Below are 55,723 nucleotides of genomic sequence, written 5' to 3'. Positions count from 1 at the left end.
GTCGAGGATGTCCTCCAGAAGACGGCGAGTGGACGAATCGGCCAGCGCCACGGGAACTTCGCGCACGAGGACGGCGCCGGTGCCGAAGGCCTCCAGCGTCAGGCCGAGACGGTCGAGATCCGGGGCGGCGGCAACGAGGCGTTCGGCATCCTGGGGCGCCATCTCCACCACGTCGGGGATCAGGAGTCCCTGGCGGGCGATGCCGCCGGCGGCGCGTTCGCGCTTTAGCCGCTCGTAGACGAGGCGTTCATGCGCCGCGTGCTGGTCGACGAGGACGATCCCGGCGCGGGTCTGGGCGACGATGTAGGTCTCGTGAAGCTGGGCGCGGGCGGCACCCAGCGGGTGATCGTCCGGCAGGGGCTCCACCTCCGGCTCGCGGATATCGGCGCCCGGCGGCGCGAGATCGCCGGAGAACAGCGCCTGCCCGGCCTCCTCGAACCCTGCCTCCTCGAATCCTGCTTCGGACCGATCGAACGCTGCCTGCGGGGCCTCGAACAGACCTCCGCGCGCACCGAACGACGATGACGGCCCGAGGCCGGCGGGTGCGCCGAACGAGGGCAGGCCCGGCGGAAGCGCCGCCCTGCCCGACCAGGCGCCGCGACCCGAATGCGCCTGCATCGCCGGTCGCATCGTCGGTGAGGGATGACTAGGACGCAGGGCGTCGATGGTCCGGGCGGCCCCCGTGCTGGCATTGCGCGCTCCCACCTGCCGCAGGGTCTCGTGGATGGCGCTGACGATGAGGGCGCGCACGAGGCCCGGCTCGCGGAAGCGCACCTCGGTCTTGGCGGGATGGACGTTCACGTCGACGAGGGCGGGATCGCAGGTGATGGCGAGGCCGAGCACCGGATGACGGTCCGAACTCATCGTGTCGGCATAGGCCCCGCGCACGGCGCCCAGGAGCAGGCGGTCGCGCACCGGGCGGCCGTTGACCGTGAAGTGGATCTGGTTGCCCGCCCCGCGATGGTAGCTCGGCAGGCCGATATGGCCGGACAGGGCGAAGCCCTCCCGCGCCATGTGGAGGGGGGCCGAACTCGCGCCGAAATCCGGCCCCAGCACCGCCGTGAGCCGGCGCAGATCGGCGTCGTCGCCGGTCTCGGCGGAAAAGACCAGGGGGCTGCCGCTCTCGGAGCGGAGGGCGAAGCGGATCCGCGGCTGCGCCACGGCGAGACGCCGCAACCCATCGGCGATGGCCAGCGCCTCGGCGCGGTCGGATTTCAGGAATTTCAGCCGCGCCGGCGTCGCCGAGAACAGGTCGGTGACCTCGATCCGCGTGCCGCGCGGGCTCGGAGCGGGGCGGACCTCGCCCTTGATCCCGGCATCGACCACCAGGGTCGATCCGGTCTCGGCCTCGGCCGTGCGGCTGGTGAGGGAGAGGCGGGCCACAGCCCCGATGGAGGGCAGCGCCTCGCCGCGAAAGCCGAGGGAATCGATGCGGGTCAGGTCGCCGCCGGGAAGTTTCGAGGTGGCGTGACGCTCCACCGCGAGGGTGAGATCGTCGGCGCTCATGCCGGCGCCGTCATCCACCACCCGGATCAGCCGGCGGCCTCCCGCCTCGATCGTCACCTCGATGCTGGTGGCGCCCGCATCGATGGCGTTCTCCACCAATTCCTTCACGGCGGAGGCCGGGCGCTCCACCACCTCGCCCGCGGCGATGCGGTCGACGAGGATCGGGTCGAGGCGGCGGACGGGGCGGAGCACGGGCGGCATTCCCCCCACCATAGGCGAGGGCGAAGCCGCCTCAAAGCGCCGCCCGCGTCATCGCGGTGGGCAGGGCGCGGTCAAAAGAAGGGAAAGGCGAGGCCCCGTCCGGCCTGGACCCAGGCGGTCGCGATGACAATGCAGAGGAGGCAGGCCGCCAGCGTCACGAGCAGCTGTCGCCGAGGTAGGCCAAAGGCGATGAAGCCGGCGGCTGCGAGCGGCAGGATCTGTTCCCCATGCATGCCGAGGAAATGCGCGATCCTCAGATCGCCGCCCGCCCGGTTCCAGCCGAGCAGGGGCAGGCTCGCACCGGTCGGGCCGACCGCATGGCCGTGGTTGACGCTGAGGGCGATGCCGGTGGCGGCCCCGAGGATCACCGTGGTCGCGAGGCCGAGAATCACGGCCAGGCGCAGGCTCGGTTCGAGGCCGAGGCGCGGCCGGGCCGCCACCGCGATGGCCAGGGGAATCTTGGCCGCGAGCAGGGTCAGCGCCATGATCCCCATTAGGGCGTAAAGGGCGGCGTGAAGCGGATCGCCGTCGTTGAAATGCGAGGCCTCGGCCCGTGCCGCCTGCACGGTGATGTAGCCGAGCTCGAACCCGCCGGCGACGACGAGCAGGAGCCGGCCGATCCGCAGCGAGCGGGAACGACGCCGATCCGGCCGGACGTAGCCGGTCAACCAAGCGAAGGTCAGGGCGTACAGGCCGACCGAGACGAAGAACTTCGCGGGCTTCGCCCAGACGAAGGCGCCATCGATGAGCCGTCCATCGACGAGGGGGAGTGCCAGGGTGACGGCGCCGGTCAGCAGGCAGGCGAGGCCGAAGGCGGTGAGGACGGGATCGTCCGCGCGGAGCCGGGCGAGTGCCGTGGGGCGGGGAGCGTCTCCGACGAGGGCGGGCGCGATCATGGCCGGGTCTCCAGGCCGAGCCTGCCGGTGCTCAATCCGATGACGAGGGCGAGGAGGAGACCGGCCGGGCCGACCAGGAAGGTGAGGACGAGACAGGGCAGGAGCAACAGAGGCGAGATCCCCGCCCCGATCCCGGCGCGAGCGATCCAGGTCCCGACGAAGAGGTCGAAGGCCAGATAATGGATCCAGCCGGCGGTGAGCGCATGGTCGTCGGCGAATAGGGAACGCACCGCCTCGATGGAGTCGAAGCCGCCCTTCGCTCCGCCTGCCAATCCTGCCGCCAGGGCACCGAGATAGGCCACCGCAAGGAGCGCCGGCAGGACGAGGCCGGTGCCGATCCAAGTAGCTCTTCGGAGACGGGGAGCGAACAGCGCGATGGCGAGGGCGATCCAGCCCAGCAGGGCGATCGTGCTGCAGAGGGAGAACAGGCTGGCTGCCAGGATCACGTCTTGCCCATCCTTATCTTGACATCGTATATATCGAGCATGAGCGCGCATCTTGACACTGTCAAGTCATCGAAGGACGTCGGAGCCGCAGAGGCCTCGCCCTACCATCACGGCGATCTGCGGTCCGCCCTGATCCGGGCGACGACGGCCATCCTGCGGGAGCGCGGGATCGACGGGTTCTCCCTGAGGGAGGCGGCGCGGCGGGCGGGCGTTTCGCCGGCGGCCCCGCAGCATCATTTCGGCGACGCGCGCGGACTTCTCACCGCCGTGGCGACGGAGGGGTTCCGGATGCTGGGCGACGCGCTGGCCGCCGCCGATTCCGCCGCGACCGACCGAGACGGGCGCATCCGCGGCCAGGGCCGGGCCTATATCGGCTTCGCCCTGGCTTATCCGGCCGAGTTCGACACGATGTGGCGTTGCGCGCGGATCGATACGGGCGACACGGCCTATCGTGCTGCGGCCGGTCGCGCCTTCGGGCTCCTGAAAGCGGCGGTGGCCGGAACCCCTTTCGAGGATGACGGGCTTCCGGCGGCGTCCAATCCCGCCGCTCCGGACCCGAGGGCCGTCGCCTGCTGGTCCCTGGTCCATGGTCTCGCCCGGCTTGCTCTCGACGGAGCGCTGGGGCCGGCCGAGGCCGCACGCGGCGCCGTCGATGCGATGCTGGAGCCTGTCCTCGACTGCCTGACGGTGTGACGCCGGGACGAGCCGGCCCAACGCCTGCTCTCATCGCGAGGCCGGGAGCGGATACGCTCCGGATCTTGCCGGGTTAGGGCCCGTCGTCAGGCGACCCCGGCCCGCAGCAGGTCGTGATAATGGACGAGGCCCACGGGGCGCTCGTTCTCGACGACGATGAGTGAGGTGATCTTCATCGATTCCTGGATTTCCAGGGCCTTGGCGAGAAGGGTCTCCGGGCTCACGGTGCGCGGCCGGACGCTCATCAGCGCCTCGACCACGAGGCTGTCGAGATCGGCCCTGAACACGTTGCGGCGCAGGTCGCCGTCGGTGAGGATACCGGCGAGGCGGCCGTCTTCTTCCACCACCACCACCGATCCGAAGCCCTTGGCGTCGATCTCGGCGATGGCGGCCCGCATACCCGTGCCGCGCCGGACCACCGGCAGCTGGTCGCCCGCATGCATCACCTCGCGGACCTGCCGGAGCGAGGCCCCCAGGCGTCCGCCGGGATGGTAGATGCCGAATTCGCGGGCTGAGAAGCCGCGGGCCTCGAGTAAAGCGATGGCGAGGGCGTCGCCCAAAGCGAGCTGCATCGCCGTCGAAGTCGTCGGCGCGAGCCCGTTTGGGCAGGCCTCGCGGGCCTTGGGCAGGGTGAGGCAGATATCGGCCTCACGCCCCAGGGTCGAGCCGGCATTCGCCGTGATGGCGATGAGGCCGACCCGATAGCGCCGCGCATAGCCGATGATGTTGGCGAGTTCCGTGGTCTCGCCCGACCAGGACAGGGCGACGACGACGTCCTCCGGCTGGATCATGCCGAGATCGCCATGGCTTGCCTCGGCCGGATGGACATAAAGCGCCGGTGTGCCGGTGGAGGCCATGGTCGCGGCGATCTTGCGGCCGACATGGCCCGATTTGCCCATGCCGGTGAGGATGGCGCGGCCCTTGGCGGCGGAGATGCGGGCGACGGCGTCCGAGAAGGCCGTGCCGAGCCCGTTGCCGATGGCCTCCATCAGGCAGTGCAGGCCCTCGCACTCGGTTTCGATGGTGCGCAGGGCCGAGGCGATGGCGGGCGCATGGCCGGCATCGGGGGGCGACATCCGCTTCTCCGCTGCAGCACCGCCCATCACAATCCCCGTCTTCGCCGGCGCGCGCGGCGCCATGACGTGCCGCCTATGCAAGGCGAATGTGGTCGGATGGGGGCTTGGGCGCGTGGGACGCGGCGCACCGGTATCGGCGGCGGCGTGGCGGAGACCAGGGTATTGGGGGTGGGCGGCAGGAATCCCAGGCCGCCCGGTGGACGGAACTATACTACGCCGATGCTGAAAAATTTCCGATCGCAACAAGTGATCGTTAACCCTTCGGCTGGAATGTCAAATCCCAAGTAAAGGCTGATCGTCGCGAACCGCGGTCAGGAAGAGGTTTTCATGTCGATCCAGACTCGCTCGATTCGTGCCAAGCTCATCACAGCATTTTCCCTGCTTACTTTGTTTGTCATTGGCCTGGGGGTGCTTGGGATCGTCAGTACGCAGCGCATGCGCGAGCAAGCTCTCGATATCGAAAACAATTGGCTTCCGAGCGTTCGTGTCCTCGGCGAGATCGATACTCTGACGGCCCGCAACAACGGCGTCATGCTGCGTCACACGCAGGAGACCGACCCCCAGAGACTGGCGACCATTGAGGGCGACCTCGTGCGGTTCGGGAAGAGGATCGACGATAAGAAAACCGCTTACGAGCGGATGATCGCCTCGCCCGAAGAGCGCGAACTCTACGAGACGTTCACGCGCGAGGCCGCCAAATTCGCCGCGATCCGGCAGACCATCCTGGACATGTCCCGCAATGGGGAGAAGGCACAGGCGTTCTCCCTCTACGAGAACAAGGGGATCACCATCCGCCGGGGCATGTCGGACGCCCTCGAAAAGCTGGTGAGCCTGAACAATGTCGGGGCGGATCAGGCGCAGGCACGCAGCAAGACGGTCTTCGAAGAGGCCCGGACCCTGGGCATCGCCGCCATCGTCGTCGCGGTCCTCCTCTCCGTCCTGTCCGCCTTCCTGATCATCCGCGGCGTGAGCCGGGGCATCGATTCCGTGGTGCAGCCGATGCAGGCCCTCGCCGCCGGCGACCTGTCGGTGACCATTCCGCACCAGAACGCCAGGACCGAGATCGGGCGCATCGCCGATGCCGTGCAGGTGTTCAAGGACGGATTGCACAGGATGAAGGCTCTGGAAGACGAGACCGTGCTGGCCCGTGCCGGCGCGGAAGCGCAGCGCAAGGCTGCCATGCGGTCCATGGCCGACGGCTTCGAGTCCGCCGTGGGCGGGATCATCCAGACCGTGTCCAGTTCGGCGACGGAGTTGCAGGCCACCGCGCAGGGCATGGCCGGCACCGCGACGCAGACCGCCGCGCAATCCACCAGCGTCGCCGCCGCCGCGGAACAGGCCGCCTCGAACGTCACCACCGTGGCGGCGGCGGCCGAGGAACTCGGCTCGTCGGTGCAGGAAATCGGCCGTCAGGTCAGCGCCTCGGCCAGCCTGGCCCATGTCGCCGTCGAGGAAACCGCGCGGACGGCGCTGCTCGTGAAGGAGCTGAACAGCGCCGTGGCGAAGATCGGCGACGTGGTGACGATGATCAGCGACATCGCGGGCCAGACCAACCTCCTGGCCCTGAACGCGACCATCGAGGCGGCCCGTGCCGGCGAGTCGGGACGGGGCTTTGCCGTCGTCGCCGCCGAGGTGAAGGAACTCGCCAATCAGACCGCCAGGGCGACCGAGGAGATCGGCGGCCATATCGCCTCGATCCAAGGCTCCACCGATCAGGCGGTCTCGGCGATCGGCGGCATCACCACCCGCATCCAGGAGATCAGCGCCGTCGCCACCACGATCGCGGCCGCGGTGGAGGAGCAGGGTGCCGCCACGCAGGAGATCGTCCGCAACGTGTCCCAGGCCGCCACCGGCACGGGCGAGGTCACGGTGAACATCGCGGGCGTGGCCGGCGCCGCCGAGGAGACCGGTGCTGCCGCCAGCCAGGTGCTCGGTGCGGCATCGGAGCTGTCGCGCCAGTCCGAACATCTCAATGCCGAACTGGGCCGCTTCCTCGCCACGATCCGCGCGGCCTGACCAGAGTCGGGCTTCTGCGCGGACGAGCGCCGTCTCCCTCGGCGACAGGTCTGCTCGCTTCATGGGTTCGCCACGAGCGGCACGTGGCGATTGCCCTCCGGGGCGACCATTCCGACTCGGAGGGCGACGATCCGGCGGATGCGCCTCTGCCGACTGGCGAAATCCGCCCCCGGCGCGGTATGCCTCTCGGATGCAGCGCGTCATCGTCATGGGGCCGCCCGGAAGCGGAAAATCGACACTGGCGCGGCGTCTCGGCGCTGCGCATGACCTGCCCGTCTTTCATCTCGATCAGGCTTATTTTCGTCCTGGTTGGGAGCCCGTGCCGGCCACCGAGTTCCGTGCCGAAGTCGAGCGCCTCGCGGCCCTCCCCCGCTGGATCATCGATGGGAACTACACGGACGTGATCGGGCCGCGCTTCGCGGCGGCGGATACCCTGGTCTATCTCGATCTCCCGGGCTGGCTGACGATGGCGCGCGTGATCCGGCGCTTGGCGGCGAGCTATGGCCGGGTCCGGCCGGATGCGGCGCGCGGATGCCCGGAACGGCTCGACGCCGAGTTCCTGCGCTACGTCTGGACCTGGAACCGCAAGAGGCGAGCCCGGAACCTCGCCCTGATCGAGAGGTTTCCCGGCAAGGTCGTCATCCTGGCGAGCCGGGGGGAGCAGCGGCTGTTCGGAGGTGCGTGACCCTTCTCCGATAGGCGCTCGCGTCGGTGGGGGGGGCGGCTGTCATCGCCGGCCTGCCCTCGCTAGAGTCCAGGCCGCCCTCGCAGGAACCCGCGCCCGCCCATGCCATCACCACGCACTGCCGCGAAGCACGCCGAACTCGGCCCCGATTTCTACGACGTCGTCGCCGCCGCCGACTTCCCGAAGACGATCCTGCGCTACCGGAACCGGCCCTGGTCGGCGCGGGTGGGGCTCGACGACCTTTCCGACGAATCGTGGGTCGCGCATTTCGGCCGGTTCCAGCCCCTCGCCGGCAGCCTGCCCCAGCCTCTCGCGCTACGCTATCACGGCCACCAGTTCCGCTCTTACAACCCCGATCTCGGCGATGGGCGCGGCTTCCTGTTCGCCCAGCTCCACGACCTCGCTGACGGCCGCCTTCTCGATCTCGCCACCAAGGGCAGCGGCACCACGCCGTGGTCGCGCACGGCCGATGGCCGCCTCACCCTGAAGGGGGGCATGCGCGAGATCCTCGCCACCTCCATGCTCGAGGCCCTGGGCGTCGACACCTCGAAGACCTTCAGCCTCATCGAGACCGGCGAGGAACTGGAGCGGGGCGACGAGCCCTCCCCCACCCGGTCCAGCGTTCTGGTGCGCCTCAGCCATTCCCATATCCGCATCGGCAGCTTCCAGCGCCTGCTGGCTCTGGACGAGCCGCACAACATCGAGAAGCTCCTCGATTACGCGGTGCGCACCTACCTGCCGGAGGCTTGGCGCGAGGAGACCGCGCCCCGTGCCGTCGCCTTCCTGGAGCAGGTCTGCCGGCGGGTCGCCCGCACGGGCGCCCAGTGGATGGCGGCGGGCTTCGTCCACGGGGTGCTGAACACCGACAACATCAACATCACGGGCGAGAGCTTCGATTACGGTCCGTGGCGCTTCGCGCCGACCAGCGACCCGGGCTTCACCGCCGCCTATTTCGACGTCCATGGCCTCTACAGTTTCGGCCGCCAGCCCGAGGCCCTGTTCTGGAATCTCAGCCGGCTCGCGGAATGCCTGATGCCGCTCGCCGACCGCGACGCCCTCGAAGGCGCCCTCAAAGTCTTCGGGTCGAGCCTGCAGGACGCCTTCGCCGATGCGCTTTTAGCCCGGCTCGGCCTCGTCAAGCCCGCCGACGAGGGAGACCTGCACCGCTTCGTCGCCGCGTTCTGGGGCTTCCTGTCAAAGAGTCGGGCGCCGTTCGAGCAGACCTTCTTCGACTGGTACGGCGGTCTCCTCAGCGCCGACCGTGCGGCGGCGAGCCCCTCTGCCGCCTTCTACGAGCGCGAGGATTTCGCCGCCGTCAGGACCAGCCTCGCTTCCCTGTCCCCGGTGGAGGGAATTCGGCTCGATCACCCGTATTTTGCGCGGCGCGAGCCCTGCACGATGCTGATCGAAGAGGTCGAGGCCCTGTGGGATCCGATTGCCGAGCGGGACGATTGGTCGGCCCTCCATGCCAAGCTCGATGCGATCGCCCAGATGGCAGAGGCCTACGGCACGGCGCCATCAGTTATCGACTGAGACGGCGCCCTGTTTCGGACACAAGGCTGCGTTGTTCTGGGGGACGGCGGCGGGCGACGTCCGCCTGGACGGCACGATGACGGACATTCGGATCACGGCAGGCACCTTCGGCGAGGGCGTGGCCACCTACGAGAACGGCGTGTTCCGTTTTCCCAACGGCGAGGCCCGCGGCGTGGAGGATCTCACCGATCTCGGGCTCGCGCCCGAGTCGACGCCGGAGGCCCATTGGAGCGGTGACATCGTGCGCGGTCTCCAGGGTGCGCTGGCCACTTCGACCAAGGCCTTACCGTCGCCCTTCGGCTTTGCTGCGTCCTTCGTGGGCCTCGGGCTCGACGTGCTCGAATCCTCGGCCAATACCGCCGCGACCCTGCCGATCACGTTCAGCGACGGCGCCAGCGCGACGATGGCCGCCGACGGCGCCGTGGCGGCTCTGATCCGGCGCGACCGCGAGGTGGTCCGCCTCGCGCTCGAGCGGGTGGCCCCGGCCCCGGCGGTCCAACCGGCACCGGCACCGGAGCCGATCGTCTCGACACCGAATCCGAACGATCCGACCCTGACCTCGATGTTCCAGTACGAGAAGCGTAAGGGACGCCTGCGCCGCGTCGTCACCGAAACGACGCCTCAGGAGACGTGAGCGGACGCCACGGATCTCCCGCGCCCTGAAGGTGCACGTCTCCCGCGCGGGGGCGGGGGAATGGCGTGCCTCAACCGTCGATGACGCTCACATGAGCAGCGACGACTTTCCAGCCGTCGGGGAAGCGGATCCAGGTCTGGCTCTGCCGGCCGACCTTGCCGGGTGATCCGTCGCGGCGGAACAGGGTCATCGCCACGGCCGTATCCCGCCCATAGGCCGTGATCACCGTATCGGACAGGGTCCGCTCCAGCCCGGCCGGTGAGCGGGCGCGGCGGAAGGCACGGATCGCATCCATGCCGTAGAGGTTCTCACCCCCGCCATAGCGGATGGTGCGGGGATCATCGTGGAACAGGGCTTCCAGCACCGCCACGTCGTTGCCGGTGAGCGCCGCCTCGTAGGCCGCGAAGGCGGCCTCGACCTCGGCGATCACGTCTGGCCCATCGATCTCCATCGGCTCGCTCACAGGATCGCATGCGGCGCGGAGACTACGCCGTTTCGTTCGAGATGCCGCGCGACCCGCAGCGCCAGATCCTCGCGCCACGGGGCGGCGATGACCTGGACACCGAGGGGCAGGCCGTCATCGATCCGCACGGGCACCGCCACCACGGGCAGGCCGATGAACGAGATCGGCTGGGTGAAGACGCCGATATTCGCCCGCACCGGCAGCGTCACCCCGTCGAGCTCGAAGGTGACCTGGCCCGATCTCGGAGCCCGGCAGGGGGTCGAGGGGGCCAGGATGATGTCGACCTCGCGGAAGAGGTCGAGCATCGCCGCCCGGTACCAGCGGCGGAAGCGCTGCGCGCGCTCCACGAAGGGGGCGGGAATCATCGCCCCCGCGATCAGCCGGTCGCGCACGGCGGGGTCGAAATCGGCGGCGCGGGTCCGCAGCCGGTCGAGATGGAGGGCGGCGCCCTCGGCGGCGGTGATGAGGTAGGCGGCGGCCCGCGCCCGCGCGGCTTGCGGAATCTCCACCCGGCGCTTGGCGCCCAGGGATGCGGCGAGGGTCTCCACCGCTACGAAGGCCTCGCTATCACCGCCACGCGCGAAGTATCCGCCCGCCACGGCGATCCGCAGGTCGCCGATACCGTCGTCGAGGCTCGGCATGGCGGGATCGGGGGCGCGGGTGGTCGCCACCGGGTCGTCCGGATCGGGGCCCTGCATGGCATCGTAGGACAAGGCGAGGTCGGTGACGCTGCGCGCCATGGGCCCGAGATGGTCGAGGCTGCCGACGAAGGGGAAGCTGCCCGCCCGTGTCAGCCGGCCATAGGTGGGCTTAAGCCCGAAGCAGCCGCAGAAGGCGGACGGCACACGGATCGAACCGTTGGTGTCCGAGCCGAGGGCCAGGGGGACGAGGCCCGCGCCGATGGCGCCGCCCGAACCCCCGGACGAGCCGCCGGACATGTGCCCGAGATCGTGCGGGTTGCGGGTTGCCCCGTCATGGACGTTCTCCCCGGTGAAATCATAGGCATACTCGCCCATGTTGAGGCCGCCCACGAGGATGGCCCCGGCGGCTTCGAGCCGTCGCACCAGGGCGCCGTCCCGTTCGGCGGGTGCGAGATCGCGGTTGATCTTCGAGCCCGCCCGCGTCGGCAGGCCCGCGATGTCGATGAGGTTCTTCACCGCGAAGGGCACGCCCGCCAGCGGCCCCAACGCCTCCCCACGGGCTCGCGCCGCATCGACGGCATCGGCTCTCGTCAGAGCGCGTTCGGGCAGCACGTCGGTGAAGGCATTGACCGCCGTGTCCACCCGCGCGATGCGCGCCAGCACGGCCTCGACCACCAGGCGGGTGCTGATCGCCCCATCCCTGACGGACCCGGCGATGTCGGCCGCGTGCATCGTGCTCGGATCAGTCATGTCGCCGCTCACGCCGCGAAGACCGGAGCCGGCTCCGCCTCGTCGGGCAGGGGAAATCCCGCGACGAGGCCGGCGGCGCCGTGGAGTACGGTGAGGTTCGCCCCCACCGCCGCGACCCAGGCGGGATCGAGGGGAATGCCCAGAAGCGCCGACGCGGCGTCGATATAGGCATCGAGCCCACCCGATGCGAGCTCGGTCTTCGGCATCTCGGCCATGGCTTCCTCCTCAAACCCCGATCCGGCGGAACCGTCGCATCCCGGGGAGCAAGGGTCGGGCCGGACTATGTGACGATCTCACGGAAGCACCCTGTGCGTCATGGCAGTCTTTAGGAGGTTGAGCGTCTTTCCCCATCCGCCGTCCTGAGATCGTGAGAGCGGGCGAAACGGGTCAGTCGGACCCGACGGCATCCGATCCTCACCATCGTTCCGGATGACGTCGAACTCTGCCCTTGCCTTATATGCAAAGCGCATCTAACTAAGATGTAGAACGCATATAAGGCTCGCCCCGTGACCGAAACCGAATTCCTGGCCGAGTACGATCCCGCCGCCTACGAGCGCCCTGCCCTCACAGTCGATCTCGTCCTGCTGGGCCTGCGCGCGGGCCGCCCGGCGGCGCTGCTGCTGAAACGCGAACAGCATCCGCATGCGGGTCGCTGGGCGCTGCCCGGCGGTTTCGTGGGGATCGACCAGACCCTGGATGCGGCCGCTCTCCATGTCCTGCATGAGAAGGCGGGGATAACCGGGGTGCATCTGGAGCAGCTCTATACGTTCGGCGCGCTCGCCCGCGATCCGCGCATGCGGATCGTCAGCGTGGCCTATCTCGCCCTCCTGCCGGAGGCGGCCCTCGCCGAGGCTTTGGAGCGCGCACCCTCCCTCGTGGCGGCCGGGATCGAGGTGCCCTGGTCGGGCGAGGCGGGCGGAGACGTGGTGGCACTGTCGCCCAAGGGTGAGGTTCTGCCCCTCGCCTTCGACCATGCCGACATCCTGGCGATGGCCATGCTGCGCCTGCGCGGAAAGCTCGATTATTCGGATGTGGGCTTTGCCCTCCTGCCCGAGCATTTCACCCTTCGACAGCTGCAGGACGTGCACGAGGCGGTTCTCGGCACCACGCTCAACAAGCCGGCCTTCCGACGCCGGATGCTCGACCGGGGCTGGCTGGCGCCGACCGGATCGCGCGAGGCCGGAACGTCGTTCCGCCCCGCCGAACTCTACCGATTTCAACCGTCCCGCTGACCCGACAGGAGGTTTCCATGGCATCGATCCGCAACATCGGTCTGGTCGCGCAATTGCGGAGCGAGGCGAGCAGCCACGTCATCCGCTATCGCCGGGGCCGCATCCGCCAGAGCGGCCGGGGCCTCGTCTTCTGGTTCCGCCCGGAGACATCGAGCATCGCCGAGATGCCCATGGACGACCGCGAGATGACGCTGTTCGTGCGTGGCCGCAGCCAGGATTTTCAGGCCGTCGCCGTGCAGGGGACGATCGGCTGGCACGTGATCGATCCGGAACGTCTGGCCAGCCGCATCGATTTCTCCATCGACCTTCGCACCGGTAAGCTCCAGGGCGAGCCGATCGAGAAGATCGAGGCGCGCATGGCCGGTATCGCCAGTCAGGCGGTGCTGCAATATCTCGGCGGCAAGCCGGTGCGCACCATCCTCGATGCCGGCCCCGAACCCCTGCGCGGGGGGCTGGAGGCCGTCTTGGCGGCGGACCAGTCCCTGGCCGAGATCGGTGTCGCCGCCGTGTCGGTGCGGCTCACCAACCTCGCACCCACGAGCGAACTCGAACGCGCCTTGCAGACCCCGACCTTCGAGGCGCTGCAGCAGAAGGCCGACGAGGCCACCTTCTCCCGCCGCGCCCTCGCCGTGGAGAAGGAGCGTGCCATCGCCGAGAACGAGCTCGCCACGCGCACGGAACTGGCGCGCCGGGAAAAGCTCCTCATCTCCGAGGAGGCGGAGAACGCGCGAAACCGGGCGGCCGGCCTCGCCGAGGCACAGGGCGTCGAGGCGACGGCGGAAGCCGAGCGCATCCGCCTCGTCGAGGGAGCCAAGGTCCAGGCCGAGGCGCAGCGCGTCGCGATCTACCGCGACCTGCCGCCCGCGATCCTGCTCGGCCTCGCCGCGCAGGAACTGGCGGGCAAGCTCGATACGATCGAGCATGTCAGCGTGACGCCCGATCTCCTCGCCGCCGTGATGGGCGAGTTCCACAAGGCCCGTCCCCTGGTGGGAGCGCGTTGAGGATGGCCGCCCTCACCCACCGCGCGGTCTTCGTCATCCGCGAGACCGATTACGAGGCTCTGATCGCCCGGCACGCCACGAACGGGCAGGCGCGCTTCTTCCTGGAGAGCCGCGGGCAGAAACTCGAGGATGTGGTCGAGCGGCACGAGCGGTTCCACGCCGTGCTTAGCCAGGCACGGGCCTCGGTCCCGGGCGAGTGGCGCCAGGCCCTGGTGCGGCGTGCGGACCTCGACCGCTTCTTGTTCGCCGCGGACGACGTCGTCGTCGCCGTGGGCCAGGACGGGCTGGTGGCCAACGTCGCCAAGTATCTCGACGCGCAGCCGGTGATCGGCGTCAACCCGGCGCCCGACCTCTATGACGGGATCCTCGTTCGGGTGGCCGTCGAGCGGCTCGGGCAGGTGCTCATCGCGAGCGTCAACGGCGCGGCGCAGGTGGAGCGGCGCACCATGGTCCAGGCCGTGCTCGACCATGGCGAGACGCTGTTCGCGTTGAACGAGATCTTCGTCGGGCACCGCAGCCACCAATCCGCGCGCTACCGGGTCGAGGCGGCGGGCGAGGCGGAGGATCAATCCTCCAGCGGGCTCATCGTCGCGTCCGGTACGGGGGTGACCGGCTGGGCGCGGTCCATCGCCGAGGCGACGCATCTCGCCGTCCCCCTCGGCACGGAGGAGGCGGCGGTGGGCTACTGGGTGCGCGAGCCATTCCCGAGCGTCGCCAGCGGCACGCGGCTGCGCGCGGGGAAGCTGACCGATACCGGGCTCGTCGTCACCTCACGGATGAACGACGGCGGCGTCGTCTTCGCCGACGGCATCGAGCAGGATTTCCTGGCCTTCGAATGGGGCCGCCAGGTCATGCTCTCGCCGGCGGATCGCACGCTCAATCTCGCTATTGGCTAAGTGTCGCCGGGATGTTTCGAGGGATCGAGAGCGCGCAAAGAAAAACCCGCCAAGTCATGGACTTAGCGGGTCGAATTCTTGGTAGCGAGGGAGAGATTTGAACTCCCGACACAAGGATTATGATTCCTCTGCTCTAACCAACTGAGCTACCCCGCCATAACAAAGGAACCCGCGCGGTGCGGGCGCCCCTGAAGAGATCGGCGGTATAAAGAAATCCGCCTTCGGGTGTCAACGGGGAGTTTGCGACTTGGCCACTCCCAGGCGCGGTTTTGTCAGAGGCGGGTGCCCAGGATCTCGGCCACCTGCGGGATGTCCTTGTCGCCACGGCCCGAGAGATTGAGCACCATCAGATGCTCGGCGGGCTTCGTCGGCGCGATCTCGAACACCTTGGCGAGGGCGTGGGCCGGCTCAAGGGCCGGGATGATCCCCTCCAGCATCGAGCACAGCTTGAACGCCTCCAGCGTCTCGGAATCCGTCGCCGAGAGGTAGGTGACGCGCTTGGCCTCGTGCAGCCAGGCGTGTTCGGGGCCGATACCGGGATAGTCGAGGCCGGCCGAGATCGAGTGGGCGTCGGCGATCTGACCGTCTTCGTTCTGCAGCAGGTAGGTCCGGTTGCCGTGGAGCACGCCCGGCTTTCCGCCGGACAGGGAGGCAGCGTGCAGGCCCGAGGCAATGCCATGGCCGGCGGCCTCGACCCCGTAGATTTCCACCTCGCGGTCGTCGAGGAACGGGTGGAACAGGCCCATGGCGTTGGAGCCGCCGCCGATGCAGGCGATGAGCGAGTCGGGCAGGCGCCCTTCCATCTCCAGCATCTGCTCCCTGGTCTCGCGACCGATGATCGACTGGAAATCGCGCACCATCGCCGGATAGGGGTGAGGTCCGGCCACGGTGCCGATGCAGTAGAACGTGTCGGCGACGTTGGTGACCCAGTCGCGCAGCGCCTCGTTCATGGCGTCCTTGAGAGTCTTGGTGCCGGATTCCACCGGGATCACCTCGGCGCCGAGCATCTTCATGCGGAAGACGTTGGGCGCCTGGCGCGCCACGTCGACGGCGCCCATGTAGACGACGCATTTCAGGCCGAACCGGGCGCAGAGGGTGGCGGTCGCGACCCCGTGCTGACCGGCGCCGGTCTCGGCGATGATCCGCGGCTTGCCCATGCGGCGGGCCAGCATGATCTGGCCCAGCACGTTGTTCACCTTGTGCGAGCCGGTGTGATTCAGTTCCTCACGCTTGAAGAAGACCTTGGCGCCATGGCCCGGAGCCGACTTCGTCCGTAAGTGCTCGGTGATCCGCTCGGCGTAGTAGAGCGGGCTCGGGCGGCCGACGTAATGGGTCAGGTGGCCGTTCATCTCCTCCTGATAGGATGGATCGGCCTTGGCCTCCGTATAGGCCTTCTCGAGATCGAGGATGAGCGGCATCAGCGTCTCGGCGACGAAGCGACCGCCGAAAATGCCGAAGCGGCCGCGCTCGTCCGGTCCGTTGCGGAACGAGTTCGGAGAGGGGGCGATGGTCACGGTTGTCGTCCTTCGCGTCTTCGGCCGGCGAGTCTCCGCCGGGCCTGTGCGTTCGGTATTGGGTTGCGCCAATGCCTAGACCCGCGTGGGGGGCGTCTACAATGCGGCGAACGCGTCGATTTGTGAAATCGGACCCTATTCGTAGGCCCGAACCGCCGCGATGAAGGCGGCGATGCGTTCCGGGCTCTTGTCTCCCGGCCGGGTCTCGACGCCCGAGGAGACATCGACGGCGCGCAGGCCCGTGCGGGCGAGGGCTTCGGCGAGGTTCTCGGGGGTGAGACCGCCCGAGAGCATCGTCCCCGCCGGCAAGGTTATCCCTGCGAGAAGATCCCAATCGAAGGCGAGGCCGTTGCCGCCGGGAAGTGCCGCGTCCGGCGGCGGCTTGGCGTCGAGGAGGATGCGGTCTGCTGCCTCGTACGCGGCGATGGCGGCGAGGTCCGAGGGCGTCGAGACGCCGAGCGCCTTCATGACTGGGCGACCGCTGCGGTCGCGAATCGCCGCGACCCGCTCGGGCGTCTCGTGTCCGTGGAGCTGGATCCAGTCCGGATCGACGGTGCCAACGGCCGCATCGATCAGGGTATCGTCGGGGTCCACGAGGAGGACGACCCGCTCCGCCCTGCCCTTCGCCCGGTCCGACAGCAAGCGCGCAGTCTCCAGCGGGACATGGCGCGGGCTCTTGGGGAAATGCACGAAGCCGACGAGGTCGGCCCCGGCCGAGAGCGCCGCGTCGAGAGTGTCGGGCGCGCTCAGCCCGCAAATCTTGACGCGGATTGACGGCATTGACGGCACTAACGCGGCGCGGGGAGCGCGACGCGGCTGTCGAGACCGGGATAACGCTCGGCCGGAGCGGGCTCGCTCGCCGCGACACGCGACTTCAGACGCTCGGTCTCGCCCTCCAGGCGCCGGATCTCGCGGCGGCGGGCCGCGCTCGTCCGTCGCGTGCTCGATTGGCCCAGCCACGTGCCGATGCCGCCGCAGAGGATGCCGATGGCGACGGAGGCGAAGATGAGGACGTAGAGCGGCAGCGGCAGGCTGAAGGCCGGCGTGTCGGTCGTGAACGGATCGAAGGACAGGCGGACGACCTCCCGGTTGGCGACGGCCAGGGCGACGACCACGATCGCCACGGGAAGCAGGATCAAACCCTTGAAGAAGCGGATCATCGAGACACTCCGGTCGATGGGACGAGGCTGTGCATGGCGTTCAGGATTCCTCGTTTTCGGAGGGCTCCTCGGCGCCGATCCCGGCCTCATTGAGTCGCTGGCGCATCTCCTTGCCCGTCTTGAACACGGGGATGGCCTTCTCGGAGACGGCAACGGGCTCACCGGTGCGCGGGTTGCGCCCCCGTCGCGCATCGCGGCGCTTGACCGAGAAGGCGCCGAAGCCGCGCAGTTCGACACGGTCGCCGCGCGCCAACGCCTCGGCGATCGTGTCGAGGATCGCCTTCACCAGGGTTTCCACGTCGCGCTGGTAGAGATGCGGGTTCTGCTCTGCGATCCTGAGCACGAGCTCCGACTTGATCATGCGGCGGTCTTCCCTGACTTCATGCGGTTCCGGCACCCCTGCGGACGTGATCCGGGCAGGCGTGATTCGGCGTCGCCCTCAAGGCGCATCGGCGGAACCCGGACGCCAGAGGGCGAGCATGCCCCCTTGCGCGAGACCTGCCGTCTCGTCGCCGGCCTGACGCAGGCGCGTGGCGAGGCCGCCCAGCCCCATCAAGTCGGCCCCCATGCCGAGAGCCGACCAGAGCTTGAAATCGCTCTCGGATTTCGGCTTCCAGTCGCGCACGGGCAGACCCTTGGCGACGTTGCGCTCGGTCTCGAGCCAGGCGATCGCCTGACGCTCCCCGCCGACACCGTCCACCAGCTTCAGCGGAACGCTCTGGCGGCCGCTGAACACGCGCCCGTCGGACACGGTCGCGAGTTCTTTCTCGGAGAGCTTGCGCCGCTCGGAGACGAGGCCCTTGAACCAAGCGTAGGTATCGCCGACGACGGAGGCCAGGGCGGCGCGGGCCTCGGGCGAGGTCGGGGTGAAGCCCGACGGCTCTGCCTTCAGCGGCGACGACTTCACCGACTCGACCTTGACCCCGACCTTGTCGAGGAGGCCGGACAGGTCGGGATACTGGAACAGCACGCCGATGGACCCGACGAGGGCGGTTTCCCGCGCGACGATATGATCGGCCGCGATGGCGGCGATATAGGCGCCCGACGCCGCCGTGCCGTCGACGAAGGCCACCATGGGCTTCTTCTCGGCCAGCGCGCGCAGGTTGCGGTAGAGTTCCTCTGAGCCGGTGGTGGTGCCGCCAGGCGACGAGATCGAGACGATCACGCCCTGCACCGTGCCGGCATCGCGGACCCGCTCGATGAGTTTCGTCGTCGATTCGCTGCCGGCGATGAAGCCGCCGATAGAGATGCGGGCGATCTGCGGTTTCACGGCCGGGAAACCGAAGCCGTCACTGCCCCGGACCCGGTAGCCCAATGTCCCGACGGCGACGATCAGCCCGCCGATCCCGACGACGCGCCACAGGGAGAGCTTGCGGCGCAGGCGCCGGCGATCGATCAGAAGTTCGGCGTCTGCGGCCATGCGATCGTCCCGCTCCCTTGACTCGTCCGCCCGCTGCGGGCGGCTGTTCGCTCACGGGACGTCAGGATGCACCGGTCAGTGCCTCCATCGTCCCCCAGAGATCTGTTCCACACCCGCCGCCGGATTGCACCAAGCCGTTGGCAGCTCTCGCATCCTTCCGCCGGAAGACCGATGGAGTCTGGGGTACGCGAAAGCAGGGCCGTGTTCTAGCGCCCCCTCCGGTAGACCGGCAAGAGGACTCGTCGACGGGAAGCGAGGCTTCGGCACAAAGCCGTTGGGGATGGTGGCTCGACGGGTGGTTCGATCGCTCGGCCGAGACAGAATCCTCCGCTGTCGAACTGGCGACATCGGAGGATTCCTGCGTTCTCCTTCACTCGCTCAGGGAGCGAGGTCGTGGACCGGCTTCGTCGTGGTGGTGCGGTTGCTGTTGAGAACGGTGTTGCTGACCGGTGTCTGCTTGAGCGCCTCGACGTCGATCTGCGGGGGAGCCGGGAGCTGCAACTGCTCGCTCGTATAGGCCCAGGCCTGCGCGACCCGCTCCGGATCGTCGTTGAGCTTCAATCCGTAGCTCGGGACGATCTGCCGGAGCTTCGCCTGCCATTCCGGCGACGAGACCTTGGAGGCGAACACCTTTTCCAGCACCTTCAGCATGATCGGGGCCGCGGTGGACGCGCCCGGGGAGGCGCCGAGCAGCGCCGCGATGCTGCCGTCCTTCGCGCTGACGATTTCCGTACCGAGCTTCAGAACGCCGCCCTTGTCCTTGTCGCGCTTGATGATCTGCACGCGCTGGCCCGCCTGCCACAGGCGCCATTCTTCCTTCTTGGCCTTGGGGAAATACTCACGCAGGGCGGCGATGCGGTCATCGTCCGAGAGCATCAGCTGGCCGGCCAGATACTCCACCAGGGGATATTCATCCACGCCCACGCGAACCATCGGCCAGACGTTGCTGGTGGTCGTCGAGGACAGGAGGTCGAAATAGGAGCCCTCCTTCAGGAACTTTGTGGAGAAGGTCGCGAAGGGACCGAACAGCAGGACGCGCTTGCCGTCGAGGACGCGCGTGTCCAGATGCGGAACGGACATCGGCGGCGAGCCGACCGAGGCCTTGCCGTAGGCCTTCGCCAGATGCTGCGTGGTCACATCGGGATTCTCATTGACGAGGAACGAGCCGCCGACGGGAAAGCCGGCGTAGTCCTCGCCTTCGGGGATGCCGGATTTCTGCAGGAGATGCAGCGATCCGCCGCCCGCGCCGATGAACACGAACTTGGCGTCGAAACTCTGCTCGGACCCGTCCTTGAGGTTCCGCGAAACCACGCGCCAGGATCCGTCGGGGTTCTTGTCGATGGTCCGGACCTCGGACGAGGCCTTCAGGTCGAAGTTCGGCTGGCTCTGCAGATGCGCGACGAACTGACGGGTGATCTCGCCGAACTCCACGTCGGTGCCCAAAGAGGTCCAGGTGGCTGCGATCTTCTGCTTGGGATCGCGGCCCTCCATCATGAGGGGAACCCATTTCCGGATCTGCTCGGGATCGGTCGAATAGTCCATGCCCGCGAAGAGCGGGCTCGCCTTGAGCGCGGCATGGCGCTTCTTGAGAAAGGCGATGTTCTCGTCGCCCCACACGAAGCTCATATGTGGGGTGTAGTTGATGAACGAGCGGGGGTTCTTCAGGACGCCGTTGCGAACCTGCCACGCCAGGAACTGGCGCGTGACCTGAAAGGCCTCGTTGATCTCGACGGCCTTGGCGATCTCGATATGGCCGTCCTTCTTCTCTGGCGTGTAGTTGAGCTCCGCGAGGGCGGAATGGCCCGTGCCGGCATTGTTCCAGCCGTTGGAACTCTCCTTCGCCACGCCGTCGAGCCGCTCGATCATCTGGATCGACCAGTTGGGTTCGAGTTCGCGCAGCCATACACCGAGCGTGGCGCTCATGATGCCGCCGCCGATCAGAAGGACATCGACCTTCTTCGCCGGAGGGGCCGCGAGAACCAGGGAGCCGGGCACGGCCACGGCCGCCATCCCGGTCAAGGCCGTGCCGAGGATCTGCCTGCGGTTCAGGGCAGGCGCCGTGGAGGAAACGCCCTTGGGCGGGCACATATCGTTGTCATCGGCGCTCATCGCCATACCTCGTTCTGCGGAACACGTCCGAAGGACCCTCATCGGACGTCTGTCCGTCCAGGGCATCGGATCGAGAGGATCGGAGGAGCGCTTCTTCCCAGAGGGCATTCTTGCCCGGTGTGCTGGTTTGACCAGTCTGCCGGATCGATGCCCCGCCGATCCCGGTCGGTAAAGGGGTCGGCAGTAGTCTTCCAGCTATTATTTGTCAGTCCGATGGTACGATTGGACGCTCTGGCTTTCTCTCTGGAATATTTACAGACGAGAGGTCAATACGACGCCTCGTGACTTCGGGTATGTTTCCATGTCCGAAAGGATTCCGCACGGGCAGCCCAGCCGTGGAGGACGGCGAGCCGGCGCGAAGGGCATCTTCGGCGACCATCCGCGAAGCGCCAGGGCTGTTTCAGCTGATCGACCTGCGGCCCGAATGTCCCATCCGGGCTGCCGCTCCGGAGTCCCGTCCGGTACCGGCGATGTCTCGAACAGTGGCGTTTGCAGTTCGAGCCGATCCCTCGGTGCCCGCCTCCTAGACGATGGCCCGGAGGGCAACAATCGGCGGGTCGCCGCAATCCGTTCAAATGCCGGGTTTTGAAACCGCCACGTGAGAGCGAGCCCGCTCGAAAGAGACCGTGTCGAGACAGAGAAACGCCCGCGCGGGAGGCGATCCCGCGCGGGCGTCCAGTGTGCGGTCACCGGCTCGGATGAGCCGGCGACCGTTGGTTTCCGCGCCGGATTTAGTCCTGCGCGTCGTCCTTGTCGTCGCTGGTGCGGGCCTTCTTGAAGGCGGCACCGAGGATCTCACCGAGGGAGGCGCCGGAATCGGCGGATCCGAACTGAGCCATCGCCTCCTTCTCCTCGGCCATTTCCAGGGCCTTGATCGAGAGCTGGACGCGACGCGCCTTGCGATCGAACTGGATCACGCGGGCATCGAACTTCTCGCCGGCGGCGAAGCGCTCGGGGCGCTGATCGCCACGGTCACGAGCCAGCTCGGCCCGGCGGATGAAGGTGGTGAGGTCGGTGTCGACGATCTTCACCTCGACGCCCGAATCCTTCACTTCCAGCACTTCGCAGGTCACGATCTGACCCTTCTTGAACTCGCCGGCCTCCGTGAAGGGGTCACCGCCGAGCTGCTTCACGCCGAGCGAGATGCGCTCCTTCTCGACGTCGACGTCGAGAACCTGGGCGCGCAGCATGTCGCCCTTCTTGAACTCCTCGATGACCTGCTCGCCGGGACGGTTCCAGTCGAGATCCGACAGGTGGACCATGCCGTCGACGTCGCCGTCGAGACCGATGAACAGACCGAACTCGGTCTTGTTCTTGACCTCACCCTCGACCTCGGAGCCGACCGGATGCTGCTCGGCGAAGGCCTCCCAGGGGTTCTGGAGGGTCTGCTTGAGGCCGAGCGAGATGCGGCGCTTGACGGGATCGACTTCGAGGATCTGCACTTCCACTTCCTGCGAGGTGGAGACGATCTTGCCCGGGTGAACGTTCTTCTTCGTCCAGGACATCTCGGAGACGTGGATCAGGCCTTCGATGCCCGGCTCCAGCTCCACGAAGGCGCCGTAATCGGTGATGTTGGTGACACGGCCCTTGAGCTTGGCGTCGACCGGGTAGCGCTGGGCGATGCCCTCCCACGGATCGGCGAGCAGCTGCTTGATGCCGAGCGAGATGCGGTGGGTCTCGTGGTTGATCTTGATGATCTTGACCTTGACCGTCTGGCCGATGGTCACGACCTCGGACGGATGGTTCACGCGGCGCCACGCCATGTCGGTGACGTGGAGCAGGCCGTCGATGCCGCCGAGATCGACGAAGGCGCCGTACTCGGTGATGTTCTTGACGACGCCGTCGATGACCTGACCCTCTTCGAGGTTGGCCACGAGCTCGGAGCGCTGCTCGGCGCGGCTCTCTTCGAGGACGGTGCGGCGCGACACGACGATGTTGCCGCGGCGGCGATCCATCTTGAGGATCTGGAACGGCTGCGGGGTGCCCAGCAGCGGGGTGACGTCGCGGACGGGACGGATGTCCACCTGCGAGCGCGGCAGGAACGCCACGGCACCGTCGAGATCGACGGTGTAGCCGCCCTTGACCTGGTTGAAGATCGCGCCGGTGACGCGCTCGTTGGCCTCGAAGGCCTTCTCGAGCTTGACCCAGCTCTCCTCGCGGCGGGCCTTGTCGCGCGAGATGACGGCCTCGCCGAGCGCGTTCTCGATGCGGTCGACATAGACCTCGACCTCGTCGCCGACGGCCAGTTCGCCTTCGCGGCCGGGGCCGTTGAATTCCTTGAGGGCGACACGGCCTTCCGTCTTGGCGCCGATGTCGATGACGGCCACGTCCTTCTCGATCGCGACGACGCGACCCTTGACGACGGAACCTTCGGTGATCTCGTGCTCGAGGAAGCTCTCCTCGAGGAGAGCCGCGAAGTCGTCGCGGCTCGGGTTACGCTGCAGGGCGCTACCAGCGGTCATTCTGTCTCCTGACAGGCCTCATGGTCGAGGCCGGCGTCGGCGGTTCGTGTGACGGGACACCCTCGGCGATCGCCGCCCGCGCGCCCCCTGGAGGACTCGGCAGGCTCACCTCCCGCAGGAGGGCCGACGCAATCTGGAACAATGGTCGAGGGCCATTCCCCAACGGTCCGATGGCGGGACGAAAAGCCCGCGCACAGTCGAATCCGAAGGGAGGACGGCGCTGCCATAACCGATCGCGTCCGTTTCGGCAACAGAACGCTTGCGATCCGCGTCGGAGGATGCGTTCACGTAAGCATCCAGCGCGGCGTATCGGCGTGGCGCAGCCAGATCGCGGAGGCGACCGAAAGCGCCTCGAGCGGCATCTCCACGTCGCCGCGGCCCTTGTCCCAGAGTTCGATTCCAGAAAAGCCGATCTTGCGGATCGTCAGCCACGCGCCGAAGGGGAATGTCGCGTCGGTCCCCTGACCGGGGCCGAAACATTCCTCGAAAGCCAGGGGATCGATCATCATCTGATCGTATTTCCGGAGGTGCTCCACCATCGAGACCTTGGACCGGAACAGGATGCGGTCGCGGATATGGGACGAGAAACACGGCTCGTATTCCGTCAGCGTCATCCGGAGCTTGCCTCCGATGCGCAGATAAGGCGGGTTCGGCCCATCCTCGCTGAAGTTGAGCGGGCTCCAGCCTTCCTCACTCATCAGTGATTCGGCCAGTGTCACCGGTTCCGATGCCACCAGTCGCGGATCGGTGTCGCGAGCCGCCGTATCGGTATCGAGGCCGGTTCCCGTGGCCAGGATGTCGGACCCGATCGTGTGGCCGCCCGGCTCGTAGTCCGCCACGTCGTGTGCCGTCTCGTGAGAGGCCATCATTCGCCCCGTAAAAGTGTCCCCGGCAATCGAGGGCGATCAATATTGCGCATTTTCTTATGCTTGGCGATCATGCAGCGCACCAAGACGACAAAGGCGCCGCAACAGCGGCGCCTTCTGTATGGAGTCTGTCGGTTGGCGGACGCCCGACGGGACGATTATTCCTCGTCTTCGTCCTCGGTGCTGCGCATGCCCTTGAGCTTGGCGAAGACCGAATCCGCGTTGAGCTTCTCGTCGCGCTCGTTGCGGTGATGCTCGTCGGCTTCCTCGAAATTGCCGGCCGTGGAGACTTCGGTGGGCAGCAGGGTCGCGCCGGCGTCGGTCGGCAGGACAGCCGGGCGGTCCTTGGCGGCGCGCTGGACTTCGAAATCGAGGTCGATCTGCGTGCAGAGGCCGAGGGTCACCGGATCCATCGGCTGCAGCGAGCTGGAATTCCAGTGGGTCCGCTCGCGGATCTGCTGGATCGTCGACTTGGTGGTGCCGACGAGGCGGATGACCTGCGCGTCCTTGAGTTCGGGATGGTTGCGCAGCAGCCAGAGGATGGCGTTCGGCCGATCCTGACGGCGCGACAGCGGGGTGTAGCGCGGACCCTTGGTGGTGCGCTTGACCTCGGGCAGCTTCACCTTCGAAACGGCCACCTTGAGCTTGTAGTTGGGGGCCTTCTGCGCCTTCTCGATCTCGTCGCGGGTGAGTTGCCCGGTGGTGATCGGGTCGAGCCCCTTGATCCCGGCCGCGACTTCGCCATCGGCGATGCCCTTTACTTCGAGGGGGTGCAGCTTGCAGAAATCGGCGATCTGCTCGAAGGCGAGGGACGTGTTCTCGACCAGCCAGACGGCGGTCGCCTTCGGCATCAACGGACCTTGGGACATGCTCTGTGGCTCCGACGTTAGCGGGGGAACGGGCGGCGCCGGGCATCGGTCCGCAGGCTCCGGATCAGTCGATCCGGAAGTCCCGTCTCACGCTCTCAAAAGGGGATCAGCGTATATAGGCGGCTGCCGGAGGGCGCGCAATTGCCTTCACGTCCGGTCATCGACGATGGACAGCCGGATACGCCCGCTCTCCCCCGTCGATTGGCAGCCGTGCGGCGTCGACCGTCAGACGAACAGGCTCGAGACGCTCGATTCCGTGGCGGTCCGGCCGATGGCCTCGCCGAGGAGCGGAGCGATGGTGGCCACGCGGATGTTGCGAGCGAGCTTGACCGCCTGCGTCGGCTGGATCGAATCGGTGATCACCAATTCCTTCATCCGCGAGGCGGCGATGCGGGAAACCGCGCCGCCCGAGAGCACGCCATGGGTGATGTAGGCCGACACGTCCTTGGCGCCGGCGTTGAGCAGGGCCTCGGCCGCGTTCACCAGGGTGCCGCCGGAATCGACGATGTCGTCGACGAGGATGCAGGACCGACCCTCGACCTCGCCGATGATGTTCATGACCTCCGATTCACCCGGGCGCTCGCGGCGCTTGTCGACGATGGCCAACGTCGCGTCGATGCGCTTGGCGATGGCGCGGGCGCGGACCACGCCGCCCACATCGGGGGAGACCACCATCCACTCCTTGGGGTCTAGTCTTTCCTTGATGTCGCGCACGATCACCGGGGCGGCGAAGAGGTTGTCGGTGGGGATGTCGAAAAAGCCCTGGATCTGCCCCGCATGGAGATCGAGGGTCATCACCCGGTCCGCGCCGGCCTCGGTGATGAGGTTGGCCACGAGCTTGGCCGAGATCGGGGTACGGCCGGAAGTGCGCCGGTCCTGCCGGGCATAGCCGAAATAGGGGATCACCGCCGTGATGCGCCGCGCCGAGGAGCGCCGCGCCGCATCGATCATGATGAGCAGTTCCATCAGGTGATCGTTGGCGGGAAAGGAGGTCGATTGCACGATGAAGACGTCCTCGCCGCGGACGTTCTCCTGGAGTTCGACGAAGATCTCCATGTCCGCGAAGCGGCGGACCATGCACTTGGCCAGGGGAAGCTCGAGATAGGCGGAGATCGCCTCCGCCAGCGGACGGCTGGAATTTCCAGCGATGATCTTGATCGAGGACTTCATGCCGCCGTCTTCATCTCTCGATTCCTGCGCCGCGCCGGATACCGGCCCCTCGGCGCGGCACCCCTTACAGCCCCCGACCCGGTGTCACAATGCCTTCACCGATCATTGAGGGCTGCCCTGCACAGATCACGGCTCCAACAGGCGATGGAGGTGGACGATGAAATAGCGCGTCTGAGCGCTGTCGACGGTGGCCTGCGCCTTGGATTTCCAGGCGCTCTGCGCGGAGGCATAGTCTGGAAAGATTCCGACGATGTCGAGCCCCTTCACATCGCGGAAGTTGATGCCTTCGAGGTTCTCGAGCTCGCCGCCGAAGACGAGATGCAGCTTCTGTCCGCTATCGATCGTGGTGGTCATCGTCTCTCCTTGGCAGGCCGTGGGGCCGCTGGCACGGGGTGGGATCGAGGGTGCGGGCCGACATTCGGCGCCGCGCTTTAGCGGTGTTCGCGACGCGAAGCGAGATGCCGCATGTCGGCAAGCATCCGCCGGGCCAAGAGTCACGGCCCCGCCATGCGCCGGCCACGGGACTCACAGTTCGAACAGGGATTGCTGAGGCGGGGCCTCCGCCGGCTTTCGCGGCTGCCGCTTGCGCTTCGGCGGCCCCTCCCCGCCGGGCGCCGTATCGTCCGCGGCCTCTGACCGGGCGAACCGCGTCCCGTCCGCGAATTCGAGGCTGACACGCTGGCCCGGCGTCACCGAGGCGGCGGCGCGGACCGGGGCTCCGTCCTCGTCGCGGACCAGGGCGAAGCCACGGGCTAGGACGGCACGATAGCTCAGCGTGCCGAGCAGCGCCGCGAAATTGCCGAGCCTGTCGCTCCGCCGCTCGATCAGGCGGCGGACTGCCTGGCCGAGCCGGGTATCGAGGGCGCCCAGGCGCTCGAAGCGGCGGGCGGTCTCCGTGCGGGCACGGACGAGGGTCTGTTCGCGGGCGACGACGAGGCGCTGGCCGAGATAGGCCAGCGCCTCGCTTTTGCGCGTTGCATAGTTCTGCAGGGCGGAACGGGGACGGTCCGCGACGAGGGCGAGGCGGCCGCGCGCCTGGGCCAGCCGCAGTTCCGGCGGGTGCCGCCCGAGCCTGTCGAGCAGGCGGCCGAACCGTGCCCGGTGATCGCGCGCATTGCCGGCCAGCGCGGGCATGAGCCGGGCATCGGCTAGGTCGAGGCGTTGGCGTTTTCCCGCGAGGAAGGCATCCGCCCCCGGCATGGCGCGCAGGAGCGCACGCAGGTCGGAGCCTTCGCGGTCGAGCTTGCGCCTGACGGCCTCACCCTGGCGGTGGCCGAGGTCGCGGATCTCGGCGACGAGATCCGCGCGAACGGGAACGGCCATCTCAGCGGCGCCCGTGGGCGTCGGCGCGCGGCGATCCGAGACGAAATCGATGAGGGTGGTGTCGGTCTCGTGGCCCACCGCCGAGATCAGGGGGATGGTGCTCTCCGAGGCGGCGCGGACCACGATCTCCTCGTTGAACGCCCACAGATCCTCGATGGAGCCGCCGCCCCGCGCGACGATGAGCACGTCCGGCCGTGGGATCGCGCCGTCCGGCCGGAGCGCATTGAAGCCGCGGATGGCGGCGGCGATCTCCTCGGCTGCCCCCTCCCCCTGGACGCGCACGGGCCAGACCAGGACCGGCCGGGGGAAACGGTCTTCCAGCCGGTGAAGGATGTCCCGGATGACGGCGCCGGTGGGCGAGGTCACCACTCCGACGACCCGCGGGAGATAGGGAATGGCGCGCTTGCGGTCCGCGGCAAACAGGCCTTCCGCCGAGAGGACGCGCTTGCGCTCCTCCAGCAAGGCCATCCAGGCACCGATCCCGGCCGGTTCGAGGGTCTCGACGACGATCTGGTAGGACGACTTGCCGGCGAAGGTGGTGATGCGCCCGGTGGCGACGACCTCCAGCCCCTCCTGGGGGCGCTGGCGCAGGCGGTTGAAGGTTCCCTTCCACACTACAGCGTCGATGCGGGCGGTGCCGTCTTTGAGCGAGAAATACGCGTGTCCGGAACCGTGCTGGCCGCGATAGCCGGAGATCTCGCCGCGCAGCCGGACATGGCCGAACGCGTCTTCCAGCGTCCGCTTCAGGGCCGAGGCGAGGTCCCCCACCGACCATTCCGGCACGTTGGAGACGGCCGGTGTCGGGGCGGCAGGATGTGAAACAGGGGGAGGAACGAGGGCCATGGCGCGGCGGACGCTAGGCTGGGCAGGCACGCGGGTAAACCCCGGCGCGGTCCGTCAGAACATCAGAGCCAGCAGCAAAATGCCCGACAGCACGGGGGCAACGCCGATGGCGAGCGCCCAGGGCCAGAAGCCCGGGACGTGCGGGGGACGGTTGTCGTTGACGGGTCTCACCGAGGGTCGGCCACTCACTAGGAACTGCGACAAACGCAGGCCCGACCCGGTTTGCGGGACGATCGGGAGAGCAGTGGAGTGGCGGCATCCTGGCATGACGGTGTTCAACCCGCAGACGGCCCGTATCGTTCCTGCGACGGCCATCGATTGCGTGAGGTCGGAAGCCGTTAATAGAGCATCGATGCGATCGGCGCGCCAGGCCCTCCGCGAGCGCCTGCTTCGCCGGAAGACTGTCCATCTCTCGCTTTTCGGGGGAAACCCTGTGCGGGAATGCCCGCCGCCCTGCGCTGCGGGCCTTCGAGGATGCTATGTTTCGGACCGACCGTTCGCTACCTGGCCACTCGCGCCGGCTCCGGCATCCCGGCATGCCTTCCGCGTCTTTCGAAGCGTGACTTATGAACATCCTTCTCATCGGCTCCGGCGGACGCGAACATGCCCTGGCTTACGCCATCGCCAAGAGCCCGCTCTGCTCCCGCCTGTTCACGGCCCCGGGCAATCCGGGTACGGCCGAATACGGCGAGAACCGTCCCGATCTCGCGGTCACCGACCATGAGGCGGTGAGGCGGTTCTGTGAGACCGCCGAGATCGGCCTCGTGGTGGTCGGGCCCGAGGCGCCCCTCGTGGCGGGCCTCGTGGACGATCTCCAGGCGGCGGGCATCCGCGCCTTCGGGCCGACGAGGGCGGCGGCGCAGCTCGAAGGCTCGAAGGGCTTCACCAAGGATCTCTGCGCCGAGCGCGGCATCCCGACCGCCGCCTTCGCCCGCTTCACCGAGCGGGACGCCGCCCTCGCCTACCTGGCGCAATCCGGTGCGCCCATCGTGGTGAAGGCCGATGGGCTCGCCGCCGGCAAGGGCGTCGTGGTGGCGGAGACCCTGGAGCAGGCCGAGAGCGCGGTCCGCTCCATGCTCGGCGAGCCGGGCGCCGAGATCGTCATCGAGGAATGCCTGTTCGGGGAGGAGGCGAGCTTCTTCGCCCTCTGCGACGGCACGAACGCGGTGCCGATCGGGACGGCGCAGGACCATAAGCGCGTGTTCGACGGGGATCGCGGCCCCAACACCGGCGGCATGGGCGCCTATTCCCCGGCCACCATCCTGACGCCCGCCCTCGAACGGGAGGTGATGGACACGATCATCGCCCCGACGCTGGCCGGTATGCGGGAGCGCGGGACACCCTTCACCGGCATCCTCTATGCCGGCCTGATGCTGACGGCCGATGGCCCGAAGCTCATCGAATACAACACCCGCTTCGGCGATCCCGAGGCCCAGGTGCTGATGCCCCGTCTCGCCTCCGATCTGGTGCCGGCCCTGCTCGCCGCGTGCGAGGGCGACGTCACTGGCATCGCGCTGCAATTCGACGCTCATCGCGCGGCCCTGACCGTGGTGATGGCGGCGGCCGGTTACCCCGGCGCGGTGATGCGCGGTTCGACGATCCGGGGGATCGCCGAAGCCGGCGCCAACAACGCAGTCATCGTGTTCCAGGCCGGCACGCGGGCGGAGAACGGCCGCATCGTCGCCGATGGCGGCCGGGTGCTGGCGGTGACAGCCACCGGCGACAGCATGATGGAGGCCCAGGCCCGCGCCTATGCGGCGGTGTCGCGGATCGACTGGCCCGAGGGCTTTTGCCGCCGGGACATCGGTCGGCGGGCCGTGGCCCGCGAAGTGGCGGGGGACGGCATCTGACGAAGCCGCGCCCTTGAAATTCCGGGCGACCGCTCATCTTGCACGGTGACGGCCGGTATTGCGCCGGCGCGAAGGAATCGACCGATGGGCTACGTTTCGAAGACCGTGATGGAAGAGGGCAAGGCCGCCAAGATCGCCGGCCAGGCGGACACGTCCAACCCCTACCCCGCCGGATCGCAGAACAGCGCCGACTGGCTCGAAGGCTACACCTACGACGAGGCCGAGCAGAACGTCGACAACGACTCGGACGAGTAGCCTCCCGGTTCAGTCCTTCGTCCAGACCTGTCCGTGATAGACGAATACGTCCGGTCGGTTGGCCAGAGCGGCAAGACCTGAAAAGGCCGGGTCCTGAACCGAGATCACGCTGGTGGGGATCGCCTCCATCTGCGTGACGAAGGGCGGCTTGTGCTCGAAGGATTGCCGGAAATCGCCCTTCTTCAGGATGGGCAGGATCCGCGGGGCGATGCCGCCGCCGATATAGACGCCGCCCGTGGCGAGGAAGGTCAGGGCGAGGTCGCCGCAGACCCGTCCGAGCAGCTTGGCGAACAGGGTGACGGCCTCGGCCGCAACCGGGTCGCTGCCGTCGATACCCGTATCGGTCACCTTGGCGGGTTCGGCATCCGCCGCCTCCCGCCCGGTTCGCGCGAGATGGACCGCCTTGTAGAGCCGCGCGAGGCCGGGCCCCGAGAGCAGAGCCTCCACCGTCACCCGCCCCTCGAGACGCTCCACATGCCGCCAGATCTCCTCCTCGGCCGCATCGGCGGGGCCGAAATCCACGTGGCCGGCCTCGGTGGAGACGATGGCGAGATGGTTCGCGTAAGCGATCACGGCCGCCGCGCCGAACCCGGTTCCGGGGCCGAGGACGAGCCTCGTGCCCTGGTCGCCCCTCAGCCCGCCATCGCGATAGGGGCCGATCGGCGTCAGGTCGGTGGGGGCGATATCCACGGCGCCAGCGGCGACGGGGACGTAATCGTTGACGACCACGGCCCGCGAGAGGCCGAAATCCCCGCCGATCCGCGCGCCTTCGATGACCCAGTTCGCATTGGTGAGACGGACGGAGGGGCCATCGATCCGGGCGGCGACCGCCAGGATCGTCGAGCGCGGCGCCGGTCCATCATACTTTTCGAGAACGGAGCTGATCGCGGCGCTCGGGTCGGGGAAGGCGTTGGTCGGGACATGGCCGACGATCTCAGCCCCGGCGCCCGCCTCCGGCACGAGTGCGAAGCGGGCATTGGTGCCGCCGATATCGCCGACGAGGACCGGGAACTCGAACATGCGTGCGGTTGTCCTTCGCGCTGGAATCCGGGGTTTCGCATCTCGCGCGCCCTCGATGCGGGTGCGGAGCATTACGGTTGGAACTGGAAGACCGGCTCGGATACGAGATCGCGGCCGGTCGCGCCCTCAGGCGGGCGGCAGGGCGTCGGGGTCGATCGGCGCGCCGTCGGCCCAGGCATAGATGAGCGCGCGCACGGCATCGGGATCGGTGAGGCGCCGGGTGGCGATGGTGTCGCTGCCGCCGATGCGGACGCTGACCCCGCCCTCCTCGTTGACCACGGCGAAGGCCTTCTCGTCGGTGAGGTCGTCGCCCAGAAATATCGCGCGGCGGCCGGCATAGGGCGGCGCCTCGGACAGGGCGCGGATGGCATGGCCCTTGGTCGCGGAAGCCGGGACGATCTCGCCGACCGCCTTGCCCAGCTGCAGCCGGTAATCGACGCCGAGATCGGAAGCGGCCGCCTTCACGGCCTCCTCGGCCTTCGCCGCGTCGGTGGGCGTGGCGAGGCGCCAATGCACCGCGACGGAGGCGCCCTTGTCCTCGATCAGCACCGATTCGAGGTCGCGCACGGCGTCCTTCAACCCCGCGATGCGGGCGCGCAGGGCAGGATGATCCTCGGCGCTGCCTCCCGACACCACCCCGTCGACCCGCCGCTCGACCCCGTGAAGGCCGGCGACATCGAACCTGGCGGGCGAGAGGAAGTCGTCGATCACCGCGATGGGGCGGCCGGTGACGATGGCGAGCGCCCCGCCGAGCCGGTCCCGCAGGCGCAGGAGCGCGGGCGCGAGCTCCGGGGGCACCACCACCTGGTCCGGGCGCGGAGCGATCTCCACCAGGGTGCCGTCGAAATCGAGAAAGAGGGCGAAATCCGTCACAGGCATCTTTCCAGGGTGTCTGGCTCGGGATGGCCGGCTCACCGAGGGCCGTCCATTGGAGCAGTCGAATTTCTATCATCCGCGTCGCGGGCCGGGCTAGCATGGCCCGCGCCACGCGCAAACGCCGCGTCTCGAATATCGCCTGAGCGCCGGCCCCCATCGCGAAAACGGTCTCCCGTTTCCGGAAGGGTGTTCTCCCGGTAACCCATTGATCCAAATTCGAAATTGGATGATTCCGATGCAGCCGACCCCCCTGCCCTTCGGCCCCGGCCAGGAAAGCGTGTGGGATTATCCCCGCCCGCCGCGGCTGGAGCGGGTGTCCCGGCGCCTGCGCGTGGTGTTCGCCGGTGCGACCGTCGCCGAGACGGTGGCGGGGTACCGCGTGCTGGAAACGAGCCACCCGCCGACCTACTACCTGCCCCCGGGTGATGTGGCCGATGGCGTTCTCGGGCCGCCCATTATGGGGGGGATCTGCGAATGGAAGGGCCGCGCCGTCCTCCACGATGTCCTGGCCGGCGGCCATCGGGCGCCGGGCGCCGCCTGGGCCTACCCGGAACCCACACCGGATTTCAGGGCCATTGCCGGATTCGTCGCCTTTTATGCCGGGGCGATGGAGGCCTGTTTCGTCGGCGACGTGAAGGTCGAGCCGCAGCCCGGCGGCTTCTATGGCGGCTGGATCACGCCGGAGGTCATCGGCCCGTTCAAGGGCGGACCGGGCAGCATGGGCTGGTGAGCGCCACGGACCGCGCTTTCGATGCGCCATGCGGCGGGCCTTCGATGCGCCATGCGACGGCTTTTTAGCGTGGAACCGACAGCCGGCAAATACCGGTACCCATGGCGCCGAACGATGCTCTAAAGGCCGAGGTCAGGTTCGACGAGGCGGCCGCGCGAGGGCGGCGACAACGGAGTGGCGCGCATGCAGGACATCCCTGTGGAGAACATCCCGGTCACCGACCCGAAGGCCCTCGGTCTCTGCCCCGAGCGGCTCGAGCGGGTCGATGGCTGGATGCAGAGGCTGGTGGCCGAGGGCAAGCTCGCCGGACTCTCGGTGATGCTGTCGCGGCGCGGGGAGACCGCCTTCTTCCGCGCCCATGGTCTGGCCGACATCGCCCGCGCGACGCCGTTCGCCGCCGATACGATCACCCGCATCTACTCGATGACGAAGCCGCTGACCTCGGTGGCGGTGATGATGCTCTACGAGGAAGGGCGCTTCCAGCTCGACGATCCGATCACCCGCTTCCTGCCCGAATTTACCGACATGCGGGTTTTCACCGGCGGCAACCGGGTGAAGGCCGAGACCGTGCCGGCCGAGCGCCCGATCACCATCCGCGACTGCCTCACCCATACGGCGGGCTTCACCTACGGCTTCATGGAGGCGACCCTCGTGGACGCGCTCTACCGGCAGAACGGCGTCGATTTCGGCGAGAACCAGGATGCGAGCCTCGCCGAGGTGGTCGCCCGGCTTGCGCGGCAGCCCCTCCTCGCCCAGCCCGGCGCGGAATGGAACTACAGCGTCGCCACCGACCTCCTCGGCCACCTCGTCGCGGTGGTCTCGGGCCAGGATTTCGGCGATTTCCTGAAGACGAGGGTCATCGACCCGCTCGGCATGGTCGACACGGATTTCCACGTGCCCGCCGACAAGGTCTCGCGGCTGGCGGCCAATTACAGCCTGTTCCGTGATCGCAGCCTCAAGCTCTACGACGACGCGGTGGGAAGCCGCTTCGCCGCCAAGCCCGCGATCGCCTCCGGCGGGGGCGGCCTCGTCTCGACCGCGTCGGATTACATGCGCTTCTGCCGCTTCATCCTCGGGCGCGGCGCCCTCGACGGCGTGCGGCTCCTGGGCCGCAAGACGGTGGAGCTGATGCTGATGAACCATCTGGGCGGCGACCTCGCCTCGATGGGCCAGCCGCGCTTCTCGGAATCCTCCTATACGGGAATCGGCTTCGGGCTCGGCTTCTCGGTCATGCTCGACCCGGCGCGGGCGCAGATCGTCGGCACGCCCGGCGAGGTGGCCTGGGGGGGCTTGGCCAGCACCTCGTTCTGGATCGACCCGGCCGAGGATCTCGCCGTGGTGATGCTGGCCCAGCTCATCCCCTCCTCGGCCCTGCCGATCAGACGGGAGTTGCGGGTGCTGACCTACGCCGCCCTGGTGGAGTGACGGGGCTTTGGGCGAGGCATCGTCCCGGCTGCCTTCGGTACTGAGGGCGCAGCCCTCAGCTTCATCAAGGCCCGCGTCGCCAAGGGTACGGTCATTCAAGCCGACGAGGCTCCGTCTTGGGACGGCCTCCACGCTCAGTACGAGGTTAAGCGCATCAACCACCGCAAGGCCTACAGCGAGGACGGGGCCTGCACGAACATGGCCGAGGAGTACTTACCCCGCCTCCGTCGCGCCGAGCAGGGCCATCACCATCACATCGCTGGCGTCTATCTCCTCCGCTATGCGCCGGAGGCATCGTGGCGCGAGGATCACCGCCGCGAGGCCAACGGCGCTCAGTACGAGCGGATTGCCGGTCTAGCGATGAAGCGCGGCCCGTCTGTCGATTCTTGCGGCTACTGGCAGCGGCATCTGTAACCGGGATACAAAGATATGTCAGATACAATCAGCTTGGCCTTACTATCTTAAACAGAGAGGCCTTAAGTTCATTTTTCGTGTCTATAACTTTACCGAAAGACAGTTTCCAATTCTTCATTTTTGATGGGTTCTGGAATTCTTCCAATGAATCTAAGAATTGTTGTAAGGCGTTCTGATAATTTTCAATCTTTGTATCGATGTCGCTTGAAGAAAATGCACCTTTTAGTTTTTCGGCATTCTGAATTTGCTTCGAAATTTCGCTCGAAAGCGCCAATGCGGATTTATTTATCGGCTTTTTGTCAAGCATAGCGGTGATTAAATCGCGTGATTTTTGCGAAACCTCATCGTCGGCAAAAGCGAATGCAGTGAGCTGCTCTAATTGCTTTTCTCTAAGCTTGGAAATGGCGTCATTTTGATCGTCTCGTAGTTTCGAGCGCGTATCGCTATAATCAGTTATTACTGCGTTTAAAGCAAGAGAAGCTAACCCGCCCACGGCCGCAGCAAGCGACACACTACGAGTAGCTCGCAAGATTAACCGTATCCATAACTTAGGTTTTTTACTCATGGCTTTTTAGGTGGTTGCTTTGCTACCCGAGCTCGTACGCGCAGCTCCGCTCTATTTTTTGACTCTAGCATACTCTCACAGGCTTTGCGAAGCTGGTCACCTCTTAAGCTACGAAAAACAATCGCCGCCGCGTTCGATATTGGCGGGTCGCATTCTGCATTATGACTGTTTTGATGATTCACAAAATTAATATCTTGTGCGGCAGCCTTTAATTCACGAGCGTCAGCGATACTGGAGAGAGCTAGTAGGCCGGCAATAACTGTCACAGCAACTATCGGCGTCGGTTTGATGCCAAAATACCTGCCATAGCCGGGAGAATGACTTTCTGCGGAATAGTGGCAAGAGTATTCAGCAGGAGGATTCTTGAAGAGAAACTCAAATATGTCCTCGATGTCAATGAAGTTTTGCCCAGCTTCTTCCGCAATGCAAGCATAAGCAGCTAACTTAAAAATTACACCAACAAGAGTGTTGTCGCTGTCAAGAAAATTATCATTCCCATTGTATACTACAGAGCCGTACTTGCCGTTCCATATAAAATTTTCGTAAGCAAGAGACAGTATTTCATTATATAATTTGTCTTCTATATGAGAGAACGGGTGCGGATGCCGAAGTATTGACGAGAGACGAGGCGATATGCTGTCCTCAGATCTGAGCGGGAACCATTTTATATTACGAGCTTCGAATGCGACGTCGCCGTACCACTCGACGCCCGTGACCCTCATTCTAGCGTCGGGATCATCAAGAAACTCTCCGATTAATATTTCACCTTGGCTTTTGTAAGATGGGACAACAAGTAGGTCCCCTTTTTTAGCAACTTCGTAGAAATTAATGACAGCTTGAATAGTTCTGCCGCGAGAAGGGGAATTTGACTGGGTTGTAAAATCGCGCCAATCCGATTTAAGTAAGTGTTCAGGGCCATGTTCAATGCGTTGATTCACAAGATCCTGACTTGCCAATATTTTTGCCAAAAGATTGTCAGTCAGTCCGACATCATCATTTGGTATCTCAATGTCGGGCAGTTCCAAAAATGCTGTATTTGTCGACTTGAATGCCTCAAGAAGCCTATATGATTTGCCTGGGAAAAGGCGCCATAACGTGCAATTATCAGGTACTATTTTAGCGCCGATATTGATGTCCATAGGAGGCGCCTGATTCGATGCGAAAAACCTTTTTCCTAATGAGGCTAACCATCCGTAATCTCAACGTGTAGACGCGATTTGCGGAAGGGCCACTTAAAACTTCAACCGCCTGTTGTAAAATCATCACGAAGAGCATCTGTGATCTAAGTGATTGAGCCTAAGACGCTGGTATCCACCGCTTCAAATCGCCCTTGACCCGCATCTCCCTGACGTTCCCCGCCTGCTTGCTCTTCCACAAGCAGGCGCCGACGCGCTTCCGAATCATCTGCGCTACCTTTGGATCGTCCTTGTCGAGTCCCCGTCCGGTCATGACGTGGTCCGCGATCTCTCTGGACCTAAGCGGCCCGTCGGCGACGCGGAGCGCCCCAAGAACGAACCGCATCATCTCCCCACGGAAGGCAGCGTGTAGCGGCGGATACTGGCGGTTCCTGATCTCTCCCACCTCCGCCGTGGGGTCGAAGATGCGGATGACGCTTCGATGGCATCCAGCGATATGACGAGCTTCCGACTTCGGGGAAGGGCAGCGTCACCTCCCCTGTCTTGGATTCGAGCCTGGAGATCGCCCATTCCCCCTTCGCATCGGCGACCGGCTCGATGAGCCAGCGCAGGGAGCGCACCTGGTCGCGGCCTCGCTCGGCCGGGAGCCGCGCCTCGACATATTGCTTGGACCACCACAGCATGCCGGAGGTGGGGAAAGTGACCGTGACCTTCTGCCTGGCCGCCTCGCAGACGAGCTGACGGACCCGGAAGCTGTTGCCCGCTGCGGCCTTCGGCCTGAGCGCGGCCTCCAGCAGGCCGGAGCCGCCGCCGGACGCCTTGAGGGCTTCCTGGCACCGGAGCTCGTCGCGCCGGGCAGCCAAGGCGCGGCTTCCCTCCTGGCAGGCCTGAGCGAGGGGCCTCAGACTCTCATGCGACGGAATCATGCCGCGCCCGCATTGCAGGATGCCCGACGCCGGGGCGTCCGATAGAGGATCGGCGGCCGCGAAGGCCTTGTCGACTTCGCCCGTGGCGGTGCGGACGGCCTCGGCTCGGGCGTCGGCGACCTTGCCGTTGAACTCCGTCACGAGGGCCGCCGGCGGATAGATCCCGCGCACATCGCCCGTGCCCATCAGGAACCAGTTGTTGGCCTCCAGCCCTGCGAACGTCTTCGGTGCGGCCTCGATCCGCCCGGCCTGCTCCTGGAAGACCTGCCGGACGCTTTTCGCCACGTAGTCTTCCGCCATTCCGGTGCAGGTCTTGTAGAGGCGCGACAGGGCCTCGTTGCCCCATGGCGTGCCGACGAGCCGGTCGCATTGCGAGCGAGCCTCGTTGAGGGGGAGGATCTCGAGGCTGTCGCCGCCGAACACCTCCCGAAGCTCCCGAGCGGCGGCCTGCTCCATCTCGGTGCGACGGGGGTCGAGCGGGGCTCCGAGGAAGCGGTCATGGGCCATCCGCGTCACGCCGTTTCGGCGGAGCTCCTCCCCGCCGAGCTGCAACCCGTTCGTCTCACGGAACGACGTCAGGGTCAGGGGAAGGGCGAGGAGGCGCTCCCGCTCCTCGCGCAGCCAGAGGGCGGCCTTCCGGCGCTTCTCGATGTCGGGATAGGATTGAGACAGCAGCCGCACGACGGTCCTGCCGTCCTTGCAGGACTGGGCTTTCCGGAGGAGGTCCTCCGTGAAGGGACGGTCCCAGTATTCGACCGGCAGACCGACCGCCCATTCCAGCCGCTCGATGTCGAGATAGCCGAACGTCGCGATTCGCTCGCACACGGTATCCCCCGGCAGGGCCTCGAGCGGTTGCCCGCTCGCCGCGAGGCGGTCGGCGACGATGCGCAGGAACTCCAGTGCAGCCTGGCGGGCTGCCCCGTTGCGGTCGAGCGACCCATCGGGCGCCAGAGCGGGGCTGGTCGCCGCGCGCATCTCTTCGACGACCTGAGCGCGGGCGGCCGGCTGATCGATGGGAAGCTCCGCGAGCCGCTTGCGCTCGGCATCGTAGAAGCGCCTCCAGAAGGTCGGCGCAGCCTCGGCGTAGCGCTGACGATAGGCTTGCTGGTCGAGGTCCGGCAGCAGGTCGAAGGGGGGAAGTGTCTGCTGCTACCCGGCGACGGCCCGCGCCGTTTCGACGGAGGGACGGGCCTCGCCCAGCAGGCCGAAGAGGCGATCGATCCGTGCTTTCACGCTCTCGCTCCGGGAGAGCGTGAACGGCTCGCAATCGGCCTGCGGCTTGCCTTGGCCGGTGAGCCAGCGACCCTGGAGGCTGTCGCCGTTCTGCCCGAATCGCACCGCCACCCAAGGTCGGCCGCGTCTGTCCACCAGGATGAGACCACCCTCCGTTTCCTGAGCGAGCAATTCCAGCTTTTGGAAAGAAGACGCGTTCGTCTTGCGAAAGAAGACGTCGAAAGCCGAGCCTTCGGGTCTGAATTCCCAATCGTCCAGCGTCGACACGCCGCCGCAAACGTGGCTCCCCTTGAAGAAGCCGGCATCGAATGCTTTGGCCTCCTCCGATACCACTGTGGACATTGCGAGGACGATGAGGGCTTTCAGGCTAAACTTCATGGATCGACCTGGGTATCCACAATGATCGTGCATCGCTTCACCCCCCTCTGCGAAGGGTAATCGATGCCTTTGACACGCAGAGTCTATGTCGAGCCTGCACCGCACTCAACGTTTGGTCGTAAGCCACCTCGGCCAACCGGAATAAGTCCCTGCTGGAAACATCCGACCGCACCGAGTCAAGAGAGCGCCTGACGGAACCCCTTGATCCAGCCGCTCGCCATGAGAGGATGGCCGCGAGGCTGCGACGGGAACCGGCTGAGCGCGGGAGGGATGGAGGGCGACCCGCGATCATCGGGACGGATCACGTCTGTGCGGTGCCGCCTGCACGATGGCCCATTCGGTAACGCCCGGTTAACCATCCTGGCGTGACTGTCTTCGACCTTTCCCGAGCGCTCGAAATTCCGATGCCGAGGAGGCCAGATGACCGCGAACGCACCTCCGCCGGCATTGCGGTTGTTACGGCCCGACAAGCCCGCCATCGCGCTCGGCCTCGCCGTCAGCTACCTGATGGTGAAACCGGCCTTCGCCAATCTGCGATTCGGCGAATGGTCACGCATCCTCGTGGGCCAGATCAATCGGGGCCATTACTGCTTCGCCATCGACGAGGCGGGCCAGATTCAGGGCTTCGTCGGCTGGGCGCTGACCAGTCGCGACAAGGCGGAGGCATGGGTCGAGGGCCGGGGCGCGCTGTCCTACGACGATAGCTTGGCGGGGGACTGCCTCGTCTTCAACGCGTGGTCGGCGAATTCCACCCGCGTGCACCGGTTCCTCGTGGACGAAGCCCGCAAGCTGATCAGCGACAAGCAGACTTTGTACTTCAAGCGTCATTACCCGGACGGTACGACACGCCCCGTGCGGTTGACCGTGAACGACTTCGTTGGGGGCCATATCGATCGTGCCGCGACCGCCGCTCGCCCATCGCGCCGCACCATTACTTGAGTAAAAATTTTATCATAGCCTTTGAGCGACTGTCGTCACTCTCGTTTTGAATATACAAAAATCGATGTTAGTCGGCAGACTGCGATATATTTTTTTGATTTTCACGATGAAATCAAGCAACGGCTGGCGCCGAGCATGTTTTTATCGAGTGTCGCGGCCCACAGTTTTGTAGGGTCTTTCACGAATGACAGTTACGCAATATTCAGATTTTTGATTTAGATCTCTCTTATTGGAATAGAGCAATGTAGATGGAATACGGTTATGTCAATTATTAAATACTCATTGGGCGGTGATTACAGCGAAGCGACCGGCATCGAAGCGCTATTGTCCAATGGACCGGTCGATTTACTGGGTCAGAATCTGCTCTCCGTTATCAATAAGGATGGCGGTTTTGTCCTCAAGGACGATCTCATCGAATCGCCGCTCGTTACGAATGCGCCGATTATTGACCAAGTGTTGTTGGATAGTTTTAATGATGGACTATACGTCGACTTCTCTGATATTTCAGGCAACTTAAGTCTTAACGGCGGCGAGCGGGGGGATGTGTTCCTTGCCGGTTCCGGCGATGACAATGTCAAAGGCGCCGGTGGCAACGACGTCCTTCAAGGTGGCTCTGGCGATGACACCTTGAAAGGCGGCGGTGGTAGCGACGTTTTGGAAGGGGGGCTCGGCACCAACGATATCCAGGGCGGCGGTGGAAACGATACGGTCAGCTATGAGCATTTCGCTTCGCCCGCTGATATCGGGCTCGGACGCCTGTTTGGAGTCCGCGTCGATCTGGACACCGGCGTGGGTTCCGATGACGAGAGCGTTCTCGTCAACGATACGTTGACGGATATCTCAAATATTCGTGGCAGTGTTTACGACGATGACCTGTATGGCGATGCCGGCGGCAATGTCATCGAGGGCGGTGCGGGTGCGGACGCGATCGATGGCCGCGAGGGGATCGATACGCTGAGCTACGCACACTCGACGCAGGGTGTGACAGTCGACCTGTCGCTCGGATCCGTCTCCGGAGGCGACGCGGATGGAGATGTGATAGACGGAATGGAGAACGTCGTCGGGAGCACCGCCAACGACGACCTCACTGGCGATGGCGGAGCCAACACGCTCACCGGTAACGGCGGTATCGACACCCTGAACGGGATGGGTGGCAACGATAGGCTGGTCATCAGCGGCACGCCTGCGGACATCGATGGCGGAGTGGGCCGGGACTTCCTTTTTGTGAAGGGCGGCGGTACCGTGAGCCTCACCGAAGCGTCGTTCGCCGGCATCGAGGTCGTCTACGTCCGCAACGACGCGCAGCTCGACATGTCCGCCGTCAATACCGGCAGCAGGATCGTCTCTCAGTCCACCCTCGGTCATGCCGTCGATATCACCGGCACGTCACGATCCGACCTCGTCGCGGGCGCAACCGGCGGAGACAGGCTGTTTGCCGGTGCGGGCACCGACACCTTTCATTTCGAGGCCGGTTTCGGTCGTGACAACGTCTACGGCTTTGACGCCTCGACCGATCACATCCATGTCGACATCGCGGGTGTCGACGCCTTCGACATCAAGCTCACGTCGTTCCATGACGACCGTGACACCGTCGTCACTTTCAGGGGCGTCGAGGGCACCAGCAAGATCATCCTGCACGACGTGACCGTGGCCGAGCTTCAGGCGGGGCCGAGCGACCTGTTCACCTTCGGCGCCTGACGGAGCCGTTGGCACGCGCGATATCCGCGAGGCTTTCACCGCCTCGCGGACGATCCGACGAGTCTGGACCCGGATCGAAAGGGTCGGTCCGATACCCTACTCGGCGGGCTTGGCCGCGGGCTTCGGTGCCGGCGCTGCCGGTTTCGTGGAGGGCGCGGCAGGGGCACCGGTCCCCGTGGCGGCCGGTGCGGCCTTTGGCGCCCATTCCGGATCGGAGCGGGGACCGCCCGGGCCGTTGGTGGGGCCGGTGATCTGTCCCGGTGCCGTATCGGTGACCTTGGTCCAGGCCTGCGACATGCACATGAAGCGCAGCATGCAGCCGCGCACGGTGAGTTCGCCGGGCTTCTCGCTCCAGATCGTCACGTCGTAGAACGACCCGTCCTCAGCGTTGTAGATCTTGCCTTCGTAATGGTTCTCGGCGTTGGGCTTGATGCCCATGACGAGCTGGTGGCCGAGCGATGGGCGGGCCTGCTTCTTCGGGTCGGGGTTCTTGAAGTCGATCCGAGGCTGGCCCTTGTCGTTCAGCGGCACCTTCAGCCAGACGACGTAACCGCACAGGTGATCGTTCTTTGCACCGCATTTCTCGAGACGGACGCGAGCCCGCCCGTCCTCGGTGAGCCAGGTTCCGCTCGGATCGTTCGGAGCAGCCATGGCGAGGCCGGACATCGCGCTGAGCGCAAGACCGGCCACCGGCGCCAGGAGGCGCCCGGCCACGGCCGAAATGGGTCGATACGTCATCAAGAACATCCTTAACCCGCCCCGAAACGCCACTGTCCGCGCCCATGCCGTCCGCCCGTCCGGGGCGCGTGGTCGAGCGCGCGGTGGCGGGAGCCGCCCCTCGTCTGAAGGCCCCGGCTTCGGATGCGAACGTGACCGGATCATGACCGGCTCACGGCGTCCTAACGGATTTCGCGCAAGCCGCGAGAGAATTCTTCGTGAGGTTCGGCGTGTCTCGCCGAAGACGATGCCGCATGAAAAAGGGCCGATGCTCACGCACCGGCCCCGATCCCGCCACTGACGAGGAACTCTGGCTTACTCGGCCGCCGTCATGTCGGAGGTGAAGTGACCGCACCAATCCTTGGACGCCACCACCGGCCACAGGCCCGGCGACTTCGGCTCGGGCTGGCTCACCGGCGGGTTATAGCGGCAGAGACCTTCGTCGCCGGCCGACTGACCGCCATTGATCTTGTGATCGTCGAAGAAGCGGCAGCTCTCGCAGGCCGCGCTGGTGATGTGTGCCATGTGTCTCTCCCAATGATCCGGTTCAGGGGCAGGAGGCCTACCGAGCCCCGCCATCCGCGTGGTTCTTAATTAGAATAACTCCAGACTAAGGTCAAGGGCGTCATGCGGCTCGATCCGGCGGCTCGGCGCGTGGGACTGGACCGCAAGGCGTGTCGTGAGCACTCGCGTTTGGGGATGTCGACCAACTGTTCTCGTCAAACGAGACATGCGTGGACCGACCGACCGTTCAGGCCAAAGCGGCTCCGGCCCGGCCGGTTCGTGCCGGCCCGTGGACCCTCGAACGTCATCCGGCTCTCTCGCCCGATGCCCCTCGCTCGCGTACAAAGGACAGCGAACGGCTCGGAGACCAATTTTGTACAAAGTTAAGGCAAACGATCACGCTGGACGCGCGCTGGTTTTCGCGTGCGGCACCGCTGATCAGGCTCTGGAGAAAACCTGGGAGCTGGCAGGCCGGGGCTTCAAAGATATCTGCGTGGCCGATCCGAAAGGCCGCGAAATGAAAGCTGCCGCCTTCGAACGCGCCATGGATCTGGATGTCGACTGGAGCTGAGGACGCGAGGGTATCCCAAGCTTTCACAACGTCATCGATTGCGTGGAGGCGCAGGCCTGATCGATCTGTCGAACACAGATATCGAGCGGCGTCATGCACGCATCGTTGCGCGACCGACAATCAGCCGCAATCCGTCGGGAAAGACTGAGCATTACGACATAGCGAGTCGTTCGATGTGACTGCCGGCTATGGTGTCGTGCCATCGATCCTATGGGCGTGAATCTGGGCATCCGCCTCCCTGGCCATTTGGATCGAGCGCCCCTTGGCTGATAAGTGAAGCCGTTCATTCGAAAAGGGTCACGGCGATTTCCGAAGATGCATGGTCGACCGTGCTGGGGCTGGTGGCAGTCCTGGTGCTGGTGTTCGCAAACGGGTTCTTCGTTGCCGCTGAATTTGCCCTCGTCTCCGTGCGCCGCTCGCGGGTCGCGGAACTCGTCACCGAACGTCGCGCGCATGCGAGCGCCCTGCAGCGGGCGACCGACCGGCTCGATGCCCATCTCGCCGCGACGCAGTTCGGCATCACCTTGTCGTCCCTCGCGTTGGGCTGGGTCGGCGAACCCGCCCTCGCCCACCTCGTCGAGCCTGCGCTGACATGGCTGCCGATCGGGCTCAGCTCGGTCGCATCGCACACCGTCGCGGTCGTCGTCGCTTTCTCAATCATCACCTCCCTGCACATCGTGCTCGGCGAGCTCGCCCCCAAGAGCCTCGCCCTCCAGCGTAGCGAGCGCACGGCACTGGCGGTCGTCCGCCCCCTCAGCGTGTTCCTCCTCGTCTTCCGCCCTGCGATCCTCTTCCTCAACGCCCTCGGCAACGGGGTGCTGCGCCTCTGCGGCCTTCAGCCGGGACATGGCGAGGGCTCCCTTCACTCGACGGCCGAACTCAACCTGCTGATCCAGGCGAGCCAGGAAGCGGGCCTCATCCGGGAGGTTCAGCAGGAGGCCGTCGAGCGCATTTTTGCCATCGGCGAGCGAAAGGTGCGGGACATCATGACCCCACGCCACGAGGTGTTCTGGGTCGATCTCGACGACCCGCGAGAGGTGGTTCTCAAGGCGATCCGCGAATGCGACCACGCCCAGGTCGTCATCAGCCGCGGAGAGGTCGACGAACTTGTCGGCATCGTGCGCAAGCAGGACCTGCTCGACCAGGTCCTCGACGGCAAGGAGATCGACCTCGCCGTGGCCACGCAGCCGCCCATCGTCGTGCACGAGAGCATGACCATCCTGGCCGTCCTCGAGACCTTCCAGAGCCAGCCCATGCGCATGGCCGTGGTGGTGGACGAATACGGGACGTTGGAGGGCATCGTCACGCAGACGGACCTCCTGGAAGCGATTGCGGGCGATATTCCGGAGGTGGGCGAAGAGCCCGACGTCGTCGAGCGCGCAGACGGATCGCTCCTCATCGACGGCATGATGCCGGCCCGGCAGGCCTTCGAACGCCTCGCCTTCTCCGAGACGCCCGACAGCGACGACTTCACCACCCTGGCCGGCTACGTCATCTTCCAGCTCGGACGGATCCCCGGCGTCGGCGATGCCTTCGATGCGGGAGGATGGCGCTTCGAGGTGGTCGACATGGACGGGCGTCGCATCGACAAGGTGCTCGCCAGCCGGAGGCATTGACCACGCGACGGCCTCCGACGTGACCCCCGGCTTCATCCAGCCGGATGAAAAGCCGGGCCGCTCATCCGTCAGGTCGCCAGCCCGAGGGCGGTGCGAGCCTCGGCCGGGGTGGCGACCCGCCTGCCATGACGGATCACCGCGTCCACGGCGCGGCCGACGAGTTCGGCGTTGCTGGTCGCCAGGCGGTCCTTCGTGATGCGGATGTTGTCCTCCAGGCCGGTGCGCACCGCGTCGGCCCCGCGCGCCAGGGCCCATTCCATCACGACCGCCTGATTGCGGCCGATGCCGGCCGCCGTCCAGGTCGCCTCGGGCAGGATGCGCCGCATCTCGCCGAGCAGGATGTCGAGCAGGCGCTCGTCCGCCGGCATGGCGTTCTGCACGCCCATGACGAACTGCACATGCGGGCGCGCGTCCATGAGGCCCGCCTCCACGAGGCGCTTGGCGCCGTGCAGGTGCGAGAGGTCGAAGATCTCGATCTCCGGCCGGACGCCGTATTCTTGCATCTGGCTGGCGAGAGCGGCCACGAGGCTCGCGGGGTTCTCGTAGACGATGGTGGGGAAGTTCACCGAGCCGGTGGACAGCGACGCCATGTCGGGCCGATGCTTCAGCGACAGGCCGCGCCCGGCCGGGTCGCGCCCGCGTCCTCCGGTGGAGAACTGCACGATCATCCCGGGGCAGTGCCTGCGCAGGCCCTCCTGCACGGCGGCGAACTTGTCCGGGTCGGAAGACGGGCTCTCGTCGTCGTTGCGGACGTGGATATGGGCGAGCGTCGCGCCGGCCTCGAAGGCCCGTTGCGTGGATTCGATCTGCTCTGCGATCGTCACCGGCACGGCCGGGTTGTCTTTCTTGCGTGGCACCGAACCGGTGATCGCCACGGCGACGACGACGGGGTTGCGACTCATGGCTCTGTCCTCCGGCGGCAGGTCGAAGACCGCGGTTTCGGCCTCGTCGCAGAGTAGGAGGCTGTCCGCCGGATCCTCGCGAACCCGACGAGACACGCATCCGTACTCTGGGCGTTGAATGCCTTTTCGCGCGGAAAGGCGGTTCGTCACAACCGCCCGGTGCCTCGATCCGAGCCCGCGATCCGGCTCCGCCTCAACCGCCGAACATGAAGTGGTCCGCCGTCAGCGAGGTCGGGATGACGTCGTGGACGATGATCTTGTTCGACGGATCGGTGTCCCCGATGACCGTGATGACCGAGTCGCGGCCGCCATTCGCGCTCCCGATCTTCAGGTCCGTGAATGCTGAGACATCGCTGCCAAAAGCGAAGTGATCTTTGAGGATGTCGAACTTGTAGATGTTGTCCCGGCCGTTCCCTTCCGGGAAAACAAACAGATTGGAGCCCTCACCGGCAAAGAGCTTGTCGTTTCCGGCGCCCCCAAGGATGGTGTCGCTCCCCTTTCCGGCGACGATGCGGTCGGCGCCGCTCGTGCCGATGATCGTCGCGCTGTTATCGACCGTGCTTGCCGATTTTATCGTCATGCCGCTCGAGACACCGGACATGTTGAGCGAGGATCCGCTCCGCACATGGATCGCTTCGATGCCACTGAAGTTGTCATCGTTCAGTTCGGCGCCGCTGTCGGTATCGATGAAGAGGAGGTCCTTGCCGAGGCCGCCTTCGACCTTGGTGGGCGTGCCGCTGATGACGAACCGGTCGTTACCGTCATTGCCAATCAGTGTATCGGAGCCTCCGCCGCCCCTCAGGGTGTCGTTGCCGGCACCGGTGGTGAGGACATCGCCGAAATCGCCGCCGGTCAACTGGGTCGGACCGTTGAAATCGCTGAAATCGAAGTAATAGCCGTTGCTCTTGCTGTCTCCGCCCTCAGGAAGGACGCTGGGCGTCCCGGGCGATCCCATGTCGAAACGCAGCGCCATGTCGGTGGTGTCCTCGGCAACGCCGGTGATGACATTCAGCGGGCCGAGGTAGACGGCGGTTGTTCCGAAGGGAAGGGGAGAGTCCGAGACCAGGGTCACGCTTGCCGAATCAGTGTAGTCCGCGTTCGCGGTATATTTTATCGTCGCCATAGCTAGACTATCCTCAACAAGACGGAATCGTTCGCCCACAGAGGTTGTCATCGCTGAGGAATATTAAAAAATACATAAAACAACAAACTATTCGTAATATATTTCATTTAAAATATAGTATAACAATTAAATAACGCCGAATAGTAATTGGATATATTTGCGAATCATATTGTATGTATTCGCCTGTAAAAGACAAACCGATCTGTATCACCAATGGGCATTCTTGTAATACAATTATCGATGGTGTCGGCTCGGTTTCACAGAGGCCAATGTTCGGTGTCTCAATTATTCTTGCTTCGATGGGCGAGTCGTTGAGTCGATCGGACCCGGCGATCGAATCGGCATCGCCATCGTCCGGGAGCATGCCTGATGGGTCGGGGCGCGCCGCGCCTCGTTCGGAGATAAGCTCGCGTCTGGGGATGAGACTGGGCCCGACGTCGGCGGTCGTCACAGCTTCGCCGCGGCCGGGAAGCGAGCGGTGCGACGTTCTTCTTGACGCAACCGTCGGGACGGGGCGTCAGGCGATGTCGGGATCCTCGTCGTCCTCGTCGATGAGGCTCAGCGTGCGCAGGATCGCGAGGGCGACCATCTCGGCATCCACCTCGCCCTCGGCCGTGGCCGGCAGGATCGCCACGGTGCTGACCTCTTGTCCGGCGAGACGCCCGACGACGACCTTGTAGACCTCCCCGCCGGGCGCGTCGTCGTCGCGCACGAGGCAGACGCGGTGATCGCCGGCCTCGCCGTAGACGCGCTCGGTCGTCACCTCGACCCGGTCGTCGTCCCCGCGCGCCGGCTTGCGCGGCTGACCGAAGGTCGGACGGATGATGTTGCTCATGTCGACCCTCCCGGCCGCATTCATTCAGACGTCGAGATTGGCGACGCTGAGGGCGTTTTCCTGGATGAACTCGCGGCGCGGCTCCACCACGTCGCCCATCAGCTTCACGAACAGGTCGTCGGCATCCTGGGTGTCCTTGATCCGAACCTGGAGGAGCGAGCGGACCTCGCTGTCGAGGGTCGTCTCCCAGAGCTGCTGCGGGTTCATCTCGCCGAGCCCCTTGTAGCGCTGGAGCTGGAGGCCCTTGCGCCCGAAGGCCATCACCGCCTCGAACAGGCCGACGGGGCCGTGCAGGACGGTCTCCTCGCCCTTGCGGGCATAGGTCACCGGCTCGCCGTAGATCTCGCGCAGGGCTTCGGCCCGGTCGGACAGGCGGCGCGCCTCCTGCGAGGCGATGAGCGAGGCATCCAAGGTCACCACCTGGCGCACCCCGCGCAGGGTCCGGCTGAGGACGTAGCCGCCTTCGCTGACGGAGCCTTCCCAGCCCTGCTCGATATCGTCGGCGATGACGTCCATGCGCCGGGCGATCTCGGCGGCGCGCTTCGTCGCCTCGTCGGGGTTCTCGTCCACGTTGGTGCGGAAGGCCCCGGCGATCATCGCCTGTTCCACCGTGGCGCGGTCGTAGCGGGTGTGCAGCGCCTGCATCAGGCCGCGGAACTGGCGCGCCTCCTCCACAAGGACCTTCAATTGCGGCCCGCCGAACTCGGCGCCGGAGGCGAGGCGCAGCACGGCCCCGTCGACGCCGGCATCGATGAGGTAATCCTCCAGCGCCCGCTCGTCCTTGAGGTAGATCGCGGTCTTGCCCTTGGCGGCCTTATAGAGCGGCGGCTGGGCGATGTAGACGTAGCCGCGCTCGATCAGCTCCGGCATCTGCCGGAAGAAGAAGGTCAGCAGCAGGGTGCGGATGTGGGAGCCGTCCACGTCCGCATCGGTCATGATGATGATGCGGTGATAGCGCAGCTTATCCGGGTTGAAGCCCTCCCGGTCGGTGGAGGAGCGGCCGATTCCGGCGCCGAGCGCCGTGATCAGCGTGCCGATCTCGGCCGAGGAGAGCATCCGGTCCGCCCGCACGCGCTCGACGTTCAGGATCTTGCCGCGCAGGGGGAGCACGGCCTGGAAGTGGCGGTCGCGGCCCTGCTTGGCCGAGCCGCCGGCGGAATCGCCCTCCACCAGGAGGATCTCGCATTTCGACGGGTCGCGCTCCTGGCAATCGGCGAGCTTGCCCGGCAGCGAGGCGATGTCGAGCACGCCCTTGCGGGTCACGGTCTCGCGGGCCTTGCGCGCCGCCTCGCGGGCGGAGGCCGCGAGGATGACCTTGCCCATCACGGATTTCGCCTGGGCCGGGTTCTCCTCGAGCCAGTTGGAGAGGCCCTCGTTGAGGACGTTCTCCACGGCCGGGCGGACTTCCGACGAGACCAGCTTGTCCTTGGTCTGGGACGAGAATTTCGGGTCGGGCACCTGCACCGAGATCACGGCGGTGAGGCCCTCGCGGCAATCCTCGCCGGTGAGGGTGATCTTCTCGCGCTTGGTGATGCCGGTGGATTCGGCATAGCCGGTGATCTGCCGGGTCATGGCGGCGCGGAAGCCCGCCATGTGGGTGCCGCCGTCACGCTGTGGGATGTTGTTGGTGAAGGGCAGCACGGTCTCGTTGAACGAGTCGTTCCACCACAACGCCACCTCGACGCGGATGTTGTCGCGCTCGGCCCGCACGAAGACCGGCTTCGTCATGCCCTCGATCGGTTTGCGCGAGCGGTCGAGATAGCGCACGAAAGCCTCGATCCCGCCCTCGTAGAACAGCTCCTCGCGCTTGTGCTCGGCATGGCGCGCGTCGGTGAGGACGATGCGCACGCCGGAATTGAGGAAGGCGAGTTCGCGCAGGCGCTTCTCCAGCGTCGCGTAGTCGAACTCGATCATCGTGAACGTGTCGGTGGAGGGCAGGAACGACACTTCCGTGCCGCGCCGTCCGTTGCCGTCGCCCACGACCACCAGCGGGGAGACCGCGTCGCCGTGGTGGAACTCCATCGCGTGCTCCTTGCCGTTGCGCCAGATGCGCAGGCGGAGCCATTGCGACAGGGCGTTGACCACGGAGACGCCGACGCCATGTAGGCCGCCGGAGACCTTGTAGGAATTCTGGTCGAACTTACCGCCCGCATGGAGCTGGGTCATGATGACCTCGGCGGCCGAGACCCCCTCCTCCTTGTGGATGTCGGTGGGGATGCCGCGGCCGTTGTCGGACACTGTCACCGAGCCGTCGGCGTTGAGGGTACAGGTGACGATGTCGGCGTGGCCTGCCAGCGCCTCGTCGATGGCGTTGTCCACCACCTCGTAGACCATGTGATGCAGGCCCGACCCGTCATCGGTGTCGCCGATATACATGCCGGGCCGCTTGCGCACGGCGTCCAGGCCCTTGAGCACGCGGATGGATTCCGCGCCATAGGCCGTGGCCGCCAGGTTGCGGGAGGTGTCGTCGTCGGTCATGTCGGACATCAAGTTCCCCAGGCAGGCGGGTCTTTGCTTGATTTTCGTGCCCCGGCTCGGTCCCCGGGTACGCCTGCGATTCGTTCAGTGGGCTATATATAAGCGGTGCGTCTTGAAAATGCACCGCATGAGCATAGCTGTGGCGATCCAATCCGATGGGGCGGTGGAAGGTGTTCGAGCGTCGGGCGGGAAGTGAGAAAGTCAGGCCGTTCCGGAGCCCGCGCGCACCGAATTCACCTCAAGGCCCGAGGACTTTGATGAAAGCCGCACCCGCACCGAAGAACGCGGCGCCGGCAGCCATCCCCGACAAAGCGATCTGCCAGGGAGCGAGCATCCGATTTCGCGCCAGCTTCGATGCTTCAGCGGCCAGTTTGCTCTGCTCAGCGGCGAGCTTGCTCTGCTCGGCGATCAGTTTGTGCTGCTCGGCCACGAATTTGCGGGTCTCTTCCTGAGCCCGCTCGATTCGGGCGCGCTGCTCCTCGAGATCAAACGGCACCGTCTCCGACATCGATCCTGGTCCTCGAACGAGCAGGCGATCCGTGATCGTCCTCCGCTAGGATATGAGGTGGCGCCGCGGGGAGTGGCAAGAGACAAGAGCCGCCAGTCCCTTCCTGCCCCACTGCGTAGTCACGACGGTGCCAGGCGGTAACGCTCTCATCCATCTCCGAAGCTCACTCCTGCAGGAACGGATTGGTCATCCGCTCCTCGCCCAGCGTGCTGGTGGGGCCGTGGCCGGGGATGAAGGCGATGTCGTCGCCCAGCGGCAGGACCTTCTCCTTGATGGCGCGGATGAGCTGGTTGTGATTGCCGCCGGGCAGGTCGGTACGGCCGACCGAGCCCTTGAACACCACGTCTCCCACCAGGGCGAAGCGCGCGTCGCGGCTGACGAAGACGACGCTGCCGGGCGAGTGGCCGGGCGCATGCAGGATGTCGAAGGCGAGATCGCCCACGCTCACCGCGTCGCCTTCGGCGAGCCAGCGGTCCGGAATCACCGCGCGAGCGCCGTCGATGCCGTAATTGGCGCCCGTCTCGGGCAGGGAATCGAGGAGGTAGCGGTCGGCCTCGTGCGGGCCTTCGATGGGGACGCCAAGCCGCTCGCGCAGCTCGTCGGCGCCGCCGGCATGGTCGATATGGCCGTGGGTGAGCAGGATCTTCTCGATGGTGATGCCCTGGTCGCGGATCGCGGCCTCGATCCGGTCGAGGTCGCCGCCGGGATCGACGACGGCGCCGATCTTGGTCTCGTCGGACCAGATCAGGGTGCAGTTCTGCTGGAAGGGCGTCACCGGGATGATTCCGGCGCGGGGCGTGCCTGCCATCGGGACCGTCTCTCCGTCGATTGGGCGCGAGGATCGCGCGGGAGCCGCCTGTCTAAGCGGGTTCGCGTCGGCAAGCCAACGCTTCCGCGCCCTCGGGCTTTTGGAGCGTCGCGGGTTTTGGCTCGTCGGGCCGTCCGCGGTGCCGCGTGCCGACGATTGCCGCTGCGCCGCCAAAATTCGGCCTCGCCGGCTTCCTAGACGTGGCCTATCTGGACACCGGCACCGTCCAGGACAGGCCCGCCGGCCTGAGACGACGACGCGGCCACCCTCACGCCAGCCGGGGCAGTCCCTTGAGCACATGCTGAAAACCGCCTTCGTCGCCGCTCGCGACAGGCAGCGCCTGAGCGAGATCGCTGCCGTTCTGATCGGCTACGGTGTCACCAAGGTGGTGGAGCGCCTCGGCCTCGGCCATCTGGCGCGCTTCGCCAAGCGCCGCCGGCCCCAGGTGGACGTGGCGCGCCTGTCCCAGCCGCAGCGCGTGCGCCGGGCGATCGAGGCCCTGGGGCCGACCTTCATCAAGCTCGGCCAGATCCTGGCGAGCCGGCCCGACCTGCTGACGCCGGAATGGACCGAGGAGTTGGAGAAGCTTCACAGCCAGGTCCGGCCCATCGCCTGGGACAAGATCCGGCCGCAGCTGGAGGCCGATCTCGGCGCTCCTCCCTCGGAGATCTTCGCCGAGTTCGACATCGTCCCCCTGGCCGCGGCCTCCATCGCCCAGGTCTACCGGGCGCGGCTGATGTCGGGCGAGGAGGTGGTGGTGAAGGTCCTGCGCCCCGGCCTGCGCAAGATCATCGAGGCGGATCTGCGCCTTCTGGCGCACGCCACCCGCATCGTGGTGGACGAGTGGCCGGAATTCGGACGCTACCAGCCCCACGAGCAGATGCGTCATCTCGCCAGCGGCCTCTACGGCGAGCTCGACCTCATCAACGAGGCGCGCAACTGCGAGACCATCGCGGCGATCTTCGCCGACCGGGACGACATCGTCATCCCCAAGATCCACTGGGAGTTCACCTCCGAGCGCGTCCTCGTCCAGGAATTCATTCACGGCATCCCGCCCAACGACCATGCCCGCCTGGACGCGGCCGGGATCGACAAGGTCAAGGTCGCCCAGAAGGGCACCGACGCCTTCCTCAACATGGCGCTGATCGAGGGCGTGTTCCACGCAGACCCGCATCCCGGCAACATGCTGGTGATGCCCGGCAACCGCATCGGCTTCATCGATTTCGGCATCATCGGCCGCCTCTCCGAGCGGCGGCGCACCCAGCTCCTGATGCTCATCGGCGCGATGCTGAAGGAGGATTCTGACGGGCTGATGGCCGTGCTCCTCGACTGGACCGGATCGAGCAACCCCGACCTCACCAAGCTCGAATCTTCCTCCCAGGCCTTCATCAACCGCCATGCCGGCTCGGTGCTGAACTTCGGCGACCTCCTCACCGACTTCATGACCATGGCCCGCGAGAACGACCTGGCCATGCCCACCGACCTCGCCATCCTGTTCAAGGGGCTGGTGACGGCGGACGGGGTGATGCGCCATCTCGACCCGAAATTCGACCTCTTCACCGCCGCCGGCCCCACGGTGAAGAGCAAGCTCGCCTCGCAATTCTCGATCAAGGGTATCACCCGCAAGGTCGAGGCGGTGGGGGCCGGCCTGTTCGGCGCTGCCTCCGAACTGCCGACCCTGATCCATCTCATGCTGGTGCGCCTGAAGCAGGGCCGCGTCACCGTCGAGATCGAGCTGAAGGGCATCGAGAAGCTCACCCGCGGCATCGAGCGCGCCGCCGCCCGCATCGCCGTGGCGCTCATCGTCGCCGCTTTCGCGACCCAGCTCGCCCCCCGCTTCATGGACCTCGGCACCCCGGCCTTCGTCACGGTGGGCGCGATGGTCTGCGTGATCGGAATCGGCTGGTTGGTGCTGCTGGGGCGGAACAAGTAGGCGTGCGCCGCCCCTGAGCAGGGCTCGCGACAGCAATCACCGGTTTTGCATTCCAAAACCTGCTCAGGACGTCGAGGCGGGTTCGGCTTCGCGGGGGCGGATGCCGGAATAATCCACCGTCGCACGCGCCTTCGACAGGTCGTGGGCGTTCTGGAGGTTGAGCCAGAATTGCGGCGCCGTTCCAAACCGGACGCCGAGCCGGATCGCGGTATCGGCCGTGATGCCGCGTCGGCCCCGGATGATTTCGGAGACGCGATGGGGCGGCACGCCGATCTCTGCCGCGATCTGCCGGGCGGAGAGGTCGAGGGGCGTAAGGTACTCTTCCACGATGATTTCGCCGGGATGGGTGCGGATGCGTGCCATGGCCGATCTCCTGTGCGGTCGCTCGATCATGCCCTCGATCACGGCACCGGGACAGTACGGAGCCAACCTGCGCGTCGCAGCGAGAGAATGGCTGGGTGAGTCGTCTGCGGGCGTGATGGGACTTGGCACGGGTAGGTCCCTGGCAGGGAGCGCCGACGGGCCGCCGGGCTCGCTGTGACGCGACCTCGCAGACGACAGGTCGAAATATTCTGCGATAGAAAATTTCTTCTAGGTTGTAAAAGTCATACGATAAATTACCTGAAGTCGGCGCCCCATATTGGGCTGCCAACGAAAGGGTTTACGCACCATGGCTGATCGCGCGGTCAGGAAGACGGGAAAGAACGCTCAGGGCGACATCACCGCATTGTGCAACGACGGCGACGTCTGGTCTCCGCGCCGGAAGCAGGATGCCATCAACGACATCGAGACCGGGCTCCACACCTATCATGTGCCTTGGACCAACGGACGAACCGAGATCCGGGTCGTTCAGGGCCCGAACGGCAAATACCTGCGCACGGATCGCGATCAGACCACCCGGAACAACCTGGACGATCTTCCGGACTGCTGATCCCGTTCAGGGGCGGGATTGGACGCCGCGGCCGGCACGCCCTCGGCCGGGCCGGCCCGGTGCCTGCAAGGCAGACTCACCCCACCCGTCGCTTCAGCGGCGCGTCGAGGCCGCCGAGGCGGAACCAGTGGTAGCCGTAGCGCTCCATCATCAGGCAATGGCGGCCGTCCTCATCGGCCTCGCTGCGGCGGCCGGTGAGGAGGTCGACGAGGACGCGGCCCTCCGGCCCCTCGACCTCCGGTGAGAGGGAGACCTCCATCGGCGTTCCGGATAGGTTGTGGACGCAAAGCACCGAATTGCCCTCCCAGTCGTAGCGGATCGCCAGGATCGCGGGCGAGGCCGTCTCGAGCACCACGAAATCGCCCCAGCCGATCTCCGGCACCTCCTTGCGGGTGCGGATGACGCTCTCCATCCAGTTGAGCAGCGAGCCGCGGTCGTGGCGCTGGCTCGCCACGTTCACGTGGTCGAAGCCGTAGGCGCCGCTCCCGATCACCGGCAGGGTCGGGGTTTCGCTCTTGGTGAAGCCTCCGTGCGCCTCCGCATTCCACTGCATCGGGGTGCGGGCGCACTCGCGCTCCTTCAGGGAGAGGTCGTCGCCCATGCCGATCTCGTCACCGTAGCGCAGCACCGGCGTGCCCGGCAGGGTGAACATCAGGGAATAGGCGAGCTCGATGCGCTGCTGGTCGCCGCCCAGCATCGGGGCGAGACGGCGCCGGATGCCGCGGTCGTAGAGCTGCATCCCCTTCTCCGGCCCGAACGCGTCGAAGACCGTCTGGCGCTGGGCCTCGGTGAGGCGTCCGAGATCCAGTTCGTCGTGGTTGCGCAGGAACACCGCCCATTGCGCCGAATCCGGGCGGTTCCAGGTCTTGCGCATCGCCTTGGCGAGGGGGCGGCCGTCGCCGGAGGCCAGCCCGTAGAAGAGCGCCTGGTTGACCTGGAAGTTGAAC

The 55,723-nt window shown here is 66.3% G+C and carries 54 protein-coding genes and 1 tRNA gene (2 of these 55 only partly in view); 19 read left to right on the top strand and 36 right to left on the bottom strand.

The window, feature by feature from the left end; translation table 11 throughout:
- The 3 genes from mutL to ASF26_RS10405 form a co-directional block, all read right to left on the bottom strand.
- Window positions 1-1,707, bottom strand: partial view of a DNA mismatch repair endonuclease MutL gene (gene mutL / locus ASF26_RS10415; protein WP_056253026.1) — the 5' portion only. The gene continues 261 nt to the left of window position 1, outside the view; the window shows 1,707 of its 1,968 coding nt (coding positions 1-1,707); its start codon is at window positions 1,705-1,707; the stop codon falls past the left edge of the window.
- Window positions 1,708-1,778: 71 nt separating this feature from the next.
- Window positions 1,779-2,603 carry a hypothetical protein gene (locus ASF26_RS10410; RefSeq protein WP_056253020.1) on the bottom strand — a complete coding sequence of 275 codons (825 nt, stop codon included), beginning with the start codon at window positions 2,601-2,603 and terminating at the stop codon, window positions 1,779-1,781.
- Window positions 2,600-3,049: an abscisic acid-deficient protein Aba4 family protein gene (locus ASF26_RS10405; protein WP_056253017.1), complete on the bottom strand. Its 450-nt coding sequence runs from the start codon at window positions 3,047-3,049 to the stop codon at window positions 2,600-2,602. Before ASF26_RS10405 ends, ASF26_RS10410 begins: the two co-directional genes overlap by 4 nt.
- 39 nt (window positions 3,050-3,088) lie before the next feature.
- Here ASF26_RS10405 and ASF26_RS10400 point away from each other — a divergent pair, with 39 nt between their 5' ends.
- A complete protein-coding gene (locus tag ASF26_RS10400) occupies window positions 3,089-3,742 on the top strand; it encodes a TetR/AcrR family transcriptional regulator (protein ID WP_056253014.1) in 654 nt (217 codons plus the stop codon).
- Between the two features lie 86 nt (window positions 3,743-3,828).
- Here ASF26_RS10400 and ASF26_RS10395 read toward each other — a convergent pair whose 3' ends face one another.
- Window positions 3,829-4,818 carry a KpsF/GutQ family sugar-phosphate isomerase gene (locus ASF26_RS10395; RefSeq protein WP_200925906.1) on the bottom strand — a complete coding sequence of 330 codons (990 nt, stop codon included), beginning with the start codon at window positions 4,816-4,818 and terminating at the stop codon, window positions 3,829-3,831.
- Window positions 4,819-5,145: 327 nt separating this feature from the next.
- Here ASF26_RS10395 and ASF26_RS10390 point away from each other — a divergent pair, with 327 nt between their 5' ends.
- From ASF26_RS10390 to ASF26_RS10375, 4 genes are all read left to right on the top strand, one after another.
- Complete coding sequence (locus ASF26_RS10390; protein ID WP_056253009.1) at window positions 5,146-6,834, top strand: methyl-accepting chemotaxis protein; 1,689 nt, start codon at window positions 5,146-5,148, stop codon at window positions 6,832-6,834.
- Window positions 6,835-7,024: 190 nt separating this feature from the next.
- Window positions 7,025-7,519, top strand: a complete 495-nt coding sequence (locus ASF26_RS10385) for a hypothetical protein (RefSeq protein ID WP_056253006.1) — start codon at window positions 7,025-7,027, stop codon at window positions 7,517-7,519.
- A 102-nt stretch (window positions 7,520-7,621) separates the two neighbouring features.
- Window positions 7,622-9,052, top strand: a complete 1,431-nt coding sequence (locus ASF26_RS10380) for a protein adenylyltransferase SelO (RefSeq protein WP_056253003.1) — start codon at window positions 7,622-7,624, stop codon at window positions 9,050-9,052.
- A 76-nt stretch (window positions 9,053-9,128) separates the two neighbouring features.
- Window positions 9,129-9,686 carry a hypothetical protein gene (locus ASF26_RS10375; protein ID WP_056253429.1) on the top strand — a complete coding sequence of 186 codons (558 nt, stop codon included), beginning with the start codon at window positions 9,129-9,131 and terminating at the stop codon, window positions 9,684-9,686.
- Between the two features lie 70 nt (window positions 9,687-9,756).
- Here ASF26_RS10375 and hpxZ read toward each other — a convergent pair whose 3' ends face one another.
- The 3 genes from hpxZ to ASF26_RS10360 are packed head-to-tail and all read right to left on the bottom strand — an operon-like array spanning window position 9,757 to window position 11,755.
- Window positions 9,757-10,137: an oxalurate catabolism protein HpxZ gene (gene hpxZ, locus ASF26_RS10370; RefSeq protein ID WP_056253426.1), complete on the bottom strand. Its 381-nt coding sequence runs from the start codon at window positions 10,135-10,137 to the stop codon at window positions 9,757-9,759.
- An 8-nt stretch (window positions 10,138-10,145) separates the two neighbouring features.
- A complete protein-coding gene (locus ASF26_RS10365; protein ID WP_056253424.1) occupies window positions 10,146-11,540 on the bottom strand; it encodes an AtzE family amidohydrolase in 1,395 nt (464 codons plus the stop codon).
- Between the two features lie 8 nt (window positions 11,541-11,548).
- Entirely contained in the window at window positions 11,549-11,755 is a 207-nt protein-coding gene (locus ASF26_RS10360; RefSeq protein ID WP_156462941.1) for a DUF4089 domain-containing protein, read from the bottom strand.
- Between the two features lie 291 nt (window positions 11,756-12,046).
- Here ASF26_RS10360 and ASF26_RS10355 point away from each other — a divergent pair, with 291 nt between their 5' ends.
- The 3 genes from ASF26_RS10355 to ASF26_RS10345 are packed head-to-tail and all read left to right on the top strand — an operon-like array spanning window position 12,047 to window position 14,669.
- Complete coding sequence (locus ASF26_RS10355) at window positions 12,047-12,772, top strand: NUDIX domain-containing protein (protein ID WP_056252999.1); 726 nt, start codon at window positions 12,047-12,049, stop codon at window positions 12,770-12,772.
- 17 nt (window positions 12,773-12,789) lie between these two features.
- Window positions 12,790-13,773 (top strand): SPFH domain-containing protein, encoded by a 984-nt coding sequence (locus tag ASF26_RS10350; RefSeq protein WP_056252995.1) that lies wholly within the window; start codon window positions 12,790-12,792, stop codon window positions 13,771-13,773.
- A gap of 2 nt (window positions 13,774-13,775) precedes the next feature.
- Window positions 13,776-14,669, top strand: a complete 894-nt coding sequence (locus tag ASF26_RS10345) for an NAD(+)/NADH kinase (protein ID WP_056252992.1) — start codon at window positions 13,776-13,778, stop codon at window positions 14,667-14,669.
- Between the two features lie 79 nt (window positions 14,670-14,748).
- Here ASF26_RS10345 and ASF26_RS10340 read toward each other — a convergent pair.
- The 13 genes from ASF26_RS10340 to xseA form a co-directional block, all read right to left on the bottom strand.
- Window positions 14,749-14,825 (bottom strand) — tRNA-Met (locus ASF26_RS10340).
- 116 nt (window positions 14,826-14,941) lie between these two features.
- Window positions 14,942-16,183, bottom strand: coding sequence for a tryptophan synthase subunit beta (gene trpB, locus ASF26_RS10335; protein WP_056252988.1), 1,242 nt, complete (start codon window positions 16,181-16,183; stop codon window positions 14,942-14,944).
- Window positions 16,184-16,318: 135 nt separating this feature from the next.
- On the bottom strand, window positions 16,319-16,963 hold the full coding sequence (locus tag ASF26_RS10330) for a phosphoribosylanthranilate isomerase (protein WP_056253418.1): 645 nt from the start codon (window positions 16,961-16,963) through the stop codon (window positions 16,319-16,321).
- Between the two features lie 8 nt (window positions 16,964-16,971).
- Window positions 16,972-17,343 carry a lipopolysaccharide assembly protein LapA domain-containing protein gene (locus ASF26_RS10325; RefSeq protein WP_056252984.1) on the bottom strand — a complete coding sequence of 124 codons (372 nt, stop codon included), beginning with the start codon at window positions 17,341-17,343 and terminating at the stop codon, window positions 16,972-16,974.
- A gap of 40 nt (window positions 17,344-17,383) precedes the next feature.
- Window positions 17,384-17,704 carry an integration host factor subunit beta gene (gene ihfB, locus ASF26_RS10320; RefSeq protein WP_027173940.1) on the bottom strand — a complete coding sequence of 107 codons (321 nt, stop codon included), beginning with the start codon at window positions 17,702-17,704 and terminating at the stop codon, window positions 17,384-17,386.
- 78 nt (window positions 17,705-17,782) lie between these two features.
- Window positions 17,783-18,763, bottom strand: a complete 981-nt coding sequence (gene sppA, locus ASF26_RS10315; RefSeq protein WP_056252982.1) for a signal peptide peptidase SppA — start codon at window positions 18,761-18,763, stop codon at window positions 17,783-17,785.
- A gap of 378 nt (window positions 18,764-19,141) precedes the next feature.
- A complete protein-coding gene (gene mqo, locus ASF26_RS10310; protein ID WP_244475891.1) occupies window positions 19,142-20,872 on the bottom strand; it encodes a malate dehydrogenase (quinone) in 1,731 nt (576 codons plus the stop codon).
- Window positions 20,873-21,603: 731 nt separating this feature from the next.
- Window positions 21,604-23,334: a 30S ribosomal protein S1 gene (rpsA, locus tag ASF26_RS10305; protein WP_056252974.1), complete on the bottom strand. Its 1,731-nt coding sequence runs from the start codon at window positions 23,332-23,334 to the stop codon at window positions 21,604-21,606.
- A gap of 284 nt (window positions 23,335-23,618) precedes the next feature.
- On the bottom strand, window positions 23,619-24,203 hold the full coding sequence (locus ASF26_RS10300; protein WP_056252971.1) for a hypothetical protein: 585 nt from the start codon (window positions 24,201-24,203) through the stop codon (window positions 23,619-23,621).
- A gap of 155 nt (window positions 24,204-24,358) precedes the next feature.
- On the bottom strand, window positions 24,359-25,069 hold the full coding sequence (locus tag ASF26_RS10295) for a DUF1013 domain-containing protein (RefSeq protein ID WP_056252967.1): 711 nt from the start codon (window positions 25,067-25,069) through the stop codon (window positions 24,359-24,361).
- Window positions 25,070-25,294: 225 nt separating this feature from the next.
- A complete protein-coding gene (locus ASF26_RS10290) occupies window positions 25,295-26,239 on the bottom strand; it encodes a ribose-phosphate pyrophosphokinase (protein WP_018043155.1) in 945 nt (314 codons plus the stop codon).
- A gap of 126 nt (window positions 26,240-26,365) precedes the next feature.
- A complete protein-coding gene (locus ASF26_RS10285; protein ID WP_018043154.1) occupies window positions 26,366-26,593 on the bottom strand; it encodes a DUF4170 domain-containing protein in 228 nt (75 codons plus the stop codon).
- A gap of 171 nt (window positions 26,594-26,764) precedes the next feature.
- The gene (gene xseA / locus ASF26_RS10280; protein WP_056252964.1) at window positions 26,765-28,405 is read right to left on the bottom strand and encodes an exodeoxyribonuclease VII large subunit; all 1,641 of its coding nucleotides are present in this window, start codon (window positions 28,403-28,405) and stop codon (window positions 26,765-26,767) included.
- A 566-nt stretch (window positions 28,406-28,971) separates the two neighbouring features.
- On the opposite strand from xseA, the gene purD reads away from it, so the two are divergent.
- Together purD and ASF26_RS23090 are read left to right on the top strand one after the other, a co-directional pair.
- On the top strand, window positions 28,972-30,255 hold the full coding sequence (gene purD, locus ASF26_RS10270; RefSeq protein ID WP_056252962.1) for a phosphoribosylamine--glycine ligase: 1,284 nt from the start codon (window positions 28,972-28,974) through the stop codon (window positions 30,253-30,255).
- Between the two features lie 84 nt (window positions 30,256-30,339).
- A complete protein-coding gene (locus ASF26_RS23090; protein WP_200925905.1) occupies window positions 30,340-30,510 on the top strand; it encodes a hypothetical protein in 171 nt (56 codons plus the stop codon).
- A gap of 9 nt (window positions 30,511-30,519) precedes the next feature.
- Here ASF26_RS23090 and ASF26_RS10265 read toward each other — a convergent pair whose 3' ends face one another.
- Both ASF26_RS10265 and otsB read right to left on the bottom strand, forming a co-directional pair.
- Entirely contained in the window at window positions 30,520-31,530 is a 1,011-nt protein-coding gene (locus ASF26_RS10265) for a glucokinase (protein WP_056252959.1), read from the bottom strand.
- A 126-nt stretch (window positions 31,531-31,656) separates the two neighbouring features.
- Window positions 31,657-32,409 (bottom strand): trehalose-phosphatase, encoded by a 753-nt coding sequence (gene otsB, locus ASF26_RS10260; RefSeq protein ID WP_056252956.1) that lies wholly within the window; start codon window positions 32,407-32,409, stop codon window positions 31,657-31,659.
- A gap of 232 nt (window positions 32,410-32,641) precedes the next feature.
- On the opposite strand from otsB, the gene ASF26_RS10255 reads away from it, so the two are divergent.
- The 3 genes from ASF26_RS10255 (at window position 32,642) to ASF26_RS22010 (ending at window position 34,975) form a co-directional block, all read left to right on the top strand.
- Window positions 32,642-33,136, top strand: coding sequence for a DUF427 domain-containing protein (locus ASF26_RS10255; RefSeq protein ID WP_056253412.1), 495 nt, complete (start codon window positions 32,642-32,644; stop codon window positions 33,134-33,136).
- Between the two features lie 183 nt (window positions 33,137-33,319).
- Window positions 33,320-34,561 (top strand): serine hydrolase domain-containing protein, encoded by a 1,242-nt coding sequence (locus ASF26_RS10250; protein WP_056252953.1) that lies wholly within the window; start codon window positions 33,320-33,322, stop codon window positions 34,559-34,561.
- 18 nt (window positions 34,562-34,579) lie between these two features.
- Entirely contained in the window at window positions 34,580-34,975 is a 396-nt protein-coding gene (locus ASF26_RS22010; protein WP_082477580.1) for a transposase, read from the top strand.
- A gap of 28 nt (window positions 34,976-35,003) precedes the next feature.
- On the opposite strand, the gene ASF26_RS22655 is transcribed toward ASF26_RS22010, so the two are convergent.
- The 4 genes from ASF26_RS22655 to ASF26_RS23390 form a co-directional block, all read right to left on the bottom strand.
- Window positions 35,004-35,540: a hypothetical protein gene (locus tag ASF26_RS22655; RefSeq protein WP_210168144.1), complete on the bottom strand. Its 537-nt coding sequence runs from the start codon at window positions 35,538-35,540 to the stop codon at window positions 35,004-35,006.
- On the bottom strand, window positions 35,537-36,679 hold the full coding sequence (locus ASF26_RS22650; protein ID WP_156462938.1) for a hypothetical protein: 1,143 nt from the start codon (window positions 36,677-36,679) through the stop codon (window positions 35,537-35,539). Before ASF26_RS22650 ends, ASF26_RS22655 begins: the two co-directional genes overlap by 4 nt.
- 335 nt (window positions 36,680-37,014) lie before the next feature.
- On the bottom strand, window positions 37,015-38,577 hold the full coding sequence (locus ASF26_RS10235; protein ID WP_244475890.1) for a hypothetical protein: 1,563 nt from the start codon (window positions 38,575-38,577) through the stop codon (window positions 37,015-37,017).
- A 174-nt stretch (window positions 38,578-38,751) separates the two neighbouring features.
- The gene (locus ASF26_RS23390; RefSeq protein WP_244475889.1) at window positions 38,752-39,213 is read right to left on the bottom strand and encodes a hypothetical protein; all 462 of its coding nucleotides are present in this window, start codon (window positions 39,211-39,213) and stop codon (window positions 38,752-38,754) included.
- Window positions 39,214-39,633: 420 nt separating this feature from the next.
- Between ASF26_RS23390 and ASF26_RS10230 the strand changes: the two genes are divergently transcribed.
- On the top strand, window positions 39,634-40,152 hold the full coding sequence (locus ASF26_RS10230) for a toxin-activating lysine-acyltransferase (RefSeq protein ID WP_244475888.1): 519 nt from the start codon (window positions 39,634-39,636) through the stop codon (window positions 40,150-40,152).
- Between the two features lie 261 nt (window positions 40,153-40,413).
- Entirely contained in the window at window positions 40,414-41,850 is a 1,437-nt protein-coding gene (locus ASF26_RS10220; RefSeq protein WP_156462937.1) for a calcium-binding protein, read from the top strand.
- A gap of 96 nt (window positions 41,851-41,946) precedes the next feature.
- On the opposite strand, the gene ASF26_RS10215 is transcribed toward ASF26_RS10220, so the two are convergent.
- Together ASF26_RS10215 and ASF26_RS10210 are read right to left on the bottom strand one after the other, a co-directional pair.
- A complete protein-coding gene (locus ASF26_RS10215) occupies window positions 41,947-42,588 on the bottom strand; it encodes a DUF2147 domain-containing protein (protein WP_056252932.1) in 642 nt (213 codons plus the stop codon).
- A 294-nt stretch (window positions 42,589-42,882) separates the two neighbouring features.
- Window positions 42,883-43,092 (bottom strand): hypothetical protein, encoded by a 210-nt coding sequence (locus ASF26_RS10210; RefSeq protein WP_018043143.1) that lies wholly within the window; start codon window positions 43,090-43,092, stop codon window positions 42,883-42,885.
- A gap of 352 nt (window positions 43,093-43,444) precedes the next feature.
- Between ASF26_RS10210 and ASF26_RS10205 the strand changes: the two genes are divergently transcribed.
- Window positions 43,445-43,642 carry a hypothetical protein gene (locus tag ASF26_RS10205; RefSeq protein WP_018043142.1) on the top strand — a complete coding sequence of 66 codons (198 nt, stop codon included), beginning with the start codon at window positions 43,445-43,447 and terminating at the stop codon, window positions 43,640-43,642.
- A gap of 359 nt (window positions 43,643-44,001) precedes the next feature.
- Window positions 44,002-45,258, top strand: coding sequence for a hemolysin family protein (locus tag ASF26_RS10200; RefSeq protein WP_056253403.1), 1,257 nt, complete (start codon window positions 44,002-44,004; stop codon window positions 45,256-45,258).
- A gap of 68 nt (window positions 45,259-45,326) precedes the next feature.
- Here the strand turns inward: ASF26_RS10200 and ASF26_RS10195 are convergent, their stop codons facing one another.
- From ASF26_RS10195 to ASF26_RS10170, 6 genes are all read right to left on the bottom strand, one after another.
- Window positions 45,327-46,160 carry a 3-keto-5-aminohexanoate cleavage protein gene (locus tag ASF26_RS10195; RefSeq protein ID WP_056253399.1) on the bottom strand — a complete coding sequence of 278 codons (834 nt, stop codon included), beginning with the start codon at window positions 46,158-46,160 and terminating at the stop codon, window positions 45,327-45,329.
- A gap of 193 nt (window positions 46,161-46,353) precedes the next feature.
- The gene (locus ASF26_RS10190; protein WP_056252929.1) at window positions 46,354-47,283 is read right to left on the bottom strand and encodes a calcium-binding protein; all 930 of its coding nucleotides are present in this window, start codon (window positions 47,281-47,283) and stop codon (window positions 46,354-46,356) included.
- A 517-nt stretch (window positions 47,284-47,800) separates the two neighbouring features.
- Entirely contained in the window at window positions 47,801-48,118 is a 318-nt protein-coding gene (locus tag ASF26_RS10185) for a hypothetical protein (RefSeq protein WP_244475887.1), read from the bottom strand.
- A gap of 24 nt (window positions 48,119-48,142) precedes the next feature.
- Entirely contained in the window at window positions 48,143-50,596 is a 2,454-nt protein-coding gene (gene gyrB / locus ASF26_RS10180; protein WP_056253395.1) for a DNA topoisomerase (ATP-hydrolyzing) subunit B, read from the bottom strand.
- Between the two features lie 238 nt (window positions 50,597-50,834).
- Window positions 50,835-51,104, bottom strand: a complete 270-nt coding sequence (locus tag ASF26_RS10175; RefSeq protein WP_056252922.1) for a hypothetical protein — start codon at window positions 51,102-51,104, stop codon at window positions 50,835-50,837.
- A gap of 163 nt (window positions 51,105-51,267) precedes the next feature.
- Window positions 51,268-51,912: an MBL fold metallo-hydrolase gene (locus ASF26_RS10170; RefSeq protein ID WP_056252918.1), complete on the bottom strand. Its 645-nt coding sequence runs from the start codon at window positions 51,910-51,912 to the stop codon at window positions 51,268-51,270.
- A gap of 298 nt (window positions 51,913-52,210) precedes the next feature.
- On the opposite strand from ASF26_RS10170, the gene ASF26_RS10165 reads away from it, so the two are divergent.
- Window positions 52,211-53,845: an AarF/UbiB family protein gene (locus ASF26_RS10165; protein WP_056252914.1), complete on the top strand. Its 1,635-nt coding sequence runs from the start codon at window positions 52,211-52,213 to the stop codon at window positions 53,843-53,845.
- A gap of 63 nt (window positions 53,846-53,908) precedes the next feature.
- On the opposite strand, the gene ASF26_RS10160 is transcribed toward ASF26_RS10165, so the two are convergent.
- The gene (locus ASF26_RS10160; RefSeq protein ID WP_056252912.1) at window positions 53,909-54,208 is read right to left on the bottom strand and encodes a HigA family addiction module antitoxin; all 300 of its coding nucleotides are present in this window, start codon (window positions 54,206-54,208) and stop codon (window positions 53,909-53,911) included.
- Window positions 54,209-54,515: 307 nt separating this feature from the next.
- Between ASF26_RS10160 and ASF26_RS10155 the strand changes: the two genes are divergently transcribed.
- Window positions 54,516-54,776: a DUF3892 domain-containing protein gene (locus ASF26_RS10155; RefSeq protein WP_056252909.1), complete on the top strand. Its 261-nt coding sequence runs from the start codon at window positions 54,516-54,518 to the stop codon at window positions 54,774-54,776.
- Between the two features lie 76 nt (window positions 54,777-54,852).
- Here the strand turns inward: ASF26_RS10155 and ASF26_RS10150 are convergent, their stop codons facing one another.
- Window positions 54,853-55,723: the 3' portion of an alpha-amylase family protein gene (locus ASF26_RS10150; RefSeq protein WP_056252906.1), read on the bottom strand. It continues 797 nt past the right edge of the window; 871 of the gene's 1,668 nt are visible here — the last part of the coding sequence; its start codon lies beyond the right edge, outside the window; the stop codon is at window positions 54,853-54,855.

The organism is Methylobacterium sp. Leaf93, from assembly GCF_001422345.1.
Lineage (GTDB): Bacteria > Pseudomonadota > Alphaproteobacteria > Rhizobiales > Beijerinckiaceae > Methylobacterium > Methylobacterium bullatum.
This window is presented reverse-complemented; position numbering and strand designations above follow the sequence as displayed.

Excerpts from the sequence above, each read along its gene's own strand:
- ASF26_RS10410 (WP_056253020.1), bottom strand. The coding sequence starts at position 2,603 with ATGATCGCGCCCGCCCTCGTCGGAGACGCTCCCCGCCCCACGGCACTC.
- ASF26_RS10400 (WP_056253014.1), top strand. The coding sequence starts at position 3,089 with ATGAGCGCGCATCTTGACACTGTCAAGTCATCGAAGGACGTCGGAGCC.
- ASF26_RS10395 (WP_200925906.1), bottom strand. The coding sequence starts at position 4,818 with ATGTCGCCCCCCGATGCCGGCCATGCGCCCGCCATCGCCTCGGCCCTG.
- ASF26_RS10390 (WP_056253009.1), top strand. The coding sequence starts at position 5,146 with ATGTCGATCCAGACTCGCTCGATTCGTGCCAAGCTCATCACAGCATTT.
- ASF26_RS10385 (WP_056253006.1), top strand. The coding sequence starts at position 7,025 with ATGCAGCGCGTCATCGTCATGGGGCCGCCCGGAAGCGGAAAATCGACA.
- ASF26_RS10380 (WP_056253003.1), top strand. The coding sequence starts at position 7,622 with ATGCCATCACCACGCACTGCCGCGAAGCACGCCGAACTCGGCCCCGAT.
- ASF26_RS10375 (WP_056253429.1), top strand. The coding sequence starts at position 9,129 with ATGACGGACATTCGGATCACGGCAGGCACCTTCGGCGAGGGCGTGGCC.
- hpxZ (WP_056253426.1), bottom strand. The coding sequence starts at position 10,137 with ATGGAGATCGATGGGCCAGACGTGATCGCCGAGGTCGAGGCCGCCTTC.
- ASF26_RS10365 (WP_056253424.1), bottom strand. The coding sequence starts at position 11,540 with ATGACTGATCCGAGCACGATGCACGCGGCCGACATCGCCGGGTCCGTC.
- ASF26_RS10360 (WP_156462941.1), bottom strand. The coding sequence starts at position 11,755 with ATGGCCGAGATGCCGAAGACCGAGCTCGCATCGGGTGGGCTCGATGCC.
- ASF26_RS10350 (WP_056252995.1), top strand. The coding sequence starts at position 12,790 with ATGGCATCGATCCGCAACATCGGTCTGGTCGCGCAATTGCGGAGCGAG.
- ASF26_RS10345 (WP_056252992.1), top strand. The coding sequence starts at position 13,776 with ATGGCCGCCCTCACCCACCGCGCGGTCTTCGTCATCCGCGAGACCGAT.
- ASF26_RS10330 (WP_056253418.1), bottom strand. The coding sequence starts at position 16,963 with ATGCCGTCAATCCGCGTCAAGATTTGCGGGCTGAGCGCGCCCGACACT.
- ASF26_RS10325 (WP_056252984.1), bottom strand. The coding sequence starts at position 17,343 with ATGATCCGCTTCTTCAAGGGTTTGATCCTGCTTCCCGTGGCGATCGTG.
- ihfB (WP_027173940.1), bottom strand. The coding sequence starts at position 17,704 with ATGATCAAGTCGGAGCTCGTGCTCAGGATCGCAGAGCAGAACCCGCAT.
- sppA (WP_056252982.1), bottom strand. The coding sequence starts at position 18,763 with ATGGCCGCAGACGCCGAACTTCTGATCGATCGCCGGCGCCTGCGCCGC.
- mqo (WP_244475891.1), bottom strand. The coding sequence starts at position 20,872 with ATGAGCGCCGATGACAACGATATGTGCCCGCCCAAGGGCGTTTCCTCC.
- rpsA (WP_056252974.1), bottom strand. The coding sequence starts at position 23,334 with ATGACCGCTGGTAGCGCCCTGCAGCGTAACCCGAGCCGCGACGACTTC.
- ASF26_RS10300 (WP_056252971.1), bottom strand. The coding sequence starts at position 24,203 with ATGATGGCCTCTCACGAGACGGCACACGACGTGGCGGACTACGAGCCG.
- ASF26_RS10295 (WP_056252967.1), bottom strand. The coding sequence starts at position 25,069 with ATGTCCCAAGGTCCGTTGATGCCGAAGGCGACCGCCGTCTGGCTGGTC.
- ASF26_RS10290 (WP_018043155.1), bottom strand. The coding sequence starts at position 26,239 with ATGAAGTCCTCGATCAAGATCATCGCTGGAAATTCCAGCCGTCCGCTG.
- ASF26_RS10285 (WP_018043154.1), bottom strand. The coding sequence starts at position 26,593 with ATGACCACCACGATCGATAGCGGACAGAAGCTGCATCTCGTCTTCGGC.
- xseA (WP_056252964.1), bottom strand. The coding sequence starts at position 28,405 with ATGGCCCTCGTTCCTCCCCCTGTTTCACATCCTGCCGCCCCGACACCG.
- purD (WP_056252962.1), top strand. The coding sequence starts at position 28,972 with ATGAACATCCTTCTCATCGGCTCCGGCGGACGCGAACATGCCCTGGCT.
- ASF26_RS23090 (WP_200925905.1), top strand. The coding sequence starts at position 30,340 with ATGGGCTACGTTTCGAAGACCGTGATGGAAGAGGGCAAGGCCGCCAAG.
- ASF26_RS10265 (WP_056252959.1), bottom strand. The coding sequence starts at position 31,530 with ATGTTCGAGTTCCCGGTCCTCGTCGGCGATATCGGCGGCACCAATGCC.
- otsB (WP_056252956.1), bottom strand. The coding sequence starts at position 32,409 with ATGCCTGTGACGGATTTCGCCCTCTTTCTCGATTTCGACGGCACCCTG.
- ASF26_RS10255 (WP_056253412.1), top strand. The coding sequence starts at position 32,642 with ATGCAGCCGACCCCCCTGCCCTTCGGCCCCGGCCAGGAAAGCGTGTGG.
- ASF26_RS10250 (WP_056252953.1), top strand. The coding sequence starts at position 33,320 with ATGCAGGACATCCCTGTGGAGAACATCCCGGTCACCGACCCGAAGGCC.
- ASF26_RS22655 (WP_210168144.1), bottom strand. The coding sequence starts at position 35,540 with ATGAGTAAAAAACCTAAGTTATGGATACGGTTAATCTTGCGAGCTACT.
- ASF26_RS22650 (WP_156462938.1), bottom strand. The coding sequence starts at position 36,679 with ATGGACATCAATATCGGCGCTAAAATAGTACCTGATAATTGCACGTTA.
- ASF26_RS10235 (WP_244475890.1), bottom strand. The coding sequence starts at position 38,577 with ATGCGCGCGGCGACCAGCCCCGCTCTGGCGCCCGATGGGTCGCTCGAC.
- ASF26_RS23390 (WP_244475889.1), bottom strand. The coding sequence starts at position 39,213 with ATGAAGTTTAGCCTGAAAGCCCTCATCGTCCTCGCAATGTCCACAGTG.
- ASF26_RS10230 (WP_244475888.1), top strand. The coding sequence starts at position 39,634 with ATGACCGCGAACGCACCTCCGCCGGCATTGCGGTTGTTACGGCCCGAC.
- ASF26_RS10220 (WP_156462937.1), top strand. The coding sequence starts at position 40,414 with ATGTCAATTATTAAATACTCATTGGGCGGTGATTACAGCGAAGCGACC.
- ASF26_RS10215 (WP_056252932.1), bottom strand. The coding sequence starts at position 42,588 with ATGACGTATCGACCCATTTCGGCCGTGGCCGGGCGCCTCCTGGCGCCG.
- ASF26_RS10210 (WP_018043143.1), bottom strand. The coding sequence starts at position 43,092 with ATGGCACACATCACCAGCGCGGCCTGCGAGAGCTGCCGCTTCTTCGAC.
- ASF26_RS10195 (WP_056253399.1), bottom strand. The coding sequence starts at position 46,160 with ATGAGTCGCAACCCCGTCGTCGTCGCCGTGGCGATCACCGGTTCGGTG.
- ASF26_RS10190 (WP_056252929.1), bottom strand. The coding sequence starts at position 47,283 with ATGGCGACGATAAAATATACCGCGAACGCGGACTACACTGATTCGGCA.
- ASF26_RS10185 (WP_244475887.1), bottom strand. The coding sequence starts at position 48,118 with ATGAGCAACATCATCCGTCCGACCTTCGGTCAGCCGCGCAAGCCGGCG.
- gyrB (WP_056253395.1), bottom strand. The coding sequence starts at position 50,596 with ATGACCGACGACGACACCTCCCGCAACCTGGCGGCCACGGCCTATGGC.
- ASF26_RS10175 (WP_056252922.1), bottom strand. The coding sequence starts at position 51,104 with ATGTCGGAGACGGTGCCGTTTGATCTCGAGGAGCAGCGCGCCCGAATC.
- ASF26_RS10170 (WP_056252918.1), bottom strand. The coding sequence starts at position 51,912 with ATGGCAGGCACGCCCCGCGCCGGAATCATCCCGGTGACGCCCTTCCAG.
- ASF26_RS10165 (WP_056252914.1), top strand. The coding sequence starts at position 52,211 with ATGCTGAAAACCGCCTTCGTCGCCGCTCGCGACAGGCAGCGCCTGAGC.
- ASF26_RS10160 (WP_056252912.1), bottom strand. The coding sequence starts at position 54,208 with ATGGCACGCATCCGCACCCATCCCGGCGAAATCATCGTGGAAGAGTAC.
- ASF26_RS10155 (WP_056252909.1), top strand. The coding sequence starts at position 54,516 with ATGGCTGATCGCGCGGTCAGGAAGACGGGAAAGAACGCTCAGGGCGAC.